At 42.0% G+C, this 57,671-nt stretch carries 53 protein-coding genes and 1 pseudogene (1 of these 54 running past the window's edge); 46 read left to right on the top strand and 8 right to left on the bottom strand.

The annotated features are described in order from the left end of the window. Nucleotides 1–360: 360 nt before the first annotated feature. Both BMW43_RS16100 and BMW43_RS16105 read left to right on the top strand, forming a co-directional pair. Complete coding sequence (locus BMW43_RS16100) at nucleotides 361–708, top strand: cupin domain-containing protein (RefSeq protein WP_091749951.1); 348 nt, start codon at nucleotides 361–363, stop codon at nucleotides 706–708. A gap of 474 nt (nucleotides 709–1,182) precedes the next feature. After that, the gene (locus tag BMW43_RS16105; RefSeq protein ID WP_091749953.1) at nucleotides 1,183–2,103 is read left to right on the top strand and encodes a bifunctional helix-turn-helix transcriptional regulator/GNAT family N-acetyltransferase; all 921 of its coding nucleotides are present in this window, start codon (nucleotides 1,183–1,185) and stop codon (nucleotides 2,101–2,103) included. Between the two features lie 133 nt (nucleotides 2,104–2,236). On the opposite strand, the gene BMW43_RS21895 is transcribed toward BMW43_RS16105, so the two are convergent. Next, entirely contained in the window at nucleotides 2,237–2,458 is a 222-nt protein-coding gene (locus tag BMW43_RS21895; RefSeq protein ID WP_091749956.1) for a BBE domain-containing protein, read from the bottom strand. A gap of 398 nt (nucleotides 2,459–2,856) precedes the next feature. Here BMW43_RS21895 and BMW43_RS16115 point away from each other — a divergent pair, with 398 nt between their 5' ends. The 4 genes from BMW43_RS16115 to BMW43_RS16130 all read left to right on the top strand — a co-directional run bounded on the left by BMW43_RS16115 (nucleotide 2,857) and on the right by BMW43_RS16130 (nucleotide 7,069). Next, the gene (locus BMW43_RS16115; protein WP_143050643.1) at nucleotides 2,857–4,896 is read left to right on the top strand and encodes a BglG family transcription antiterminator; all 2,040 of its coding nucleotides are present in this window, start codon (nucleotides 2,857–2,859) and stop codon (nucleotides 4,894–4,896) included. Between the two features lie 11 nt (nucleotides 4,897–4,907). Further along, a complete protein-coding gene (locus BMW43_RS16120) occupies nucleotides 4,908–5,345 on the top strand; it encodes a PTS sugar transporter subunit IIA (protein WP_091749962.1) in 438 nt (145 codons plus the stop codon). Nucleotides 5,346–5,417: 72 nt separating this feature from the next. Next, complete coding sequence (locus BMW43_RS16125) at nucleotides 5,418–6,521, top strand: PTS fructose transporter subunit EIIC (RefSeq protein WP_091749965.1); 1,104 nt, start codon at nucleotides 5,418–5,420, stop codon at nucleotides 6,519–6,521. Nucleotides 6,522–6,745: 224 nt separating this feature from the next. Next, a complete protein-coding gene (locus BMW43_RS16130) occupies nucleotides 6,746–7,069 on the top strand; it encodes a PTS fructose-like transporter subunit IIB (RefSeq protein ID WP_091749968.1) in 324 nt (107 codons plus the stop codon). A gap of 182 nt (nucleotides 7,070–7,251) precedes the next feature. On the opposite strand, the gene BMW43_RS16135 is transcribed toward BMW43_RS16130, so the two are convergent. Continuing rightward, a complete protein-coding gene (locus BMW43_RS16135; RefSeq protein ID WP_091749971.1) occupies nucleotides 7,252–8,013 on the bottom strand; it encodes a DeoR/GlpR family DNA-binding transcription regulator in 762 nt (253 codons plus the stop codon). A gap of 531 nt (nucleotides 8,014–8,544) precedes the next feature. Here BMW43_RS16135 and BMW43_RS16140 point away from each other — a divergent pair. Next, nucleotides 8,545–10,899, top strand: coding sequence for a glycyl radical protein (locus tag BMW43_RS16140; protein WP_091749974.1), 2,355 nt, complete (start codon nucleotides 8,545–8,547; stop codon nucleotides 10,897–10,899). Continuing rightward, on the top strand, nucleotides 10,862–11,821 hold the full coding sequence (locus BMW43_RS16145) for a glycyl-radical enzyme activating protein (protein ID WP_091749977.1): 960 nt from the start codon (nucleotides 10,862–10,864) through the stop codon (nucleotides 11,819–11,821). Before BMW43_RS16140 ends, BMW43_RS16145 begins: the two co-directional genes overlap by 38 nt. A 147-nt stretch (nucleotides 11,822–11,968) precedes the next feature. Here BMW43_RS16145 and BMW43_RS16150 read toward each other — a convergent pair whose 3' ends face one another. Further along, nucleotides 11,969–12,352, bottom strand: a complete 384-nt coding sequence (locus tag BMW43_RS16150) for a hypothetical protein (RefSeq protein WP_091749980.1) — start codon at nucleotides 12,350–12,352, stop codon at nucleotides 11,969–11,971. Nucleotides 12,353–12,484: 132 nt separating this feature from the next. Continuing rightward, nucleotides 12,485–13,015 carry a flavin reductase family protein gene (locus BMW43_RS16155; protein WP_218140708.1) on the bottom strand — a complete coding sequence of 177 codons (531 nt, stop codon included), beginning with the start codon at nucleotides 13,013–13,015 and terminating at the stop codon, nucleotides 12,485–12,487. Between the two features lie 543 nt (nucleotides 13,016–13,558). Here BMW43_RS16155 and BMW43_RS16160 point away from each other — a divergent pair. The 10 genes from BMW43_RS16160 to BMW43_RS16205 all read left to right on the top strand — a co-directional run bounded on the left by BMW43_RS16160 (nucleotide 13,559) and on the right by BMW43_RS16205 (nucleotide 24,875). After that, nucleotides 13,559–14,836 carry a Y-family DNA polymerase gene (locus tag BMW43_RS16160; protein WP_091749985.1) on the top strand — a complete coding sequence of 426 codons (1,278 nt, stop codon included), beginning with the start codon at nucleotides 13,559–13,561 and terminating at the stop codon, nucleotides 14,834–14,836. Between the two features lie 351 nt (nucleotides 14,837–15,187). Further along, nucleotides 15,188–16,705 carry a dihydrolipoyl dehydrogenase family protein gene (locus BMW43_RS16165; protein WP_091749987.1) on the top strand — a complete coding sequence of 506 codons (1,518 nt, stop codon included), beginning with the start codon at nucleotides 15,188–15,190 and terminating at the stop codon, nucleotides 16,703–16,705. A gap of 234 nt (nucleotides 16,706–16,939) precedes the next feature. Beyond that, nucleotides 16,940–17,635 carry a FadR/GntR family transcriptional regulator gene (locus tag BMW43_RS16170; RefSeq protein ID WP_091749989.1) on the top strand — a complete coding sequence of 232 codons (696 nt, stop codon included), beginning with the start codon at nucleotides 16,940–16,942 and terminating at the stop codon, nucleotides 17,633–17,635. Between the two features lie 52 nt (nucleotides 17,636–17,687). Further along, on the top strand, nucleotides 17,688–18,869 hold the full coding sequence (locus tag BMW43_RS16175) for an MFS transporter (protein WP_091749992.1): 1,182 nt from the start codon (nucleotides 17,688–17,690) through the stop codon (nucleotides 18,867–18,869). A 371-nt stretch (nucleotides 18,870–19,240) separates the two neighbouring features. After that, complete coding sequence (locus tag BMW43_RS16180) at nucleotides 19,241–20,068, top strand: arginase family protein (RefSeq protein WP_091749995.1); 828 nt, start codon at nucleotides 19,241–19,243, stop codon at nucleotides 20,066–20,068. A gap of 341 nt (nucleotides 20,069–20,409) precedes the next feature. After that, on the top strand, nucleotides 20,410–21,177 hold the full coding sequence (locus BMW43_RS16185) for a carboxymuconolactone decarboxylase family protein (RefSeq protein ID WP_091749999.1): 768 nt from the start codon (nucleotides 20,410–20,412) through the stop codon (nucleotides 21,175–21,177). A gap of 51 nt (nucleotides 21,178–21,228) precedes the next feature. Then, the gene (locus BMW43_RS16190; protein WP_091750002.1) at nucleotides 21,229–21,645 is read left to right on the top strand and encodes a cupin domain-containing protein; all 417 of its coding nucleotides are present in this window, start codon (nucleotides 21,229–21,231) and stop codon (nucleotides 21,643–21,645) included. A 15-nt stretch (nucleotides 21,646–21,660) separates the two neighbouring features. Continuing rightward, the gene (locus tag BMW43_RS16195) at nucleotides 21,661–22,380 is read left to right on the top strand and encodes a dihydrofolate reductase family protein (RefSeq protein ID WP_091750005.1); all 720 of its coding nucleotides are present in this window, start codon (nucleotides 21,661–21,663) and stop codon (nucleotides 22,378–22,380) included. A gap of 13 nt (nucleotides 22,381–22,393) precedes the next feature. Next, the gene (locus tag BMW43_RS16200; protein ID WP_091750008.1) at nucleotides 22,394–23,563 is read left to right on the top strand and encodes an iron-containing alcohol dehydrogenase; all 1,170 of its coding nucleotides are present in this window, start codon (nucleotides 22,394–22,396) and stop codon (nucleotides 23,561–23,563) included. A 514-nt stretch (nucleotides 23,564–24,077) separates the two neighbouring features. After that, nucleotides 24,078–24,875 carry a hypothetical protein gene (locus BMW43_RS16205; RefSeq protein ID WP_143050644.1) on the top strand — a complete coding sequence of 266 codons (798 nt, stop codon included), beginning with the start codon at nucleotides 24,078–24,080 and terminating at the stop codon, nucleotides 24,873–24,875. Between the two features lie 299 nt (nucleotides 24,876–25,174). Here BMW43_RS16205 and BMW43_RS21900 read toward each other — a convergent pair whose 3' ends face one another. From BMW43_RS21900 to BMW43_RS16220, 3 genes are all read right to left on the bottom strand, one after another. Next, nucleotides 25,175–25,498 (bottom strand): ferredoxin family protein, encoded by a 324-nt coding sequence (locus BMW43_RS21900; RefSeq protein WP_091750014.1) that lies wholly within the window; start codon nucleotides 25,496–25,498, stop codon nucleotides 25,175–25,177. A gap of 66 nt (nucleotides 25,499–25,564) precedes the next feature. After that, nucleotides 25,565–26,161 (bottom strand): TetR/AcrR family transcriptional regulator, encoded by a 597-nt coding sequence (locus tag BMW43_RS16215; protein WP_177173635.1) that lies wholly within the window; start codon nucleotides 26,159–26,161, stop codon nucleotides 25,565–25,567. 263 nt (nucleotides 26,162–26,424) lie between these two features. Then, nucleotides 26,425–27,006, bottom strand: a complete 582-nt coding sequence (locus tag BMW43_RS16220; protein ID WP_091750020.1) for a cyclase family protein — start codon at nucleotides 27,004–27,006, stop codon at nucleotides 26,425–26,427. A 429-nt stretch (nucleotides 27,007–27,435) separates the two neighbouring features. On the opposite strand from BMW43_RS16220, the gene BMW43_RS16225 reads away from it, so the two are divergent. From BMW43_RS16225 to BMW43_RS16290, 14 genes are all read left to right on the top strand, one after another. After that, nucleotides 27,436–29,610 carry an ATP-dependent helicase gene (locus BMW43_RS16225; protein ID WP_091750022.1) on the top strand — a complete coding sequence of 725 codons (2,175 nt, stop codon included), beginning with the start codon at nucleotides 27,436–27,438 and terminating at the stop codon, nucleotides 29,608–29,610. Between the two features lie 370 nt (nucleotides 29,611–29,980). Next, complete coding sequence (locus BMW43_RS16230) at nucleotides 29,981–31,219, top strand: HAD-IIA family hydrolase (RefSeq protein WP_245732551.1); 1,239 nt, start codon at nucleotides 29,981–29,983, stop codon at nucleotides 31,217–31,219. A 574-nt stretch (nucleotides 31,220–31,793) separates the two neighbouring features. Next, nucleotides 31,794–33,329 (top strand): methyl-accepting chemotaxis protein, encoded by a 1,536-nt coding sequence (locus tag BMW43_RS16235; protein WP_245732541.1) that lies wholly within the window; start codon nucleotides 31,794–31,796, stop codon nucleotides 33,327–33,329. Between the two features lie 579 nt (nucleotides 33,330–33,908). Then, on the top strand, nucleotides 33,909–34,829 hold the full coding sequence (locus BMW43_RS16240; protein WP_091750032.1) for a permease: 921 nt from the start codon (nucleotides 33,909–33,911) through the stop codon (nucleotides 34,827–34,829). Then, nucleotides 34,830–35,594 carry a TIGR03943 family putative permease subunit gene (locus BMW43_RS16245; protein ID WP_091750035.1) on the top strand — a complete coding sequence of 255 codons (765 nt, stop codon included), beginning with the start codon at nucleotides 34,830–34,832 and terminating at the stop codon, nucleotides 35,592–35,594. Between the two features lie 116 nt (nucleotides 35,595–35,710). Continuing rightward, on the top strand, nucleotides 35,711–36,310 hold the full coding sequence (locus tag BMW43_RS16250; protein ID WP_177173636.1) for a DedA family protein: 600 nt from the start codon (nucleotides 35,711–35,713) through the stop codon (nucleotides 36,308–36,310). Nucleotides 36,311–36,663: 353 nt separating this feature from the next. Beyond that, nucleotides 36,664–37,122, top strand: coding sequence for a Fur family transcriptional regulator (locus BMW43_RS21905; protein WP_177173637.1), 459 nt, complete (start codon nucleotides 36,664–36,666; stop codon nucleotides 37,120–37,122). Next, nucleotides 37,109–37,870, top strand: a complete 762-nt coding sequence (locus BMW43_RS16260) for a metal ABC transporter ATP-binding protein (protein WP_177173638.1) — start codon at nucleotides 37,109–37,111, stop codon at nucleotides 37,868–37,870. The genes BMW43_RS21905 and BMW43_RS16260 overlap by 14 nt, the downstream gene beginning before the upstream one ends. Beyond that, complete coding sequence (locus BMW43_RS16265; protein ID WP_091750047.1) at nucleotides 37,863–38,687, top strand: metal ABC transporter permease; 825 nt, start codon at nucleotides 37,863–37,865, stop codon at nucleotides 38,685–38,687. The genes BMW43_RS16260 and BMW43_RS16265 overlap by 8 nt, the downstream gene beginning before the upstream one ends. A 98-nt stretch (nucleotides 38,688–38,785) precedes the next feature. Beyond that, nucleotides 38,786–39,694: a metal ABC transporter substrate-binding protein gene (locus tag BMW43_RS16270; protein WP_091750050.1), complete on the top strand. Its 909-nt coding sequence runs from the start codon at nucleotides 38,786–38,788 to the stop codon at nucleotides 39,692–39,694. A gap of 205 nt (nucleotides 39,695–39,899) precedes the next feature. Then, nucleotides 39,900–40,487, top strand: a complete 588-nt coding sequence (locus BMW43_RS16275; RefSeq protein WP_245732543.1) for a MotA/TolQ/ExbB proton channel family protein — start codon at nucleotides 39,900–39,902, stop codon at nucleotides 40,485–40,487. Then, nucleotides 40,474–40,881: an ExbD/TolR family protein gene (locus tag BMW43_RS16280; protein ID WP_091750052.1), complete on the top strand. Its 408-nt coding sequence runs from the start codon at nucleotides 40,474–40,476 to the stop codon at nucleotides 40,879–40,881. The genes BMW43_RS16275 and BMW43_RS16280 overlap by 14 nt, the downstream gene beginning before the upstream one ends. Before the next feature lie 58 nt (nucleotides 40,882–40,939). Continuing rightward, nucleotides 40,940–41,695 (top strand): tetratricopeptide repeat protein, encoded by a 756-nt coding sequence (locus BMW43_RS16285; protein ID WP_091750055.1) that lies wholly within the window; start codon nucleotides 40,940–40,942, stop codon nucleotides 41,693–41,695. Nucleotides 41,696–42,108: 413 nt separating this feature from the next. Continuing rightward, nucleotides 42,109–42,537: a Fur family transcriptional regulator gene (locus BMW43_RS16290; RefSeq protein WP_177173639.1), complete on the top strand. Its 429-nt coding sequence runs from the start codon at nucleotides 42,109–42,111 to the stop codon at nucleotides 42,535–42,537. 252 nt (nucleotides 42,538–42,789) lie between these two features. Here BMW43_RS16290 and BMW43_RS16295 read toward each other — a convergent pair whose 3' ends face one another. Next, nucleotides 42,790–43,134: a winged helix-turn-helix transcriptional regulator gene (locus tag BMW43_RS16295; RefSeq protein ID WP_091750059.1), complete on the bottom strand. Its 345-nt coding sequence runs from the start codon at nucleotides 43,132–43,134 to the stop codon at nucleotides 42,790–42,792. 265 nt (nucleotides 43,135–43,399) lie between these two features. Between BMW43_RS16295 and BMW43_RS16300 the strand changes: the two genes are divergently transcribed. The 14 genes and pseudogenes from BMW43_RS16300 to BMW43_RS16360 all read left to right on the top strand — a co-directional run. Next, complete coding sequence (locus BMW43_RS16300; RefSeq protein ID WP_091750062.1) at nucleotides 43,400–44,317, top strand: aldo/keto reductase; 918 nt, start codon at nucleotides 43,400–43,402, stop codon at nucleotides 44,315–44,317. 126 nt (nucleotides 44,318–44,443) lie between these two features. Further along, the gene (locus BMW43_RS16305) at nucleotides 44,444–45,655 is read left to right on the top strand and encodes an iron-containing alcohol dehydrogenase (protein WP_439331456.1); all 1,212 of its coding nucleotides are present in this window, start codon (nucleotides 44,444–44,446) and stop codon (nucleotides 45,653–45,655) included. Between the two features lie 253 nt (nucleotides 45,656–45,908). Next, the gene (locus BMW43_RS16310) at nucleotides 45,909–46,499 is read left to right on the top strand and encodes a TetR/AcrR family transcriptional regulator (RefSeq protein WP_091750068.1); all 591 of its coding nucleotides are present in this window, start codon (nucleotides 45,909–45,911) and stop codon (nucleotides 46,497–46,499) included. 54 nt (nucleotides 46,500–46,553) lie between these two features. Further along, nucleotides 46,554–49,178 carry a phosphoenolpyruvate synthase gene (ppsA, locus tag BMW43_RS16315; protein WP_091750072.1) on the top strand — a complete coding sequence of 875 codons (2,625 nt, stop codon included), beginning with the start codon at nucleotides 46,554–46,556 and terminating at the stop codon, nucleotides 49,176–49,178. 538 nt (nucleotides 49,179–49,716) lie between these two features. Next, on the top strand, nucleotides 49,717–51,024 hold the full coding sequence (locus BMW43_RS16320) for a DUF512 domain-containing protein (RefSeq protein ID WP_218140710.1): 1,308 nt from the start codon (nucleotides 49,717–49,719) through the stop codon (nucleotides 51,022–51,024). A 281-nt stretch (nucleotides 51,025–51,305) separates the two neighbouring features. Then, a pseudogene (locus tag BMW43_RS21910) lies at nucleotides 51,306–51,482 on the top strand (hypothetical protein); the annotation flags it as partial. A 535-nt stretch (nucleotides 51,483–52,017) separates the two neighbouring features. Continuing rightward, complete coding sequence (locus tag BMW43_RS16325; protein WP_091750078.1) at nucleotides 52,018–52,602, top strand: cob(I)yrinic acid a,c-diamide adenosyltransferase; 585 nt, start codon at nucleotides 52,018–52,020, stop codon at nucleotides 52,600–52,602. 254 nt (nucleotides 52,603–52,856) lie between these two features. After that, a complete protein-coding gene (locus tag BMW43_RS16330; RefSeq protein ID WP_091750081.1) occupies nucleotides 52,857–53,144 on the top strand; it encodes a hypothetical protein in 288 nt (95 codons plus the stop codon). 353 nt (nucleotides 53,145–53,497) lie between these two features. After that, nucleotides 53,498–54,553, top strand: a complete 1,056-nt coding sequence (locus BMW43_RS16335; protein ID WP_091750084.1) for an Ldh family oxidoreductase — start codon at nucleotides 53,498–53,500, stop codon at nucleotides 54,551–54,553. Between the two features lie 194 nt (nucleotides 54,554–54,747). Then, complete coding sequence (locus BMW43_RS16340; RefSeq protein WP_091750087.1) at nucleotides 54,748–55,704, top strand: phosphoglycerate dehydrogenase; 957 nt, start codon at nucleotides 54,748–54,750, stop codon at nucleotides 55,702–55,704. Between the two features lie 14 nt (nucleotides 55,705–55,718). Next, complete coding sequence (gene eda / locus BMW43_RS16345) at nucleotides 55,719–56,369, top strand: bifunctional 4-hydroxy-2-oxoglutarate aldolase/2-dehydro-3-deoxy-phosphogluconate aldolase (protein WP_091750090.1); 651 nt, start codon at nucleotides 55,719–55,721, stop codon at nucleotides 56,367–56,369. 18 nt (nucleotides 56,370–56,387) lie between these two features. Beyond that, on the top strand, nucleotides 56,388–56,810 hold the full coding sequence (locus tag BMW43_RS16350) for a PTS sugar transporter subunit IIA (RefSeq protein ID WP_245732544.1): 423 nt from the start codon (nucleotides 56,388–56,390) through the stop codon (nucleotides 56,808–56,810). Between the two features lie 19 nt (nucleotides 56,811–56,829). Next, entirely contained in the window at nucleotides 56,830–57,318 is a 489-nt protein-coding gene (locus BMW43_RS16355; protein WP_091750097.1) for a PTS sugar transporter subunit IIB, read from the top strand. A gap of 30 nt (nucleotides 57,319–57,348) precedes the next feature. Then, nucleotides 57,349–57,671, top strand: the 5' end (the start) of a protein-coding gene (locus BMW43_RS16360; RefSeq protein ID WP_091750099.1) for a PTS mannose/fructose/sorbose/N-acetylgalactosamine transporter subunit IIC. It continues 481 nt past the right edge of the window; only the first 323 of its 804 coding nucleotides appear in the window; the start codon lies at nucleotides 57,349–57,351; its stop codon lies beyond the right edge, outside the window.

The raw sequence follows: 57,671 nt of genomic DNA on the forward strand, positions 1-57,671 counted from the left end.
AAAACGAAGTGTTTTACCGATACTCTGGCCTATGGAATCAATAACACAAGCTTCATGATGTCGTTTGCCGACATCGATACCAACAAAAAACATATCACATACCTCCAAGTGGTCGGTTCCCGCATACCTTTGCGATATACAACCTAGTTTGACATACGAAGATCGGGCGATGCCCTTCAACATCCAGCTCATTCGTAAACTCTCGCAAAGTCGGGGCTACACTCTTTATACCGAGAACAAAGTCTCAAGGAGGATTTCGTAGCACTCCGACTCACACGAGAATATTATCTCAAAACTTGGAGGATACGTGAACAGTTTATATTGGATTGTCTAATATCAATATACTAGGAGGATTTATCTGTGAACAAGTTTATTTTCAATGATTATTTCCGTGATCCTCAGAAAAAAATCGCCAAGCGGATGCTTTTCAAAAGCGATAATGTAATTGCTTTTATTCTGAACATTGCAAAAGGGGCAATACTGCCAGGACACACACATCTAGAATCAACCCTTTTCCTGCAGGTCATAGAGGGTAATGCCAAGGTTGTCACGGATGGCAATGAAACCTTGTTGCAGGTGGGCGAGTTAATGCAGGTTGATGGGCAGGAAAGCATGCAGGTTATAAACATCGGCGAAGATGTTTTGCGCCTTTTGGTCACAATTTCACCAATGGGCTCGGAAGCCTTTGCAACAGATGCAGATATTTAACAAGGACAGAGGGACAGGTATGCTGTCCCTCTGTAATCTGGTTTTATGTGATAAATTGCCGTCAAGAGTATTCATGGTTGATCTAAATTAATACTGAAATTCTGAAGCGTTCGTTTATGCGGGCGTTTTTTGTTTTATCATATTTATTTAGTGATGCGAGAAAATGATGAGATTATATTCTAAGCCATAAAAGGTATAATCAAGAATATAAGTGATGCGGTCACTCATGAAAATGTTGCCTATATTCGCTTGGAATTAGTTCCGGCGAATTTTTTGTTAAGCGGGTTGGCAACACTGTATTATCAATGCTTAGCCTGAGTTTGCTATCTAGTTTAAAAGAGTAATGTCAGGTATCATCTATGACTTTATGTTAGAAATAAAACAAATTAATTGACTTAATCAATCAATTTGTTGACTTAGTCAATTAATCTGTTTATACTAACATATATAGTAAAGAAAAAAGGATGATGGTTTATGATAAAGGAGCTTGAAAAGCGTGCATTAGAAGTTCGAGACTTTAACCGGTTTTATACTAATATAATTGGTCTTATGGACAAGACGATACTTGATAGCCCATACTCACTTGCTGAAGCCAGAGTGTTGCTTGAAATTGATACCGCCGGTCAGTGTACGGCCAGTGATTTGACAAAATTGTTGCAGATTGACCCAGGGTATTTAAGCCGCATACTGTCCAAATTTACACAAGATAAGTTTGTTATTAAAGACCGGTCATCCGTTGACAGACGTGCCCAGGTGCTAACACTATCTGATAAAGGACGACAAACTATTTATAACCTTTACAATGAGTCAACAATACAAGCCAGTAAGATTCTTGAGAAACTGACGAACGAAGAACAGAAAGAGCTTATTGGTCACATGGTTGCAATGAGAAACATTTTGGATAAGAAGCAGGATAAGACCTATATTATACGTACGCTTAACCCCGGTGAAGCTGGATATATTGCGTATAGACATTGTGTTCTTTACGAAAAGGAATATGGACTTGGTGGAACTTTTGAGCAGTATGTAATGGATGCTCTAACAAAATATCTTAACGAACAGCCTGAAGGCGAAGTTTGGGTAGCAGAAAATATTGGACGAATTGTTGGGTCAATTGCGGCTGTCAGTACTGAGGAAGGGATAGTTCAACTTAGGTGGTTTTTAATAGAACCGGAATATCGTGGTTCAGGATTAGGCCGGCAGTTAATGACAACAGCTATGGAATACTGTAAGCGCAAGAAGTTTAGACAGGTGTATTTGTGGACGTTTCAAGATTTAAAGGCGGCGCGGCATTTATATAAAAGTTTCGGGTTTTCACTAACTGAACAAGCTGAAAGCGATACCTGGAAAAGTGGTGTAGTAGAAGAACGGTGGGACATGGTACTTAATAATTAGTCCTACGTATGTATGAGGATATAATGTAACTGTAAAAGGGCCTACCGGGTATAAGGATTTATATAAATCCTTATACCCGGTAGGCCTTAAACTTGCCATCCTTAATCAGATATCTGGTCTGGGGAGCTACAGTTCATCGCCAGCTTTTAGCTTTGGCGGGCGGAATACCTTGTGGGAAGCTGAAAATATTTTCTGGATCGTAACAGGACTTAACATGGGTGAGCCGTTCGAAGTTACTACCGTAGTAACCCCGGGGCCAGTTTTTGATAGCAAGGTTAGGTGAATTGACGTAAACCCCCCAGGTATAGGAGAGCATCGCCCTGCGGAAATCCTCCCCCCAGCGGATACCTGGCATGGCCCCGTCTGGGGTGTTCCTGTTCCTCCCAACCCATGAAACAGGACGGTGCCCGAGGAGGTGGGCGGCGCGTCGATGAAACGCCGGACTGTACTGATAGCAGCCTCGGGCAACTGACCGTAGATAAACGAATCAGTGCCGCGTTGTAGTGCCTGTCATCCGGCCAAACTATCCGCCCCGTCAGTTGGGGTTCTCTGTAGAGGCGTAGTTCATTGTTTTTGGGCGTATCATTCAACCATCCGGGAAATAATATACATCGCTAATTAGGCGGATTATTCGAAAATTTCCGTATTATTGCGGAAATATATCTGAATAATGGATTATTTCTATTTTTTTTAGATAATGCTATGCTTAAGACAACCCAAATATAAAAAGACGCTATAGCACAAATATTGGGGGTGATAAAAATTAGTAATAAAGAAATGAGTAAAAGAAAGTTACTTGCCGAGTTGTTGAATCGAACGGTTCCCGTTACAATAACAGACTTAGCCAGTCTTATAAATAAGACTGGTAGAACGACAAGAAGTTATTTAGATGAAATTCAAGATGAGTTTAAGAAGTCTGATATTGAAATTGTTAGGAAGACAAATGTTGGGGTTTATATTGATATTGATGATAAAGATAGAGAGAATTTAATAAATACACTTGAGAAGAATAAGGCGAATTCTTTTACTATTGATAATTTTTCATCTAAATATCGGCAAGTATATATTCTAAAAACACTCCTTGAAGCTAAATTTTCTTATACAATTCAGATGTTTGCTGAGGAGCTATATTGCAGTAAAAGTACCATTGTGAATGAACTGGTTTATGTCCAAGAATGGCTGAAAAGATATAATCTTGCATTACAAAGAAGGCAAAATCAAGGATTATGGATAGAAGGAGATGAAAGGGATTATCGAAAGGCGCTAAAAGAGCTGATTGATGATATAAAAGATAAAGAACAACAATTTGAAGATTTAACTGAAACCGAAACAAAGTTGGACTATAGAATCGACATAGTTGATTATGTAAAAATCAAGAATATGTTTTCTAAAATAAATTTGTATACTATTCAACGAATTATTCAACAGGCAGAAAAAAAATTAGGAGTTTATTTTACCGATCAGGCATTCCTTAATTTAATTACCCATATGGCTATTACTATTGAAAGATTAAAAAATCATAAAGCCGTGTCCGGAAATGAAAACTATCTTGAGAGTTTAAAAAAAGAACGGGAATATGCCATTGCAGAATGGGTTGTAAATGAGCTTAGCAAAGAATTTAAAGTGAACTTTCCGGAAGAAGAAATTGGTTATATATCAATCCATATGATAGGAGCAAAAATTCAAGATCACGGTGAAAAGTGTAGCGAAATTATTGAAAAGTATGATGTTAATTTAACAGATGCAGCCAAAAGCATAATTTCATTGTCTTCTGAAATTTTGAATATAGATTTAACCAAAGATGAAGGGCTATTAACCAGATTAGTGTTGCATTTAAGGCCAACAATTATGAGATTAAAATATGGTCTTAGATTGACAAACCCAATACTTTATAAAATAAAAGAAGAATATACAAATATATTTGGAGTTGCTTGGGCTTGTAACAGTATTTTCGAAAGAAATTTTGGTGTATCAATAAATGAAGATGAAGTTGGATATTTAGTACTTCATTTGGCATTAGCAGTTGAAAATATACGAAGCAAGATAAAGACTGTAATTGTCTGCTCAAGCGGAATAGGTACTTCTCAGTTGGTAGCCTCAAAACTGGTTAGAAAATTTGATAATCTTGAAATAACACATATACTGCCCTATAATCGGTTAAATCAAAAAATAATAGATGAAGCAGATTTAATCGTTACAACAATAAAAAATATTTGTAATAGTAAAAAAATAGTATATGTATCAACGCTTGTTAATGAAAATGATTATATTAACATCGCAGATGCGATTGAAAAGAGAAAGAAAAGGCAAATGGATGATATTCCTCTTTCAGATTTCGAAGTAAATAAAGAATCAGATGTTGATGAATGTAAAGAAAAGATTTTTGAAAAAGAGTTATGTTTTTTAGATAATGATATTTCTGATTTTTTTCAAGCTATAAACTATTATGGTAAATTAATGGAGAAAATGGGTTACGCCAAAATTGGTTTTCATGAGGATATTTTAAATAGGGAAAAAATAGGATCAACATACATTGGAAAAGGCATAGCGATACCCCATTCTAAAGATGTATTTGTAAATAAATCAAGGGTATGTGTAGTGAAGTTTAAAAATCCCGTAGTCTGGAAAGAAAATGAGTTGGATATTATTTTTATCCTATGCTTAAAATTTAATGATGTTAATAATACGAAAAAATTTTTTAAAAAATTCTATTCTATATTTGAAGATAATGAAATGATAAACAAAATTAAAAATGCTCAGAGTATAAATGATGTAAATTTTTTATTCGACTAGGAGGGGAGAAAATGGAACAAATAATAACAAAGGATTTACTTATATTGGACTTAGCTTCTTCTACTAAAGAAGATGTAATTAAAGACATGGCAAAAGTTATCGAATCCGAGGACCGGTTGGATAATTTAGAAGGTTACTTGGAACAAGTGTTTAAAAGGGAAGAAACTTTTCCTACCTCAGTTGGTTTCGAGGTTGCTATTCCACATGGCAAGACTGATGCCGTTAAATGGCCTACCGTTGCTTTTTCCCGATTGAAAAATGAGGTTAAGTGGAGTAACGAAGAGAGTGTTAAATATGTATTTCTAATTGCAGTGCCGGAAAAGGAAGCCGGAAATATGCATTTGCAAATTATCGCACAACTTTCTAGAAAAATAATGAGGGAAGAATTCAGAGAACAACTGAAGAATGCGTCAGAGGCAGATGAACTTCTGAAGATATTGACAATGTAAATTTAATGTATATAGTTCAATTAATTATGGGTTTTATCTATGCTATATAAAATATATTAAGGGGGAAAAAGAATGGATGATTTAAAAGGTTTATTCAAAAACACAAGGCAACATTTGATGTCGGGGGTATCGTACATGATTCCCTTCGTTGTTGCAGGCGGTGTACTGCTAGCGCTTTCAGTTCTATTATTTGGTTCAGCATCTGTACCTCCAGAAGGAACAAGACTTAATGACTTATTTAATATCGGCGCAGCTGGTTTGGGACTTATGGTACCAATCCTTGCAGGTTTTATAGCATTTTCAATGGCAGATAGGCCTGGTATTGCACCGGGAGCTATTGGTGGTTTCCTTGCCAATAAAATTGGTGCAGGTTTTTTAGGCGGGATAGTGGCAGGTATACTGGCAGGAGTCATTGTATTTTATTTAAAGAAGATTAAAGTTCCGACAATCATGCGTTCCGTTATGCCGATATTTGTTATTCCATTAGTGGGTACGTTCATAGTTGGCGGACTTATGATGTGGGCTTTAGGTACTCCAATAGCGGGTTTGATGAGCGGAATGAAGGCTTGGTTAGAGGGATTAGGGACTGGTAACTTAGGTATATTAGGAATAATTGTAGGTTTGATGATTGCTTTTGATATGGGTGGTCCAATAAATAAAGTGGCTTATGGCTTTGGTGTAGCCATGGTTGGTACGATTGATACGGCAACAGGAATGGCATCTCCCATTGCATTAACAATTATGGCGGGGATTGGTGTGGCTATATGTGTACCGCCAATTGGAATGGGGGTTGCTACTTTACTAGCACCAAAGAAGTACACTGCTGAAGAAAGAGAAGCCGGGAAAGCGGCCATATTAATGGGTCTTATCGGAATCACAGAAGGGGCCATACCATTTGCTGCAGCAGATCCCTTAAAGGTCATACCTTCTATCATGGCAGGTTCTGCGGTAGGATCAGTTGCAGCCATGTTATTAGGAGCGGGAAATCCGGCACCCTGGGGCGGATGGATTGTTTTGCCGGTTACTAAAGGCGCAGGTGCTTATATTATTGCTACTCTGGTAGGTGTAGCCGTAACGGCTCTATTGGTAAATATTTTAAAGCGAAAAGTAAATCAAGCTACTAGTAACACTGATACCGGAGATGGTAGTCAGGAAGTTGAGTTAACTTTTGAATAACTGTTAATTGATGATTGCATTTTTTCAATTTAATAACTGACTAAACCGATAAGTTAACTGGGATAAAATGAAAAAAACAAATAAGTAGCTGTGGCAAAGAAAATAAGCTCTCCTTTGCTTATAAATAACAAGGATAGATATTGTTTTCAAAAAAGTAAAGGAGAGCGGCGAAATCAACAAGTTAAGAACTATACATTGATATTACTATATGGAGGTAGATTAAAATGAAAATTTTAGCAGTAACAGCATGTCCTTCAGGAGTTGCCCACACTTATATGGCAGCTGAAGCATTGGAGAAAGCGGCAAAAGTTAAAGGTATTGAAATTAAAGTTGAGACACAAGGTTCTATTGGAATAGAAAATAAAATTACTGCCGCAGATATCAAAGATACAGATGCAGTAATTTTAACGAAAGATATGGGAATTAAGGAAGCTGAAAGGTTTAATGGACTTCCAATTGTCAAAGTTGCAATTAGCGATGTGGTAAAGAAGGCTGAACAAATATTAGACAAAGTTGAAGCGTATATTAATGGAAAGAAACAGGTTTAGATCTGCCGCGATAAATAAAGATAGTTAATTGATTGGAAATTAGAGCGGGGAAAACTAAATTACGTAATCAATTATAGATTTTGCGGTAGTGTTTTAGAGCGTTAGGGGCGGGGCTTTGTACCGTCTGCGCTTTTTTCTTTTTGTAATGAAGTGTTTAATCATCAGTATTACGTATTTATTATTTATAGCAACTTTATATTTGAATCCTCAAGTATTTTGATTATTTCGCTGTCAGGAAGTTCATCTATTATTATACAATCTATGTCGTCCAGAGTTGCAAATTTGTAATTACCATCAAAATGGAACTTGTTGTTTTCCATGACCAAATAACTTTTTTTGCTTGCTTCAATTATTGCTTTTTTTGTAATGCCGTCGTCAATATCAAAAGTTGTTATATTTTTATCAAAGGCATCTACTCCGCAACTGCCAATAAATGATTTATCGAACTTATAGCGGGAAATAAGTTCAATCGTTGCAGCCCCAGTAAAACCTAACAAATTTTTGTTCAGTATACCTCCCGTAGCTACTACAGTAATATTATTTTGAGAACATAATATATTTAATATTTCCAATGTATTTGTAACAACTGTAACTTTTTTGGCACTCCCTGCTAGTAGCTTTGCAAGTAAAATATTTGTTGTAGATAAATCTAAAAATATCGTTTCCCGATCTAAAATAATACCGAAAGCTTTTTCAGCAATAATTGTTTTGGAAGGTACGTTAATTTCTTTTCTGGATCGTATGTCGTAATTATTGGCGGATTCTCTAATCTGAACTGCACCACCATAGGTTCTTTTTAAATGTCCTTGATTTTCCAGGATTTTAAGATCTTTTCTAATACAATCTTCCGTGACACTAAATCTGCTGCTGAGCTCTTTAACTTTAAGTTTCCCTGCAGAGTTAAGGAGGCTAATTATTTCCGATAGACGTTCTTCAGCAAACAAGGTTGTACCCCTTTCTGTTAAAACAAATAATTGAGTTAAAGGCATTTCTAAATGTATTACAAGTAAATCAATATGAGGTTTCAAAGACTATAGTTTTAGTCTTTTCCCGATATATCATTAGCTTGTTGAATAAACTAATTATATTATAGAACAGAACTGTGGACAATAATACAAAATAATAAAAAGTGTGATAAAATTAGTGCTGATACTAGATTTTCGCTTCTACTGGGAAGAGCACCCAGCTCATTAAACAATGCAGTTGCTGAAGAGGCCCGGTTTTTCTAAAGCCTACAAAAGAGTCACGATAAGCAGTCGAGAACCTACTTTAAAAATAGTTCTGGACTGTTTTACTTTACAGGATGTTACCTATTAGCAATTATTCATAACCATTGTCTCCTCAGTCTGTGTTCATAATCATAATGGCTAATACAAGTAAGGAATTTTCATTGCGAAATTCCCCGGACTATTATATAATCAAGATAAAACAATAATAAACAATATAAAATAATTACAAATTAAGGGAGGATATCTATGGAAAAATTAATCCAAACCAAGCGGGTTAGCATTCTAAAGGAAAAAATGATGGCTCAACCAAGGTTTGTATCCATTGAACAAGCCTTAATTATTAAAAAGACATATGAAGAAAATGAAGAGAAACCAGTAATCATCAAAAGGGCACTTGCATTAAAAAATGCATTGCTGCACTTAGATATTGCAGTAGAACCGGAGGAGAAGATTGTAGGGAATCGTACAATCGGGGTGAGGTATGGCGTCGTATTTCCGGAAAGTGGAAGTTCCTGGATTGACCGTGAATTTGAAATCCTTCCAACCAGGCCACAAGATAAATTCAATGTACACAAAGGAGATATTGACAGTTTTAGAAAAACAATTAGACCATATTTCAAGGGTAAATCGTTAGAAGATGTGATTAGGACCCGATACGGGCAGGAAATTGACGAGATTGCCAAGGTAGTAAAAATCAATCAAAAGGATCATGCACAAGGGCATATTTGTCCCAGTTGCCAAAAGTGGTTACAGTATGGGCCGGAGGAATTAAAGCAACAGGCTATTGCAAAATTAGAAAACGCGACCGGCAAACAATATGACTTTTATCAAAGTGTCATTTTAGTAATGGAAGGTGCTCAAGCCTTTATTATGCGATATCATGACCTTCTGGTGGAAAAGGCAAAGCAGGAGATTGATGCCGCTGATAAAGCGAATATGCTTGAGATTGCGGCTATTTGTAAAAATGTAAGTACGAAACCGCCCGGTTCTTTTCATGAGGCAGTACAATCAATCTGGTTCCTCTTTGTAATCCTTCATATGGAATCAAATGCATCTTCTTTTTCACCGGGAAGAATGGATAGCTTCTTATATCCGTATTATAAAAAGGATATAGAAGGCGGTAAAATTGATAAACAGAAGGCATTAGAAATCATAGAATGCATTTGGTTAAAGTTCAATCAGATTGTTTATTTGAGAAACTCCCATAGCGCTAAATATTTTGCAGGGTTTCCCATTGGTTTTAATATTGCAATTGGCGGCCAAGATGAAAACGGTAATGACTTTTTTAATGAATTATCTTTTCTATTTCTAAAAGCTCAGGAGCATTTGGGCTTGCCACAACCCAACTTGTCAGTAAGGCTTCATAAGGGAACCAATGAGCTTTTGTTAAAAGAAGCAATAAAAGTAGTTGCTAAAGGCAGTGGAATGCCACAGTTTTTTAATGACGAAGCTATTATTTCTTCCATGATGAATCTAGGTGTGACCGGAAAAGATGCCAGAGATTATGCTATTGTAGGTTGCGTTGAGCTTACTACCCAGGGAAATAACCTTGGTTGGAGTGATGCCGCAATGTTTAATTTAAATAAGGTTTTGGAATTAACTTTAAACAATGGGAAGTGTTTGGTAACTGGGAATAATATTGGACCTGATGGGGGAAATCTAACGGACTATAATACTTTTGCAGACTTGGAAGATGCTTTTGCCAAAAACATAAACTATTTTATAGAAAAAATGATTTTGGCTTGTGAGCAAGTGGAAAAAGCGCATATAGATATTCTCCCTTCCCCGTTTTTGTCGGCAGTTATTGATAACTGCCTAGAGAAGGGTATGGATGTGACTGCCGGGGGAGCGGTATATAATTTCTCTGGTATTCAAATGATTCAAATCGCTAATTTAGCCGATAGTTTGGCAGCCATTAAGCTTTTAGTATATGAGGAAAAACGAATTTTAAAAGAAGAGTTATTAAAAGCCTTACAATGCAACTTTGAAGGTTATGAAGTTATTCGTACCATGCTGCTTAAACGTGCACCTAAGTATGGAAATGATATTGCTTACGTTGACGAGCTTGGCGCAAAATGGGCAAGATTCTTTAGTGAAAAATTAAGTCATTATACCAATTATCGGGGGGGAAGATATCATACGGGAATGTATACCGTTTCCGCCCATGTACCGATGGGTGAAAATGTGGGAGCCTCAGCAGACGGAAGATATGCGGCAACTCCTTTGGCCGATGGCGGTATGTCTCCTGTATATGGAAGAGATATTGCTGGGCCAACAGCTGTATTAAAATCAGTTTCTCTATTGGATAATTATTTAACTACCAATGGAGGACTGTTGAATATGAAATTTTTACCGGAATTCTTTAAAACGGAAAATAATATTGATAAGTTTGCAAAGTTTTTGAGAGCCTTTGTAGATCTGGAGATACCACATATCCAGTTCAATGTACTAAGGAAAGAAGATTTGCTTGCAGCACAAAAAGATCCTGAAAAATATAGAAATTTAACTGTGAGAGTGGCAGGTTATACTGCTTACTTTACGGAACTGGCAGGTGAACTACAGAATGAAATTATTGCCAGAACAAGTTATGGAGACTTATGATACAAAAAAAATAAAGGGCAGTGTATTTGATATTCGAAGGTTTTCTACCCATGACGGTGCCGGAATTCGAACAACTATTTTTTTAAAAGGATGTCCGTTGCGGTGTGTTTGGTGTCATAATCCGGAAGGTCTTTCGCTAAAGCCACGGCTTATGTATTTGGAAAATCAGTGTATCCATTGCGGAACCTGTACCAAAGTATGTAAAGGCAATTCCATTATTTTAAAAGAAGGCAGGCTTCATATTGACAGAACGGTTACAGATGAGTGGGAAGATCCGATTGATGCCTGTCCGGCGGCCTGTTTAACCATGGATTGCAAATCATATACGGTAGAACAATTAGTAGAAGTGGGTTTAAAAGATGCAGCTTTTTTCCGGCATGGCGGAGGGATAACCTTATCGGGAGGAGAGCCGCTTTTACAAGAAAACTTTGCAATTGCATTGTTAAAAGCGTTTCACGAAGCCGGGGTTGACACTGCAATGGAGACTTCGCTTTATGTAGACCGGGAGACAGTTGCAAAGGCGCTCCGCTATTTAGATACGATCTATGCGGATTTTAAAGTATTTGATAGCCAAAAACATAAAGAATTAACTAAAGTGACAAATGACAAGATTAAGGACAATATAAAATTCATTTTGGAGTCGAACAAAAGGGATCAAGTAATTATTAGAACACCACTTATTCCAACCATGACAGCTGAGCAAGAAAACATTTTTTCTATAGCAAAATTTATTACAAATATTTATCCTGAGGTAAAATATGAATTGTTGAACTATAACCCTTTAGCGCAGGCAAAATATAGCTTAGTGGAAATGGAATATTGCTTTGAAGAAAACCCAAGAATGTACACTGAAGATGAAATGAATGAATTTAGAGAAGTGGCAAAAAAGGCAGGAATTAAGAATCTCATCATTGAGGTTTAAGTTAAAGTATTTTGCGGCTATTAAAGTGGAAATGGCAGTCTGGTAAAATGGATTTAATTACCCTGTAGTATGCAAACAGTGTGGCAACGCTGGTAACCTCATAAGTATTAACAAAAAAATCCGCCCGAATCGGCGGAAGAAGATGGTTTATAGAAATTTAATGGTCATATCACGAAAATATTTCATTTTTGTCTTGATTGGGTCTTTGATGAAGTTTGGTTCGTCCTGTATGATTTTTTCCATAGTGCTTTTTTCTAAGATCACATAGGGCCGGATAATCCCAAAAGGCGTGTGGAGTTCTGCGGAGAGGCCAGTTTCAATGTGAGAAATGCTTGCTCCATCCAGATGAAAGGTATATTCACCCAATAGCTTTTCGTTTTCTGTGATGCGCACGCCCACATGGTTCTGTTTCCCGGCCAAAAACGAGTTTACTACCGAGTAAAGCGCCTGATGATTCTGTTTAAACGCTTCAAAGGTGCGCTTGTAGAACGGCGTCAGTTCTTCATGGATAAATTTATCGGTCTCACTCATAGTTCATCCTCCTAATTCTTTTAAGGGGGCATTCGATTGGCTTTCCCCAAAATGACGGGGTAGCGGATATATTGGTATTCCAGTACACGCAAGAAGAATATGATTTGCCATTTCTCGCGGAAGAGCAAGTTATCAAATGCCCAGTGATTTTTTGTACGCAGTGCCATCCTTGAATACCGTGCCGACAACCTTGCCTAATTCAAAATATGAGGGATACATCATGATCATTGGATTTATTTTTACAGGATCGATCTGCCCGTCCGTCAAGCCTTTTTCATCTGCATAAACAGCTACTATTTCGCCCAGAAACATCAAGAACCCCGATAGTGTAATCGTTTGGGTTACTTTGCAAAGTATATTGATTGGGCACTCTTGGATCATTGGCGCTCTGCCGGCCTCATCGTAAAACGGGATGAACAATTCGGATTTATCCGTTGTTTTCCCTGATACCACACCGCAGAAATCAGTTTTCTCAGCCAAGTCCGGCGAGGGCAGATTTACGCTGAAAAATCCGTTCGCCTTAATACCGGTGGTTGTATAATGCGTTTCTTTTAAAGAAACATACAGCATCGGCTCCAAATTCACTACCCCGCAAGCGCCAACTGTACAATAATTGGGTCTGCCGCTAACATCTGCGCCTACGAGGATAGTTGGAAAAGGCATAGCGGGCCTGTTTGACATTTTTATTTTTTTCAGTTTAAATACCTCCCTTACAGGTTTAGTATCTACGGTTTTGATCGGTAATATTGGGCTTTCGCAGACATTATGCTCGAGGCGGAACTAACCGACTGCCCGGTTTCTTTATTATTTCACTGAGAAATTGAAATATCCTTTGACCAGCCTTTTAAGTAATAATTCATAGCTAATTTACCGGAAGCAAGAGGTCTCACCTGTAAAAATTGCCGGGAGATTGAGTGCGAAAGGAAACGCCGACTAGGTTGATTTGGATAATCATCTTAGTCGGCTTTATTTCCACTGAATTTAGAAGAAATTACCAAGTCCGTCGAGATTTACACAGAACGTATGTTCTGGTATTATGTATATTGAGGTGGATAGTGATGAGCGAACACACGATAGATTTACTGAGTATTCCTATTTATCGGCAGATGGCTCGGATAGTTTATGTCGACCGGTGTATGGTAAAGTGGGCGGGAATGCTTCTGTCTGAGCACAACGAGCAGATGAAAGAGAAAGAAGACAAAAGCGATGGGGCTCGTTGATTTTTCCCGCTTTCCCCGCAGAAGCGTATTGTGCATCGACGTAAAATCATTCTTTGCGTCCGTAGAAGCGGTTCGGCGGGGGCTTGATCCGCTGGAAGCCTATATTGTTGTAGTATCGGATGTAAGAAGAACCGGTGCGATCGTACTGGCCAGCAGCCCGAAGGTTAAACTGGAATATAATATCAAGACCGGAAATCGACTCTTTGAAATTCCCAGGCATTCGCCGATTATGGTAGTAGAGCCCAATATGGCGCTGTATATCAAGATGAACCAGGCAATACAGAATATATTCCGCCGATTCGTAGCAGATGAAGATCTACACGTTTATAGCATTGATGAATCCATATTGGATGTTACCGCATCGCTAAATTTGTTTGGACCCGCAGAGGCAATTGCAAAAGCTATCTTAAAGACGGTGAAGAATGAGCTGGGTCTTATTGTGACTGTAGGCATTGGCGATAATCCGCTTTTGGCAAAGCTGGCGCTGGATAACGAAGCTAAAAAGCGTCCGCCGTGGCTTGCAAAATGGACGTATGAGACGGTGCCGGAAACGGTATGGAAAATACAGCCGCTGACTAAGTTTTGGGGCATATCCAGAGGATATGATGAGAAACTCAAGCGAATGGGCATTTACACGATTGAGGGACTGGCTCACACCAATCCAGTGTGGCTGCAGAAAACTCTAGGCGTAATGGGATTGCAGCTATATTACCATGCATGGGGCTTGGATGCTAGCATCATTAGCCAGAAGGAACGACCGAAAAGTAAATCCTATAGTAAGAACCAGATATTGATGCGGGATTACTATGAAAAAGCAGAAATTCTAATGATCATCAAGGAAATGGTAGGAGATGTATGCACTAGGCTGCGTAAGCACCAGGAAAAATGCCAAGAGGTATATTTGGGAATAGGATACTCGGATAGGAATTTTAACTTGGGTTTTACTGCACGAATTAAGCTAATTCGCCCAGAACACTCAACAGATATCATTAGTGAAGCGGCACGCCAGGAGTTTAGTAAGCGGTGGCAGGGTGAAGCGGTACGATCGGTAAATATTACTGCTGGGAAAATCGTGTCGCAAGGCTATGAGCAGTTGGAACTGTTTTTTGAAGGCGAAGAAAAGAACCATGCCATAGATAGAGTAGTAGATGATCTTCGGAAGCGATTTGGTAAAAAAACGATCTTTTATGCTGGATCGATGGCTGGTGGAACCTTTCTTGAACGGGCGGATTATGTGGGTGGACATAAAGGGAAAAGTGAATGATGTAAAATGTTGTTGGAGCGTTTCACAAGCACTTTTTTTGAAAAAACGTGTTGTGAAACGCTATTTTTTCGTGAAGTCTTGAAATCAAAGGTTAGGCCACGCTATAATTCTCACATCAGGATCGGCCCTCCAGAGCGGTTTAAGACCGACTAATACGTCGTTTTTAAACATCTCGCTGGTTAAGCCTGAGCGTGGTACATGCGGTCAAAACCGTACTTATTTCAATAATTTCAAAAAAAATTTTGAGGCTTAAACAAGCTATGGATGTCGCTGCTTCCTAAAAATGACACCCTATAGTGTCGTGTAGCGTATTTATAACTAAGAAATCTGAATGGAAGAGGAGTAAATGGAATGAATCAGTACGATGTTGTAGTAATCGGATCAGGTTCTGCCAATATTGTCTTAGATGCAGCCCTTGAGCAAGGATTAAAATGCGCTATGATAGAAAAAGGACGATTTGGGGGGACGTGCTTAACTCGCGGCTGTATTCCTACTAAGGTAATGGTTACGGCTGCAGACTATATCAGGGAAATCGATGGATTGTCGAAGATCGGTGTCGATGTAGCTCCGGCAAGCATGAACTGGGAGACAGTTTCCCGGCGCGTATGGCAGAAAATAGAGGAAAGCAATGATGTTTTAACCTATTTTAAGGCAATGAAAAATCTGGATGTCTATCAGGGAATTGGTTATTTTACCAGAGAAAAGGTATTACAGGTAGCGTTAAATGATGGTACCCTATCAGAAGAGTTTACAGCCGACAAAATCTTCATTGCCGTTGGGTCGCGAACGAATGTACCTTCATTTGATGGTTTGGAAGAGGCTGGTTATGTAACCTCTGAAACGCTATTTGGTGATAAGTATCCTAAAAAACCATATAAAAGTTTAGTCATTCTTGGCGGTGGTCCTATTGGGACCGAATTTGCTCATGTATTCGCCGCTGCAGGTACGCAAGTTACTTTGGTACAGCGCAATATTCGCCTCTTGATTAAGGAAGATGAAGAAATCTCTGCCAAAATTTTAAAGGACCTTCGCAGGCTTGGTATTAATGTATTGTTAAATCAACTACCAACTGCTGTAAGGGTAGAAAATGGTGAAAAAGTTCTAACCTTTTCTGACAAAATAACTAGTGAAACTTGCGAAGTCCGAGCAGAAGAAATTTTGCTCGCATCGGGAATACGCCCAAACACGGACCTTTTACACTTGGAAAACACAAGCATCATAACCGATAGCCGGGGGTGGATTCATACGAATGAGTTCCTGGAGACAAATGTTGATGGTATCTGGGCATTTGGTGATGTAAATGGTGAAGCTCCATTCCGACATAAAGCAAATTATGAAGCTGAGATAGTCACTTACAACTTGTTTGGCGAGCACAAACAACAAGACTGGCGTTGGGCTCGTTATGATTTGGTACCCGTTGTAACCTTCACGCATCCTGAAGTTGCTCATGTGGGCTTGACAGAGCAGCAGGCCATTCAGTTAGGCTATGAAATAGTAACGGCCAAACATCACTATTCATCGACCGCCAAAGGATTTGCCCTTGGATTTGATCCAGGAGACGAGCATGATGGATTTGTTAAAATTGTGGTGGATAAAAAAACAAACGCTATTCTAGGAATCCATTTAATCGGGCCACAAGCGTCTATTTTACTCCAACCATTTATTAATCTTATGAATGCCGGTGAAACTAAACTTACACCGATCAATGAACATATTGCATCTAAGGCGGTAAAAGAACTGCGAGCCTCCAGAATGACTCGCTATTTAGATCCGCATTCCGTGAAAAGTATAGGCGAAACAATGACTCCACACCCTTCGTTATCTGAAGTAATTATGTGGGTAGAATATTACCTAAAGGGAAACCAATAAAACATACCAAAAGCTAACACGATCCTCTTTCAATGAAGGGGTCGGAACATTTCGCGTATTAGTATTATGTTTTTGTCCCGGCTCACGTGGAGTGTTGCCTTTGGCTGAAAAGAAAACACAACCCGTAAGGCCAGGCATTGCCTGGCCTTACGGGTTGTGGGGAAATATGAAAAGTATATTCATTGACAACACTGTTATAAGCTGATAGTCTAACATTAAACAGGAGATGATCTGATGAATATTAAATTTAAAAGTGTGCAATCCCAAAAATTGGGCGATCAAATCATTCAGCAACTCCAGGAAAAAATTTCGTTAGGAGAACTGCAACCTGGTGATAAAATGCCTACTGAGCCCGAACTCATGAGCATGTTTGGCGTAGGCCGTTCTACAATCCGAGAAGCAGTAAGAGTTTTAGTAAAAGCCGGTCTTCTTGAAGTTCGTCAAGGAGATGGGACGTATGTACTTGATAAAACGATTAATTCGGAGCCATTGGAACATCGCTTGCGGCGGGCAGCAATATTGGAAGTGTATGAAGTTCGCCGTATTCTTGAACTGGAAATAGCCAAGCTGGCTGCTCTGCGCCGAACGGAAGATGATCTTATTCATATGCGCGAAAGTCTGAATAAGAGACGCGAAGCAAGACGTATAGACGATAATCGCGCCTATGTTGATAGCGATCTTGCCTTTCATCTTGCCGTCGCTGCCGCGAGTAAGAATAGTGTGCTTGCCGATTTATACTTCAGTTTTTCTAACGCATTGCGGGATGCCTTGGACAAGTTGATTTCAGACCGGGAGCTATATCAAAACCAGATTTCCATCCATGAACAGTTATTAGATGCCATTGAACGTAAAGATGGACAGGCGGCTGAATATTGGACTGCGGAGAATCTGGACCGAACAACGAGAAGTTTAGAAGCACTATTACGATAGTGATTTTATGATATTAAACATCAGATGATAAGATGAAAAACGAGGTGCAAAAATGAAAAATCGTTTTCTTTGGTTGCTGTCTGCAGGACATTTATTCACTGATTTAAATCAAGGTGCTTTGCCAGCCATATTACCTTTTTTGATAGCGGAGTACAATTTGAGCTACGCTGCCGCTGCGGGACTTGTCTTTGCGGCAAGTTTTGTTTCTTCTATTATACAGCCTTTCTTTGGATATCTTGCCGATAAAAGTTCAAAACTTTGGCTTATACCGGGTGGTATTCTGTTAGCTGGCTGTGGATTAGCAACTGTAGGTTTTCTCTCAAATTACTGGTTGATTTTTGCGGCCGTAACGGTTAGCGGGATCGGAATCGCAGCATTTCATCCGGAGGCGGCGCGAATGGCCAATAAAGTTTCCGGTGAAAAAAAGGGAACTGGTATCAGTATTTTTTCCGTCGGAGGCAATGCAGGATTTGCTTTAGGCCCGGTTATCGCCACAGCTTCGCTGCTGTTATGGGGTTTGAAAGGGACTCTGATTCTGATTGTGCCTGCAGCTATCATGGCGGTAATCACAGCCTCCCAGGCAGGCAAATTGCATGAGTTTCAAAAGCTTGCCCAAAAAGCAGGGGGTATTAGGAATGAGGCAGAGGAGAAGGAGGAATGGGCCCCTTTTTCCAGACTCACAGTAGTCTTATTTTGCCGTTCGATCATGTTTTATAGCCTGAATACTTTTTTGCCGCTATACTGGATCAACATACTTCAGCAATCCAAAGCAACCGGCGGCTCTGCGTTAACTATTTTATTTACGGTCGGGGCAATAAGTACTCTATTTGGCGGGCAACTGTCAGACCGTTTTGGTTATACGACGATCATCCGGATTGGATTTGTTGTGCTGCTTCCCTTCTTAATGGTCTTTAACATGGTTAGCAATGTTTCTTTAGCAACATTACTGCTCATTCCTATAGGCGTGGCTCTGTTTGCACCTAACAGCCCAATGACGGTTCTGGGACAAAAGTATCTTCCCAACCGGCTTGGTTTAGCTTCAGGAGTTACGCTGGGGCTGGCAGTAAGTGTGGGAGGGATAGCCGCGCCGGCGTTAGGGTGGTTTGCAGACAATTATGGATTGCCACACGCCATGCAATTAGTTACTTATTTGTCGATAGTATCGGCAGTTATGGCTTTTACTCTACCCGTTCCTCAGTCGGACACAAATACAGCCGGAAAATCTTCCGTTTAAGGATGATATCTAAGGGATAATGCGTTATGCAATGCTCCGACTGAATTTGTAGAAGCATTTATTATTGCTTTAAAAATTTTAAAGGATGTCAACTTGCAATGAAAATGGTATTTGACGTATTTTCAGCGCTTTAGTTTTGCTACACAGGATAGATAGTGTAAGAATTTCTTTCACGTCGTAGGTAAAAATATCTGCGGCGTTTCTTTTTTGCCGGGCAATAATTGGCAAAAAGCAGGGCGTATCAGTAATAGCAAAAAAGAAACTTTCTGCGAATCATAAAATATTGTGGGCAGGGGTTATAGTGTTTTGCGTTGAATTTTTTTTAATACATTTTGCATAATCGCTAATATCATGAAAGGGTAATATACATCATGAAAAAGCATTTAAATTTATTTTTTCCTCAATGGCAAGGTGGAGGCCCAGACCGGTCAACCTATGATGGAGCGTTGGAATTAAAAAAGCTTTATTTTAAAGAAATAAAGTTTTCAGAAGTAGAAGTCAGTACGGAAGACATCGACAAATCTAATAATATCATTATCGGGTATACAGAAATTCTCAAACAGCTAAAGAGAGCAAAGAAGTCAATAGCCCGAAAATTACCAGAGACGATATTTACCGTTGGCGGAGGCTGTGACGCTGATGTTGCATCTATTGCCTACTTAAATGATAAGATGCGAGGCGATCTGACGGTATTATGGCTTGATGCTCATGGGGATATGAATACGCATGAAACATCTGCTAGCAAATATTTTTATGGAATGCCCTTAAGAACTTTGCTTGGAGAGGGTGAGGAAACAATCGTAAAACTGGTTTCCCCAAGCCTGCTGCCTTCACAAGTGATAATGTTAGGAATTCGCGATTTGGATGAGGCCGAAAAAGAATATATTACCGCTCAGAACATAAGCGTATTTACCGTACAGGATATGGAGCAAAGGGTGGATTCGGTTATTGAAACGGTTAAAACAAAGGGGCATCGGAGTATTTATATCCATATAGATTTGGACGTGCTTGATTTTGAAGAGTTTCCACATGTCCCGGTTCCAGTACCTGCTGGGTTGAAAGTTAATACTTTTAAGGAGTTATTAAAGAAACTTGATAAGGAATTTAAGCTTGTTGGTCTGGGGCTTTTTGAATATCAGCCTTCTGGACAGACGATAGAATTGATCGAAGACATTATAAAAATTGGAGTTAAGTTATAGAAAAAACTTGGTACAAGCGGTGCTGTGCTGCCGTCAAGGGTGAGAACACAGAATTTTTATAAATAAATATGATTTGTACATTATTTATGTTTGCCATTTTTATGAGTAAAAAGCCAAACTCCTGAGTTTCAGGGGTTTGGCTTTTTAGCCACTAGTCCCTGAACTGGCTTTCTCTATAAGAAGGCCAGTTTAGTTTTTTTGTATGAGACATTAATTATCTAATAGTTTTGTCTACTTAATTTTATTGCAAAGCGCAAAAGTTTTCTTGACTTGGAGTTTGCTCCAAGTGATAAGCTGAAGGAGACAAATAATAATACAGCAGTTATGAAAGGAGCAAATGTATGGCAATTACGGAGTTTTCCAAGAAGTATCACGAAAGAATGTTTCCAGGATATGTATCTGAATTTTTAGAAACAGATCCGGAATTTATTGAGCGATTTGACAACTTTGCTTTTGATGAAGTGGTAAATAGTGATGACTTGGATGATCGCACGCGTATGATAGCGATTCTGGCAACACTTGTTGGTGCGCAGTGCGTGAATGAATACAAGGCGATGATGAAGGCAGCTCTAAATTTCGGTGTCACTCCGGTTGAAATAAAAGAGGTGGTATATCAGGCGGTCGCCTATCTTGGCATTGGAAGGGTATTTGATTTCTTACATGCTACTAATGATGTATTGACAGAAAAAGACATCCGGTTGCCACTGGAAGGGCAGGCAACCACAACGACAGAAAACCGTCTGGAAATAGGTATTCAGGCGCAGGTAGACGTTTTCGGTCCTCAAATGGCAGATTTTTATAAATCAGGACCGGAGGAATCACGTCATATCAATCACTGGCTGGCGGGTAACTGCTTTGGCGATTATTACACCCGTACAGGTCTTGATTATAAAATGCGTGAGGTGATTACTTTTTGTTTTTTATCTGCCCAGGGTGGCTGTGAACCGCAGCTTACCAGCCACGCAGCCGCCAATATGCGTATCGGCAATGACAAGCAATTTTTAATTAAAATCATATCCCAGTGTCTGCCGTATATCGGATATCCAAGAAGCCTGAATGCGCTTCGCTGTGTCAATGAAGCGGCAGCCCGGATGGGGGAAAATAGGTAAAAAATTATATAGATAAAAGATGATCAAGTGGAAAGAACAGGAGGCACGTATATGAGTAAAACAACGGATTTAAGTAAGGGAGCAATTTTTTCTATCGGAGATAAACTGCCGGAAAAGTTCAGCCAATATTTTATTGGTCAGGCATATTTGAACATGTTAACTACGACGGGGGTTCCCATTGGAAACGTAACTTTTGAACCGGGCTGCCGGAACAACTGGCATATTCATCATAAGGGCGGGCAAATTCTGTTAGTAACAGGCGGCCGGGGCTATTACCAGGAATGGGGAAAAGAAGCCATTGAACTGCATCCGGGAGATGTGGTAAATATTCCACCGGAAGCAAAACACTGGCATGGAGCAGCCTGCGACAGCTGGTTTTCCCATCTGGCGGTGGAAGTGCCGGCAGATGGTAGTTCCAACGAATGGCTGGAACCGGTGGATGACAAAGCGTACGGCAAGCTGAAATAAGCGGGAGGTGCACCCATGGACAGACCGTATATCATATGCCACATGGTGACATCACTGGACGGAAAGGTCACCGGCGACTTTTTAGGAAAAAGCGCATACAGTGGACTCATTGAGGACTATTACAGAATACACAGGGAATACGGCGCGGACGGTTTTCTCTGCGGCAGAGTGACGATGGAGAGCAGCTTTCCCCAACCGCCCGCCCCGACGGCGGTGTACGACGGCCCACCTATTGTGCGGGAGGATTATATTGCGGAGAGTGCGGCGTTTTACGCGGTTGCCATCGATCCGCAGGGAAAGCTTTGGTGGAGTGACCGCGCCATTGCCGACACGGATGACGGCTACAATGACGCGCATATCATCGAAGTGTTGACCCAGAGTGTCTCCGACGTCTTTTTGGCACATTTGCGGGGTAAAGGCGTTTCATATCTCTTCGGCGGTAAAACCGAACTGGACCTTTCCCTTGTCGTCCAAAAGCTCAAACGGGTATTTGGCGTGGAAACTCTGCTGCTTGAGGGCGGCGGGATTGTCAACGGCTCCTTTCTTCAGGAGGGACTGATCGACGAAATCAGTCTTGTGGTGATTCCTGCAGCCGAGCCGTCGGAAAAGGCGGTTCCGCTCTTCCAAACGGGCCACTATCAAACCGGTGACATAGCGGCGGCTTCTTTCAGGCTGAAAGAAGCAAAAAATCTAGACAACGGCGGTCTATGGCTGACCTATCAAAAGCAATCATAAAGGAGTAATGAATATGTACAATTTTATTTTTCAAAATACAACCAAGATTTACTTCGGTGAAAACCGGCTAGGTCATTTGGGTGAAGAATTAAAGCAGTATGGAACCCGTGTATTGCTGACCTATGGCGGAGGCTCTATCAAAAAAATCGGCCTTTATGACAAGGTGACGGAGGAACTGAAAAGGGCCGGGCTGACTGTCTTTGAACTGTCCGGCATTGAGCCTAATCCTCGTCATACCACTGTCAATAAGGGGGCGGAACTCTGCAAAAAGGAAAAGATCGATGTACTGCTTGCGGTCGGCGGCGGCTCGACTATCGACTGTACAAAGGCAATTGCCGCTGCAACATTTTACGACGGAGACAGTTGGGACCTGGTAACACATAAAGCACCGGTTAGCAAAGCGCTGCCGGTACTCACAGTATTGACACTGGCGGCCACCGGTTCGGAGATGGATGCGGGCGGCGTCATCAGTAATATGGATACTAATGAAAAGTATGGTTTGATTCATCCGCTGCTTCAGCCCAAGGTATCTTTCCTCGATCCTACCAATACCTATTCTGTTAGCGCGTTTCAGACTGCCTGCGGCAGTGCGGATATCTTGTCACATATTTTTGATGTCACCTATTTTACTGCTACTGAGAAGATGGATATGGTGGACCGTATTATGGAGGATATTATCAAAACCGTTATCAAATATGCTCCGATTGCCGTAAAGGAACCGGAAAACTATCAAGCACGAGCCAACCTGATGTGGGCTGCTTCATGGGCGCTGAATGGATTTTTGCAAACCGGGGCTTTTCAGGCTGCCAGTTGTCATGCCATGGAGCATGAACTTTCTGCATTTTATGACATTACCCACGGTCTTGGCCTTGCTATCCTCACTCCCCGCTGGATGGAGTATATTCTGGATGAATCCACTGCACCGCAGTTTAAGAAATTCGGTGTTAATGTGTTCGGTGTGGATGCGTCGCTTTCCGATATAGATGGTGCAAAGCAAGCCATTGTGTGTCTGAACGATTTCCTGTTCAAAACGCTGGGCCTGCAAAGTACTCTCACTGAAATCGGTATTGATGATAAGAACTTTAAAGTCATGGCGAAAAAAGCCTGCAAAGGCGATGTACTAAAAGGGTTTAAGCACTTAACGCCAGAGGACGTGGAGAACATCTTTAAGATGTGCCTGTAAGAAGGAAGTAAACTATGACACGATATACCTGGTGAAATAGACCTCAAAGTTATTCTCTTGCTTTTCCTTATTACAAAAAATGCACCTTACGCTTTGCGTAAAGTGCATTTTATTTTTAGTCTGAACAAGCCCAAGTGGTATGTGGAAAATGTGGTTGCATTTCCGTGGACATAAGTAAAACCATCACATTTTAAGCTAGTTTGAAAGAGCAAATACAGTCTGTTTCTGCCCATGCCTGAGGATTGACCATCGTATTCTGGTATGTTAGGATGAAACTGGTAATTAATATCAAGGATAAGTGCCATGGGCTTAATAGGGAAGCTTGGTGTTTTGACCGGGGATGTTTTTTTAGAGTAATTTTTACATAATAAGCCTTCCTGCCTACAGAGCTGGCTCATGTGTTTTTCTTTTGGAATTAGGCAGAAAGCCTAATCAATCAATGCATTAATTGGCCGCCGGAGTAAGACCGGCAACTATTATACGGCGTATATTCTATTTAAGGGAGATGGAGGTTATGAGGCGTTTTTTATCTTTTAGGCGCATGATGAGCGCTATGCTTGGTTTGATATTGTCATTTTGGTTGATTGTTCCCTGCGTGCAGGCGGAAACCAAAACTTTGCCCAGAGACACAAAGCTGCATCCGCAGGGGTGGGCGGTTGGCGATCTACTTGAATTTAAAAAAGGTACGATCCTTACGACCAATGATTTAGGAGAAGTAATTTCCGGTACTTTGAAGGATGATACATTTCTCCAGCCTTGCGGCTGGGAAAGAGTAATTAATGATTACCACTACATTTCCGCCTATGCCAATATTGACCCCTTTTTCTCCCGGTTTCATCGCTCCTTAGTAGAAAGAACCTATAACATAGCTATTCCCGGCTACGGGCATTTACGCTATAAAGGTGGAGCCCCGGTTACCTTTAGCGAACAAGGAGAAGTGATTTCCGGTACAATCGCTGAGCCGGCAACCGTTCGACTGGTGGCGGGGAAATACGGTTTTCTGACCTTTAAAGAAAACACCGTTCTTTCGTTTTATGATTCCGGTGTGATCCGGTCCGGTGTCTTGGACGAGGATACCAATTTGCGGCCTGTAGGCTGGAAAGCAAATCTTTTCGCAAGTGACTCGGCCGGTTTTGTGAAGTTTAAGGCAAAACAAGCCATAGAATTCAATGAGAATGGGGAAGTTACCACCGGGACCCTAAAGGAAATGGCTAATTGGCGTTCAACGGAAGGGGAAGCCGTCGAATTTCCTGCTAATACTGTTGTACACTTTAATGACCAGGGTGCAGTAATGGAAAAAGCTGCTTCCTAATGTATGGCTGGTTAGAAAAAGCTGGTTTCTAAGGCTGTCGTTTATAAGTCAAACATTATCGAATCCGATTCAAGCAGGGAATAGAAAAGCCTATGGAACGTTTTTTTGTGTCAATGGCTGGGCTTCGGGTTTTAATTGATGTTCCCCTTGTGTGTTCCATGAAATTACGGTAATCGGAGTGATAAAGAACTGTCGGTTTGAAGGGGTATCACCTGGGCATGCACTAGAACATAACTACAATAAGTATGGAAACGAACAGCACGCTCTTAGGGCGTGCTTTCATTTTCTTTATGAGGAGTTTATATTTTGATTACCAGAAAGCATGCTAGGCCTGCTAGCAGCCATAGTAAAAACAAAGCCCAACGTTTTTTTCGTGTTTCATGACGTAGTGCACGATTAAGATCATGTTGCTTTGCTTTTCTTTTTTGTACTATTCCGGCAGGTAAATTGCCATCAGATAATGTAATTGCAGCAAAAGGACACTCTACGGCGCAGTGGCCACAGCCAATGCATTTCGTTTGATTGATTATATACTGCTTCAAACCTTTTGTAACTGCTCCTACTTTACATGCTTTTTTACATATCCCACACTTTTCGCAGGCAGCGTTAATTTGGAATGGCATACTGTTCACCGACTTTCAAGGTTGATATAAAAAGTTTAGCCTGCGATTTCGAATTTGCCTGTTTCATTAAATTAATTCAGAATCAATGTCTTTGCCGGAAATGGGGAATGATGATCTAGGCTGAGCGATGCCAAACAGAAAAATATCTACCAGTTTCTCCAATTCAGAAAGCACGGTATTGCTGCACCAGATAGTTTCCAGACAGAAGGGATCCTGAAGAATTCCGTCAACCATATTCTGCAGTAAGCTGATGTCAATGGAATGTAGACGGCCGCCAGCGATATTGACTTCAAGGGTGGCGGCAATTTTTTGCCACTGATTTTCCCGTATTGTAATGATTTGATCCCATTCAGCCGGATAATGCAGTTTCAAATCAAGAAGAGCTATCCGGCTGAATGGGGCAAGTGTCTGTTGGTATGCAAAGAGTAAGGCGGAAAGCTCAGTAGACAGTGAGTGATAAGGCAACTCATCGGTCATCTGACGGATGTTATTTAGTCTGAAGCCGACAAGTTGGCTGATCAGTTCCGTTTTACTATTAAAGTAGGAATAGAACTGGTCGGGCGAAAGGGACAGACGAGCTGTTAGTTGTTTCAGGGTAAAAGCGGCGCCCTGCTGATTGAATGCAGTCTGGGCGGCTAATAAGATTTCCCGCTGTGATAACACAGGACTATGCCTCCTTTTGGCAACTGATGAGTTTGGAATGCAGATTTATATATGATGATAATTATTCTCAATTAATTTTAAAAAATAAAGAGCCTGCTACAGCCAAATGTATTTTTCGGTATCAGTATTGAACAATGCATCAGAAATATAGCAAAGTCTAGAACAGACAGAGCGATTTGAAAAGAGGGTTGTCTGTTCTAGTAAATTCAGTGTTTAGATAGCATAGGTTTTAGTTAGATATGGTTTTTACCTGCCTTGAGATGTTAAACTTCAGCAACAACCCGGCAGGGTAGCCCTGTCAGTCCTTCATAATTGACCGGATAAGTATGCACTAAAAACGGCTGGCCTTTAGCCACTGCAAGCAATGTATCCAGATTAGCCAGATTCTCAATCACAAAGACTCCATGATCAGCACAATACTGGTCGGCCCGGAAATGTTCGGCAGGCTTGCGGATACCAGGGAAGTCAATGCCAATCATGCTTACTCTTTTATTTACAAGATCGGTAATCAGCGCATCGGATAGTTCGAGAAGGGTTTGGAGATAGGCAGGAGTTCCAAACTTATTTTCCTTTAAGCACCCGCTGTAAAACATAATAAAATCATGTTCAGCAATTTCGTCCATATTGATATCGCCTGCTTCAATTTCTCGCTCCTTCACGTGGCTGACATCAAACAATATTCCTCTTCTTTCAGTATTCTCCAGCGGGAATTTTTTGTTCATTACGTCGAAGTGGGTGCCGATGTGCCCGAATTGAACAACAGGAGGTATTTGACCAGAAGCAGTCATACTCGACATTATTTTTAGAATTTCTTCGGTAACGGTAACTGACAGATCAATTTTCATTATACATCACTCCTTATAATATCGTTAGTTTCCTGGGAAACAATTTTATTATATGGCGATATTGTTTCCGTGTCAACTATGAATTTGTCGACATGGAATAATATATGTCTGACTTTGGGGGACAAGGGGGCAGGTACATTGTTCCAAAGATAAAAGAATGTTAAACTAACCTAGAAGTGATAAAAGCCAAGAGCAGTTAGCGGAAAAGAAATCTGTCCTTTTTGCAACATCTGATCGAGAGGTGTAATAGATAAAATGTAGTGGGACGAGAAACCTGTCCTCATGGCCTCGGATCATTATTTTTTTATGCTGCGCGCGTTTCAATATCCCCAGTGTCATTTAGTCTTGCTATAATGTTATTGGGAAGAAAGACATGACAGGCCAGATAAATACAAGTATTTTAAATCCTATTTAGGTGGTGACATGAGAATGAGCGATATATTAGCAGGGCTTAACGAGCAACAGCGACAGGCTGTAACGACTACTGAAGGCTTTATCCGTGTGATCGCCGGCGCGGGCTCCGGCAAAACGCGGGCGCTGTCCCACCGGTTCGCCTATCTGGTAAACGATATTGGCATCATGCCGGCCAACATTCTCTGCGTTACCTTTACCAATAAATCGGCGAATGAAATGAAGCAACGTATCCGCCGCCTCACCGGCGACAGCGATACAGGCTATATCAGCACGTTCCACAGCTTTTGCGTAGCCGTTTTACAAGAGGATATTAATACTGTACAGTATCCGAAGAACTTTCTCGTGCTGGACAACGCAGATATCGACGCCATGCTGAAGATCATCTATGAGGAGCGCGGTCTCACACTGCGCCATATGACCTTTTCCAAAGCACGGGACATGATCGAAATACGCAAGATCTTCAAAGATCCCGAGTACTATGAGCATATGATAGCGCTTCCTTTGGATAAATTGCAGCAAAGGTACCTGGATGCCGTGGAACCAGATGACATTATTTTCTGGGGTTATCTTTATCAACAAAAGAAGTGCTTCAGCCTGGACTACAACGACCTGATCAAATATGTGCTCTATATCTTCAGCGTCAACGAGGTAATTCGGTTAAAGTGGCAAAAACGGCTGGAATACATCATGATCGATGAGTATCAGGATATCGATGAGCTGCAGTATCGCCTGATGAAGGTATTGTGTGCCTACCATCAAAACCTGTTTATTGTAGGCGATCCGGACCAGACCATTTACACCTGGCGGGGAGCCAGCGTATGGTATATATTGAACTTTGATAAAGAGTTTTCTAATGTCCGCACCATCATGATGATGACTAATTATCGATCTACACCGCAGATTGTGGCCGTAGCCAACTCTCTGATCGGGAACAATAAACACCGCATAAAAAAGGATTTGCTCCCGGTGCTGCCGGATGACACCAAGGTTGTCTACCATCACGCCAAAACAGCGGAGGCGGAGGCCAAATGGATAGTGGCTGAAATCAAGCAACTCGTCGCTAATGGCATAAAGCTCGGCGACATTGCCATTCTATATCGTGCCCATTATATTTCCCGCATGCTGGAAGAGGTATTGTTGAAGGAAGAGGTACCGTACAAAATTTATAGCGGCGTACAGTTTTTCAACCGTATGGAGATCAAGGATGCGTTGTCATATTTGCGTCTGATAGCCTATAAGGACGACTTGTCTTTCCTGCGGATAGCCAACGTGCCCAAACGCAATATCGGTGAACGGCGCATGAAGTTTTTGCAGGACTACGCCATGCAGAATCAATGCTCGCTTTACAGTGCATTGGAACGGACAATCGATAGCGAAATTTTCAAGAGTACCAAGGCACAGCAGTTCGTAGCCCTGATCGAACGATTTTCGGCAGGCTATCAGGGGTTGCCTGTCTCCGAACTGTTGAATGCGGTCCTTGACCAGAGCGGCTATGAAGTGATGCTCCGGACAGAAGGCAGCCAGGAACGGCTGGATAATCTGGCGGAACTGAAACAGTCGGTTTATGAATATGAAATATCCTGCGGTGAGGAATGCACACTGGAAGACTATCTTGCCCATGTGGCGCTGCTGACAAACACTGATGCTCTTTCCGGTCAGAACTCGGTCAAGCTGATGACTGTGCACACGGCCAAAGGGCTGGAGTTTCTCCATGTGTTTCTTTGCGGACTGGCGGAAGGCGTGTTCCCGTCGAGGAAGACTGCCACGCTCGAGGGAATGGAGGAGGAGCGCCGCCTGGCCTTCGTCGCTTTTACCCGGGCCCCAAAAGCACTGTTTATCACCGATGCGGAAGGACGTAATTTTGACGGTTCGCATCGTTATCCGTCCCGCTTTATCTTTAATGTGGACAAGGCGCTGCTTGTCTACACAAATGAATTGGACGACAGTCTGGTATATGAAACAAACTGGAATATCACCAGTAGTGAAAAGATGTTGGCAGCGCAAGCTTCCGGGCCTGTCTTCAAGCCGGGTGACCGGATTGTTCACAGCATACTGGGGAGCGGAGCCGTGATCGATATTGAATACGACAAAGCCGCTTACGTGATCAAGTTCGATGACCTCGGGACAATGCGAAAAATCAATTTTAAAGCAAAGCTTGAGGCAGAGAGTGCTTTCAACGGAAACAAGTGAATTATAACGTGGTAGTAGCCTATGGCTTTTTATCAGCCGTTATTTTACCGTATCATTTCCTATCGAGGGCGTAGCATTTCTAGGTCTCAAGGAATAATTATTTAACCTTGCACTATAATGGTATAGCGAATAAAAATAAGGACAAAAAAATGTGGTCATGATACAATAATAAAATATTAATAAAAAATATTTTTTCAAGCTTGGAAAGGTAGCTAGGGTTCCGCCTTTTATGAGGGCTGCGACCGAGCGCTACAGCCGCTTTGCGGGGGCACCTATTGGCACAAAAAGCCCGAGGGGGATAGCTTGGCGTATTTACGTGCGTCAAGATATCTCTCCGGGCTTATTTTTTTTAAGAAGGGATTGAGTGTTTATGATTGCCGATCAATATGACGTTTTTCTGTTTGACCTTGACGGTGTAATTTATCGTGAGGATGCTGTTTTGGCAGGAAGCAGAAGGTGTATTAGAAAACTTCGGGCACTGGGGAAAAAAGTTTATTTCTTGACGAATGATCCGCGACCAACTAGACAAGAGTTATGCGATCGCCTAAATTCAATGAAGATAGCAGTGTCACAAGAAGAAATAATTACTTCTGGTTGGGCGACTGCTCAGTATCTAGCTGAAAATAATATCTCAGATGTTTTTGCAATTGCCACCGAAGGATTTATTAGCGAATTGGAGGCCCTTGGTATTAGAACAAAAAATGACGGTAGTTGCCAAGCCGTTGTAGCTGGTTATAATGAAAATACGAATTTTGCGCAAATTCAGCAGGCAATAAGACATCTAGAGAAAGGCGCACGGTTTATTGCTACCAATGCTGATCAATCATTTCCAGGGCAAAATGGCCGGTGCATTGCGACAGGGGCAATTGCTGGAATGATCCGTATGGTTAGTGGAAAACAACCGCTTATTATCGGTAAGCCCTACTCTTATATTTTCTCGATTGCTTTCAGGAGAATTGTCCCTGATTCACGGGTGGTCATGATTGGCGATAGCCTGGAAACAGATATCTTAGGAGCACATCAACAAGGAATTGATGCTATCCTTTTATCCAAAGATGAGTTGCGTTTTCCGTCAAAGTACGATTATCGGATACCAGATAAGATTATTCCTACTCTTTTGGATTTGTTTAAGCCTGATATTGAAGTGGAGAAGTGGAGAAATCCGGGTTTTTTATGGCCGGATGCTGTAAAACCCGGAGTAGCGGCAGTAATATTCAATGCACAGCGTCAGGTACTATTGGTTAGACGTAATGACAATGGCTTGTGGAGTCTTCCTTCAGGACATCTGGAAATTGGTGAAACGGTTGTAGAGGCAATTAAACGGGAAATACAAGAAGAGACAGGGTTGATTGTGGACGTGGAGAAACTAATAGGTGTCTATTCAGATCCCGTTTCGCAAGTTTTTTCTTATCCGTCTGGTGGTACTACTCACTTCATTACCTTGAGTTTTTTATGTTATATAACAGGTGGATGTATGCAAGCGGACTATGGTGAGATTGCGGAAGTTGCTTTCTTCGATACAAGTCATTTACCAACCAATATGCTAAAAATGCATCCACAATGGCTAACAGATGCATTGGCTGACCAAAGTTTTTCTTTTTTTCGATAAAACGAGGCCGTTACGTACCAACCGGTCCAGTCAGGTGGAGGACGTCTTCGGGGTACTCTTTTTTTCTTCCTTTTTTCCCAAAAAAGAGCGTGTTGCATTGTGTTTTTAAAAAACGTTTTGCGATATGCTCTTTTCAGTTTTTATCATGAATGCGTTTTTCGATTTAAAATCAATACCGTAATGTGCCAGCATCTAGGCCATCCGATTCAACCTTTTGCATCTCAACATTTTCTAATTTGGAGATTTGGGGATGGACTAACGTTATCTTTATGATGGTTATCCTAGCAACCTTAACTGAAGTTTAACTGTTTGATAACTCGATAAAAAAGTAACTATGCCATAATATAACAAGGGATAAATCTTTTTATAAGCATATAAATCTTTAGATTGAAGGAGATGCTGAAAAATGATAACACGACGGTATCCGATAATTGTACAACTTACAACTATTTTTGTGACGACTATTTTATTTTTTCTCGTAATATTGGGATATGTGCTATATAGCTACTCAAACACTATAAGCGCAACAGTAGAATACAGTGATAAAGTAAACACTGCTTCGGCAAGATTAATAATGGTCAAAGATGCCCATACTGATTTTACCCGGGCGTTGTTGAATATGCGTGGTTTTCTGTTTTATGTTGACGGGGCAGCTCAATACGAACAAGGGTATCGCAAAGATTTTGCCAATAGCTATGAGATGGTAAAAAAATATAATGAGTCTGTTCAGACTATTGATGAAGATGCCGACCGATTAGAAAAGCTGCTGGCCGAATATCTTATTCTTGGGGATAACGTGATAGCAGGCAAAAAAAATAATAATCCTGATCTGAACAACCTGATAAGTAGGGGGCGACAATTAGTTGAGCAAATCGATGCTCAATTTGTAGTTGTAGCTCAAAAACAAAGCAATGCCATTAATGCCGACAGCCAATTTCTAATCAATCAGTCAAGAATTCAGAGGCAAATAGGGATGATGGCCGGCATAATTGTAACGATTTTAGTAATACTTATCGCGTTTATCTATAGCAGGAGAGTAACTATCCGTCTGAATAACCTAAAAACTGAGGTGTCAGCGGTTGAAGCGCTGGACTTAACCAGACCGGATTTTCACGCCACTTGTAATGATGAAATTGGCGATATGGCCGAAGCCATCATAAATATGAAGCGCGCGCTACGTGGTGTTGTTGGACAGCTTAAGAGCAGTGCCGCTACATTGGCGGCATCATCCGAAGAACTCACCGCGAACTCGGAACAGTCAGCTCAGGTTGCCAAGCAAATTGCGGCTTCGATTACCGGTGTAGCCACCGGGGCCAACGAGCAATTAGTGGCGGCCAATGAGGCTTCCTCGGTAGTTGAACAGATGTCGGCAGGTATACAGCAAGTATCCGCCAGCACAAATCAAGTTGCCGAGCAATCTGTCCGGGCGACTGGAAAGGCACAGGAAGGCGGAAGGGCAGTTGAAGAAGCAGTTAAGCAAATCATTCAGGTTGAAGATACTGTCAATACTTCAGCGCAGGTTGTGGCTAAACTGGGTGAGCGCTCAAAGGAAATTGGTCAGATTGTCGATACGATTTCCAGTATCGCCAGCCAAACTAACTTGCTGGCCCTTAACGCAGCCATCGAGGCAGCAAGAGCAGGCGAACAAGGAAAAGGCTTTGCTGTAGTGGCCGAGGAAGTCCGCAAGTTGGCTGAGCAATCCCAGGAAGCAGCTAAGAAGATTGCAGAACTGATTGGAGAAATCCAGGAAGACACGGATCAGGCTGTTGGAGCCATGAACGACGGCACGAGGGAAGTAAAAGCCGGAGCTGAGGTAGTTCATTCTGCGGGAATAGCTTTCCGTGAAATCATAGATATGGTGTCACATGTATCAAGCCAAATGAGCGAGAGTTCCACGGCCATTCAGCAAATAGCTAACGAAAGTCAGCAGATTGTGGGAACGGTCAAAACGATTGATAACCTCAGCAAGATGTCATCTGGAGAGGCTCAAAATGTCTCGGCGGCCACCGAGCAGCAACTGGCCTCAATAGAAGAAATTGCGGTTTCCAGTGAAGCGCTGTCCAAGCTGGCGCAAGAACTCCAGGCCGAGGTGGCTAAGTTTCGCGTATGAAATGATAGCGAGGATGTTTTTCCCGACTCATGATTTTCTTTGACTTCGAGTCTTTCATTATTCACACCCTTATTAAATCCCGTAGAACCTTTGCCTATTTATGGGAGAATATGAATCGATTACAACTAGCGCAGCTATGACAGTACATACTGAATTTGGGTGGGACTTATTTGTTATTTCCTGGAAATAAGTCATACGTTGTTTAATATTTAGCGCATACAATTGAGTTGTACGCGCTACTTTTATGGGTACTACTCCTCACTATTCTTCTGTTGTTCGCGGGCTCATCAGTTTTTTATAACGCTGATTCCTTTTTGATCCACTGTAGCTGGGAAGTTGCCGTTGTTTTAATGTTTTTTTGCTCACAAGACAATTGTCAAGATTGTCGGCTGTGGTCATGGCTGATCAAGCAAGGTCTGAATTACATTGATGAAGATGGGGTACAATGACTGTGAATGCCTATCGATACCAGATATTAAAACAACTAGGGGTAGTTTAGTATACACTAGATAAACTATTTGTTACGAATCAGGAGGGGGAACCCTGTATTCTAAATTACTTCCGCCTATTTCCAATCTAATGGATAAAGTCACATGGGCTGATCTCGTAAACTTTAAAATGATATTTTTTAGCGTTATCATCGAAGCATTACCCTTTATTTTGGTTGGAGTCTTTGTTTCGTCCGTGCTCAATTTGTTTTTGTCAGAAGAACTCATCCAGAAATTATTGCCGCAAAATCGGGTTTTGGGCATTATTATCGCCAGTATATTAGGCATATTACTGCCGCTATGTGAATGCGGAATAGTTCCGGTTACCAGGAGGCTGGTTCAAAAGGGAGTACCGGTTTCTGTTGCTGCGACGTTCATGCTTGCTACTCCCATTATTAACCCGGTCGTTCTTTTAGCCACTTCCGTGGCATTCAGTTTAAATCCCAAGATGGTTTGGCTGAGGCTTGGCGTAGCCTTCTTGGTTTCGATTGTTACCGGGATAGTATTAAGTTTTGTATTAAAGGATAACCAATTAAAAGAGAACTCTGACCTGCATTGTGATTGCTGTTCAGGGCACATGGCAAAGTCTGACTCTATCGTTGGCAACCTTTTTTATCTTCTAAAAGGAGCTTGCAGTGAGTTTTTTGAAATGGGAAAGTTTCTTATTGCCGGAGCTTTTTTAAGTGCCATAGCCCAGACGACAATCCCCTATTCGTCCCTGTCCACAGTCGGACAAGCCCCATTTCTATCTATTATCGTGATGATGGTGTTTGCATTTTTTGTTTCCGTATGTTCTTCGGCTGATGCTTTTATTGCAGCTTCCTTTGGGTCAAGTTTTACGACAGGAGCTCTTATCGCATTTATGGTGTTTGGACCGATGATTGACTTGAAAAACACGTTGATGCTTTATCATTCGTTTCGCCTTCGTTTTGTATTAACCTTGATCATTGTGGCTGTTTTTCTGTGTGTTAGTCTTTCCTATTTAAGCAACTTGCTGGTAGGAGGGGTGTAAGTGTTATTCCGAATTCGGCTTAGTTTTGATGCAATTATAAAAACCTTTATCCTTTTTGGTTACCTAATGTTTTTAACATGGCTGATAGGAACCAATGATATTCGGCTATATATCAATCCCCGCTACCTGGAGCTTACACAAATGACAGTATTAGTATTGTTTGTACTGGTTATTGTTCAGGCGCTGCAAATTATATACATAAAGAAAGATAACCACTGTCATCATTCTAGCCGGATAGTAAGGAATTGGCTGGGATATATACCGTTTTTAGTATCACTCATGTTGGCTTTTTATTTACCCAGCAGTACATTAGATGCCAAATTAGTCGGAACGAAGGGGTTTAATACCGGTGTTATTGCTGTTAGTGAGCAAGCTTTGGCCGATTTTGCCGCTACTATGCAGCAAATGCCAGTGATCGAGGTTACCGACGAAAATTATATTAATGTGATATCGGCGTTAAGACTTCAGCCAGAAAAATATGTAGGTAAGCAAATAACAATTACCGGATTTGTTTATAAAGATTTGTCATTTCCCTCGTCGGAGCTGGCATTAGTCAGGTATGTAACTTTTTGCTGCTCGGCGGATGCAGTACCTTCCGGCATTTTATGCCAGATTAATGATGAACAAAATTATTCTATCGGAACCTGGTTGAGGGTCCAAGGTACTCTGGCGTTAAGCGAGCAGCAGAATAAGACAATACCCCTGGTTTCTGTCGAGAAAGTCACTCCCATTGAAGAGCCGCTGCAACCGTATATTTACCCGTAAATGACGAATTAATTTATTGAGCAACTGGATAAGGTTATTTACATAGTCGCAGAAATCCTGCCACATTGGTAATGATTTATACTATTGTCAATCCTATAGCTGAAGGAGGGGATGCTTTGTTCGATAAGATTCTTGGAATTTTAAGCAACCTGGGATTGCCCGGGGTGTTTGCCGGAGTTTTTTTAGAAGCAATAGGACTGCCCTTTCCTGGCAGTGTATTAGTAGCTTTGGCCGGTTTTTTGTCAAAGCAAGGAGAGTTTAATATTATCGTAGCCTGGCTGGTGTCTCTGCTAGGTTACCTGCTGGGCTCGCTTTCTGCCTTTATGATAGGACGTCGAATGGGAGGACCCTTTATAAAGAGATGGTCGAGATATATCAGGTTGACTCCGGAACGGATTGATAAGGCCCAGGAACTTTTGCAAAAGTCTGCCCCTGTTTATATTATTGGCGGTCGCTTTGTACCAACGGTAGGCAACGTTACTCCCTATGTTGCCGGCATCAGCGGTATTTCTATTGTTAAATTTCTTGTCTATGACATGGTACACGCGCTTCTCTGGTTAACCATCTTTTTAGGTGCCGGGGCTATGCTCGGCAGCAAATGGCAAAGGCTGGCAGACAATCCGTGGCTTGAGTGGGTTGCTATCGGCGGCAGTTTGTTAATATCGGTTTATGTGTTTAGAGACTTACTTTCTGTACATAACAAAAATAAGGGGTAAAATTTGTCGTTAGAAAATAGAGATTTATAAATGCTTTGGCAGTTTATCTCCCAGCGGATTTGTAGTGCTGAGGGACGCTCTACCCATTAGGTATGATTATTACAATTAAATAAAGTTGTTATCTAAAATATTAATAAAAATAAGACTCGCACGATAGCGAGTCTTATTTTTATTATCATATTCAATTATGAACATGCTCATGCTTGACGCAAAGTTTACGATAGGAAAAGGGGAGACATCCCATCTATCCACTTTTTATAAATTTTATTTCCAGGTATTGCTTATATTACTCTAAGTAGTTAAAATATTAAATAGTAATATTACTATTTAATATTGATTTAGGAAGGGTGGCTGTGAACGAAATCATAGCGTTTCTGAGAAAAAAAGATTACCGAATTACTGTACAGAGAAAAGCGATTCTTGAGTCGCTCGTAACATGTGGCCAGTTCTTTTCGGCTCAACAAGTATTTGACAACGTAAAACGGACGTATCAGGATATAAGTTTTGATACAATTTATCGTAACTTAAACTTGTTTAGTGCGTTTGGCTTACTCCAACAGATACATCTGCCTAAAGGAGATGGAAGTGTCTTTGAAATTACGGAGGAGCCACATCCCCATTTGATATGTCTCAGGTGCGGTAAGATCCAGTGCGTGGATAATACTCTTGTTGATTTAACCGTTATAAATGAAGCCTTATGGCCAGGTTTTACAATCTGTAGATATTCCCTCGAATTTTACGGCTATTGTTCGGAATGCAGAGATGCTCAGCGATTATCGGAAGAAAGGAAAGAAACTAATGTATGCATTTGAGCTAGAAGATGTGATGTTTGCGTATCCCAACAATATCGTCCTGGAAAAGCTTAATTTTAAAGTGGAATTAGGCGATTTTGTTGCGATGATTGGTCCCAACGGAGCGGGAAAATCTACGGTGCTGAAGCTATGTGTCGGCATATTAAAGCCCATATCCGGACAAGTAAAGATACTGGGAGAGCTGGCTGCCCAGTTTCAGAATTGGAAACAGATTGCTTATATTTCGCAAAATCCTCTGCGGGAACGCAGCTTTCCGGCGACTGTCGCTGAGGTTGTCGCAATGGGAAGGGCCGCCGCATTAGGGCTAGGGAATGATATCAAAAAGGAAGACCGGGAAATCATTCAGCAGTCGTTGGAATGGGTCGGGATGTATGAGCATAGGCGGGATATAATTGGCCGGCTTTCGGGTGGACAGCAGCAACGGGTTATGATTGCCCGTGCGTTGGCTGCACAAGCCGCTATTTTAGTTTTAGATGAACCCACGGCCGGAATCGACAGTATGGCAACAAACGCTATCTATGGGTTGCTGAAAAAACTAAATACCAGTTTAGAGACTACGATTGTAGTCGTATCTCATGACGTGGATGGTATCGCTCAGTATGCTGATAAAGTGATAAAAATAAATAAAGGTGTTGAGTATTATGGCAGTTCCGAAACGTTTCGGAAACCTGACGGTCTATGTCTGGGGTTACAGACCACTAGCGGTCGCGAACCAAGTGATACTATAGGAGATGGAAGCCATGCTTGAAATTTTCCAGTTCGATTTTATGCAGCGGGCATTTATTGCCGGGATATCAATAGGACTTATTTGTCCTATGATCGGGATGTTTATCATTATGCGCCGGCAATCTTTGATTGGGGATGGACTTGGTCATATTGCCTTTGCCGGTGTTGCCACAGGATGGCTGTTAGGAATATATCCGGTCATGAGCGCCACTATTTTTACCGTAGCCGCAGCTTTGGGCATTGAAGAACTGCGTGCCAGAAGACCGGCCTTTGGTGATATGATTCTTGCCATTTTTTTCTATACCGGTATGGCTCTGGCGGTCTTATTTAGCAGCATGTCAAAAGCAAACAATGTGAATTTAATGAGTTATTTATTTGGAAGTATCGTTACAGTTAGCCCTTTAGACGTCAAAGTTATTGTAGGGCTAGCGGTAATTGTTTTGCTTATTATGCGCTATATTTTCAAGGAGTTGCTTTTTATAACGTTTGATGAAGAAGCCGCCATTGTAAGTGGATTACCTGTAAAAAAAATCAATCTCATTGTTGCACTTCTTATCGCTTTGACTGTTTCAATCTCCATGCGGATAGTCGGAGTTTTACTGGTGGCCGCGCTCATGATTGTGCCGGTTGCCGCCAGCCTGCAAATTTCAGCAAGCTTTCGCAGGACGATCATGAATGCAATACTCATTTCTGAACTATCGGTTGTAAGCGGTTTACTAGGCTCTTTTTATCTCAATCTTGCATCGGGCGGAACGATTGTCCTCAGTGCTGTTTTTCTATTTATTTTGTTATTTGGGTTGAGACAGACTATTTTCGACCGGTATCATGCAGCAAGATAAATATAAGCAGGGCAGTACTCTTGACATGGGAAAAAATGGGATGTACAATTAATTAGTAAAATTACTATTTAGTAATAATATTATTTGGAGGGAGAAAAATGAAAAAAAGGTTTCTCAGTGTTTTTTGTTTGACTTTGTTAATGATCCTATTTACATCCAATCTTAGTTTTGCGGCAAAACCCACGATTGTTACAACCATTTATCCGCTCTATGATTTTACTAAGCAGGTAGTTGGCGACAAGGCAAATGTAGAGTTATTGGTCCCGGCAGGGGCGGAGCCGCATGACTGGGAACCGGCACCGGCCGATATGATCAAAATTAAAAATGCCCAAATGTTTGTTTATAACGGGGCGGGCATGGAGACATGGATTGATAAACTCCAGGCTTCCGTCTTGAAAGGTAAAAAAGTGGTTAAGGCTTCTGATTATGTGACTGTTCTTTCCGCTCAGTTTACCGAAGAAGGAGAACCAGCCCCGGCCGGTGCTATTGATCCTCATATTTGGTTAGACCCGGTCAATGTTCAGAGTATAGTGCAAGGAATTGCCAATGCAATTTCTGAAATGGACCCAGCTAATAGTAATTATTACAAAAGCAACGCTAATAATTACATAGCTGAGCTGCAGGCGCTGGATCAAGAGTATCAAACTCTTAGCAATGCGCCCCGGAAGCAAATTGTTACTTCCCATGCCGCATTTGGTTATATGGCCAAACGATATGGGCTGCAGCAGGTAGCGATCATGGGGTTAGCACCCGATGCCGAACCGACGCCGCAGCGAATGGCGGAAATTATTCGTTATGTCAAAGCTAATGGAATTCAATATATTTTCTTTGAAACTCTGGTCAGCCCGAAGTTATCCGAGGTTATTGCCAATGAAGCAGGGGCGCAGACACTGGTGCTGAATCCCATTGAAGGTTTAACCGATGAGGAAATCGCCCAGGGAGCCAACTACATTACCGAAATGAAAATGAACTTGGCTAACCTGAAAATAGCCTTGGGAGTAAATTAAAGTATATAGTTTGGAATGCATTTATCTGATGTGGGTGGAGCGAATTTACCTGTAACTTTGAACAGCTAAATGAAGAATAGCTTGATTTAGGTATGAACATCACTCAAAGAGTGGTGTTTCATACTTTTACTTCGTATATCGGAGGATGGGAAAAGTGGAATTGTTTAGTCATATTATTACGATATTCTCTAAAGGCGGATTTGTTATGTGGCCGTTATTGCTATGTTCAATCATTGTAATCGCCATTGCTTTAGAACGCGGAGTATATTTTCGTCGCCATGCGCATAGTGACGTAAAATACCTGCAGGCGCTGTTAGTTGAGCAGTTAAAGGTGGGAAACTGGGAAAAGGCCAGAGAAATCTGTGAGAGATCACGAGGGATTCCGGCAGATATGCTGGCGCAGGCATTAAGGCGGCCGTTTGAAGATTCCCGGCAACTGGAACAAGTGATTGATGGGATAGCAACAACAGCTGTTACTGATTTAAGCTACCGCCTGGAGTATTTGGATACCATCGTGACTCTCGCACCGCTGCTTGGGTTATTAGGAACCGTGACGGGTATGATTCAATCCTTTAGTGTGCTAACCATCAAAGGGGGGCAGCCGTTGGTGATTACCGGTGGAGTAGGCGAAGCCTTAATTGCGACAGCAACGGGATTATGCGTGGCTATTTTGGCGCTGGTCATACACAGTTATTTTTCTCATCACGTTAACACGGTAATTTCCGATATGGAACGAATGTCAAATTACGTGTTAAGTGCCATTCCACGGAGGTTACCGCATGAAGCTCAGTAATCTGCGCAGCCCAAAATCGCCGAAAATCATGATTATTCCCATGATCGATATTATCTTTTTCTTATTAGTATTTTTTATGATGAGCACCCTCTACATGGTCGAACAAAATACGCTTTCCGTAGCTTTGCCGCAGACATTGTCAGCCCAATCGAGCCAGGTTTCGTTCGTGCCGATTACAATTACATCACAGGCAACTATTATCTTCAACCAGGATGAAATATCTTCAGAAGTATTAGCGTCTCGTATTCAGGCAGAACTTCTGCGCGATCCGGAAACCGCGTTTATCTTGAGAGGCGACCGCCAGGTTGAATATGGCCAGGTTATTGGAATATTGGATAAGCTTAAAAAGGCTGGTGTACGGAAAATTACTGTGGCCACCGAATTAAAACGCTAAAGAATGCCGGTACAATACGTAATTGTTTAGTGAACTTAGCGGTTTTGGAGATGATGGTATGCCCAAGAATACGTGTTGGTACAGAGCGGTATTGATATCTTTCTTGCTCCACTGTTTGTTGCTGGCCGGGGCTGGTTGGATGACAATGAGCTATACGGCTGCGCCCGCAGAAGAACAGTATACAGAAATGGAACTTGAGCCTGATACTGCTGCGATAGATGCACCGACGGATGAGCCAACAGAACAGAACCCTCCTTCTACTGAGGTGGCGCAAAAAGAGAAAGCAACAAAAGAGCCGCAGCAATCGGTGGGGAAAAAACAGAGTGATATTTCTCCGGGGCCATTGCCGGCTAAAGCGTCGCAAAAGGATATACCGGAACAAATGTTATCTCATTATACAAAAGAACAGCTAAATCTGGCTTTGGCTCAATATAACCAAGCCTTGACCTTCAATTCTCATTCTGCCTTTGCTTATAGCAACCGAGGTCAGGTTTATTACGATAAAGGAGAACTTGACAAAGCTCTTGCAGATTTCACGCAGGCTTTGAAGATAAATCCTCAGCTTGTACCAGCACATATAGGACGCGGGTTCATTTTTATAAAACAAGATCAATGGGATTTGGCACTGGAAGACTTTAACCAAGCGCTTCAGATTGCTCCTCAAGAGGCACTTGCCTACTATGGACGGGCGTTGTGTCTTTTAAAAAACGGCGATAAACAAAAGGCGACTAATGATTTTCGCTCTTTTATCCAATATGCGAAACCCGAGTATAATCACTTTATACAAATAGCCTACCAATACTCTCAGAACTAGTACCTCATCTTCATTAAAAACTCTGCTATTTTTGCGGTCTTTTTCCGCACTGCTTCGTTGTCGTCTCCTTACAGATTCTCGATCTGCGCGGTTCCTCCGCCTCGCATTGCAAAAAAATCCTCGCAAAAATAACTATCGTTTTAACGCAGATGAGGTACTAGGAGCAGTTCTCAGGCGAATCTAATTTGCAGAGTTATGGATGTAAAAACACGTATAGCGTCAACGGAGGTATGCTTGAATGACCGGGAAGTATTGAAAAGTAGTTTCTAATCATTAATCTACATATTTATTTAATGGGGAAAAAGGAAAGCGCACTTCAGACTTGGTTTTGGTCATAGCGTGTTGTTGCTAATTTTATTTCAAAATAGTAAACTATATAAATAGTAATATTATGAAATAGGAGTGTGCTTTCATTGCTAAAAGATATTATTGAGAAACTCCGGAGTAAAGGCTGCAAAATAACGCCTCAGCGTAGGATTATAATCCAATCATTAATCAAGTTTACAAAGTTCCCTACGGCTTCGGAGCTTTGCAATGATATCAGACAAACTAATCCCGAAATCAGCTTGGACACGGTATACCGAAATCTTAATTTACTTATTGATATGGGCGTTGTGAACCAAATCAACTTGCCCGGTAAGGACGCTAATGTTTTTGAGCTGTCTCTGGAGGGGCATCACCATCATCTGGTTTGTCTCGGCTGTGGAGCGGCTGATTGTCTGGATTATTGTCCGGTAGATGAGAAGGAATTACAGAAAGCAACAGGTTTGAAATTTGAGATTATTGGTCATTCATTGGAACTATACGGTTACTGCGAAAAATGCAAGGCACTTTCTAAATAAGAGCGGCAAAAGTAAATATTTTACATACATTTGAGTTCCTTGAAATTTTATTCATTGGAATATGTTGTTTGGCTAATCCTATTGCATAGTAAGGTAACAGTACGGGGTTTGACTTAAAAAGTAGTACAGGGACTTTTTCCAGGATAAAAGGACAAGGAATCTATCCTTTAAAAGATTGGACGGTTATCCACTCGTGATAACCGTCCAATCTTTTAGTATCTGGACCTGCAAACGGATATGCTATGTATCGTTTTATCCCCACTTGGCCCCCCAGAGCTTCATTGCCTTAATGATAGGTCGCAGGCTGTTTCCTTTTTCCGTCAAAGAGTATTCCACGGTGGGTGGTATTGTGGGGTAGGCGGTCCTGCTGATGATACCCCGATCCTCCAAATCCTTTAGACGGACGGAAAGCGTTTTAGGACTTACGCCGGCGAGGGACTTACGCAGTTCGCCAAAGCGTTTGACCCCATCGAACAGATCCCGGATGATTAAAAACGTCCATTTTCCTCCTAAAACCTCCAGCGCCTTTTCAATGGAACATTCTAATTCGGGCGGACAATCACAGAGGTTTTGTTCAAGAGCTTCTTCTACTTCCATGCTTTCACTTCCTCAAAAGTAACTTTTTTGAAACTATATGATATAAATGTAACTACTTTTCATAGTAAACTGCTGATGTTATACTGTCAATGTAAATTAGGCACGGAAAGAGAAGCCACTCCACGGCTATTCAACAAAGAAGAACCTGACCCAAACAGGAGTGAAATCGTAACCAAAGTACTGCATCAAACCGCAGGGCGTATAACCATTTCTTAGCGATTTATTACAATAGATAATTAAAATCAACGAGAAAAGAGGAGTCACTATGAGAAAAATCGACATCGGTAAAGGGGAAATACTTGCTTCTGCAATTTCGCTCGGCTGCATGCGGATGGCCAAGCTTACGGAAAAGGAAGCAAACATCATGATTAACACAGCCTTGGAAGAGGGGATCGATTTCTTCGATCACGCCGACATATATGGCGCCGGCAAATCGGAAGAGATTTTCGCAAATGCAATCGGCATGACACCTGGTATCCGTGAAAAGATGCTTCTCCAGTCGAAGTGCGGCATCAGGTCTGCCAGTTTTGACTTCTCGAAAGAACACATTCTGGAGGCAGTGGACGGCAGCTTGAAGCGTTTGAAAACCGATTACCTTGATGTATTGTTGCTTCACCGTCCGGATGCGTTGGTAGAGCCGGAAGAGGTAGCTGAGGCGTTTACCATTTTGCACAGCAGTGGAAAGGTGCGTTATTTCGGTGTGAGCAACGAGACTCCGCTGCAGATCGAGCTTCTCACTAAATACCTGAATCAGAAGCTGCTGATTAATCAGCTTCAGTTCAGTGTCATGCATACCGGTATGATCGATTCCGGTATTACGATGAATATGAAATGGCCTTCCACTGTCGATCGTGATGGCGGCATTCTCGACTATTGCCGTCTAAAGGATATTACAATCCAGGCGTGGTCCCCGTTCCAGTATGGCATGTTTGAGGGTGTATTCCTTGACAACGACAAATTTCCGGAGTTAAACAAAACTATCAACGAAATCGCTGTCAAATATGGTGTGAAAAATACTGCCGTAGCGGTTGCATGGATTCTCCGCCACCCAGCCAAAATGCAGGTTGTTGTGGGCACCATGAATCCACAGCGCCTGCGTGACACTTGCAAGGCGACCAATTTTGAATTGACCAGGCAGGAGTGGTATGATATTTACCTTGCCGCAGGAAACAAACTACCATAAGCTACATTGCCTTATCGGGATGACAGAGTAAGTTTCTGCCATCCCTGTTTCTTTCCTAGGCGACGACAATTATTCTTGCTATAGGTCTATATTAATCCCATAATATATAAAGAAGGAACTCTTTATATGGTAAAAAAACAAGAAGGAGTGAAACACATGCAAAGTTTCAGTTTTTATTCACCGACTAAAGTGATTTTTGGCAAAGGAACAGAACTGGGAACGGCCGATGAGATCAAAAAGTTCGGCGGATCCCGGGTTTTGATTGTTTATGGCGGCGGCAGCGTTGTTAAAAGTGGGCTGCTGGCCAGAATAGAGCAGTCACTCACCAGTGCAGGTCTTGCCTTTACTTCGCTGGGGGGAGTGAAGCCGAATCCCCGCCTGTTTTTGGCACGAGAAGGTGTGCAGAAAGGAATTGACTTCGGAGTCGATTTTGTCCTTGCCGTAGGTGGTGGCAGCGTGATCGACACTGCCAAAGGTATTGCACACGGCATTGCCAACCCGGGTACCGACATTTGGAAATTTTGGCTCAAAGAAGTGGAAGTTACGAAAAGTCTGCCTGTCGGTGTAGTGCTCACTATTTCGGCTGCGGGGAGTGAAACCAGCGACTCTGCAGTACTCACTGACGATGAAACTTGGACAAAACGCGGGCTGAGCACTGAGTTTAACCGTCCTAAATTTGTGGTGATGAATCCGGAGCTTACCTACACGTTGCCGAAATATCAGATTGCCTGCGGTGTAGTAGATATCATGATGCATACTCTTGACCGCTATTTTACGCCCGATGAGGGAAATGCCATTACCGATGAAATTGCTGAAGCGCTGCTGCGCGTGGTGATAAAAAACGGACAGGTTGTGGTGGAAAACCCAACAGATTACGATGCGGCGAGCGAATTGATGTGGTGTGGCAGCCTTTCGCACAATGGACTTACCGGCCTCGGCGCAAAAAAAGATTTTGCCACTCATCAGCTCAGTCATGAACTCAGCGGCCGGTTTGACGCCGCCCATGGAGCAAGCCTTGCAGCTTTGTGGGGTTCTTGGGCACGATATACCTATCAGGAAAAACCGGAGCGTTTTGCCCGCTTTGCTAAAAACGTGTGGAGTATCGAAACAAACGATTGCAAATTGGCAGCACAGGAGGCTATTGATAAAACCGTTGCTTATTTTTCTTCTCTTGGTATGCCTACAAGCTTTAGTGAGCTTGGTATTGGTGTTCAGAGCGAAGAAGTGCTGCAAGATCTTACCGACCGTTGCGTGTTTCATGGTGCGCGTACCATCGGACAGTTTAAAGTGCTCAACCGGTCGGATGTTTATGAAATCTACAAACTAGCCAACCATTAAGATGGCGAATAGGGAAGAGTGGAGCTGAAAAATCAGCTCCTTTTTCTATTATGGACCTAAGGTGTGTCTTCTTCGCCTTGTCTTTAGAAAGAAATCCCCGCAAATTAATTTACACTTTCAAAGTTGGTGGAGTACTAGTCTGGTGACTAAACGAAACAGACTAGGTCTATAATAGAAAAGTGACAATTATGTCATGTGACACCGTTGTCATATGATGTGCGCTATGTTAATATGTTGTAAAGGAGATGATAGCGTGCCCAAAGATACTTTCTATAACCTGAGTGATGAGAAGCAACAGAAAATTTTTGACGCTGCTGTCCGGGAATTTTCCAGTCGCCGCTTCAGCGAGGCATCTATCAACCAGATTGTGAAAACTGCCGGAATACCCAGGGGCAGTTTTTATCAGTATTTCAGCGGTAAAGAGGATATTTTTGGCTATATGTTTGAAAAAATCGTAGGGGAAAAACGAGAAGTCATTTATCAGGCAGAAGATTTGAATCTGGATGCCGACGTGTTTGAAATCTGCCTGCAAACAACCAAAGCCTCCTATACGTGGGGCAGGATAAAACCGGAATATAGCCATATCGCTATGCTGATGGAGATTGATACAAGTGAATTCATTACCAGACTCCGGGCTGCCTCATTTGAAAGCTTGATAAAAATAATCGAACGGGATAAAAAACGCGGTCTTATAAAACCGGAAGTTGATTCCGAATTGGTTGCCGACATGATCTATGCTCTGATTTGGAAACAATTTTCCTTAGTTGGGTTTGACGAGAAACTGTATTTAAAGAAACTTAACGATGGCCTTAGCATTATCAAGACAGGAATTACAGCCGGCTAGCGGCATAATGATCCGAGTAGCTCCAACATCAAAAAATAATAGGAGGTATTTGTTATGAATTCCTATATACTCGGTTTTCAGGCGATTGATAAAGCACAGCTTATGCTGGTTGGAGGCAAAGGCGCCAATCTGGGGGAGTTATCCAGGATTGAGGGAATACGAGTACCGGAAGGCTTTTGTGTTACTACGGAAGCATATAAAAAAATCATCGGGCAGGCACCGGAGTTTGAGGTGCTGCTTGATCAACTGTCACAGCTAAAGGCAGACGAGAGACAGAGAATCGCTGAAGTCAGCGGCAAAATCCGCAGCATGATCGAAGAAATAGCCATTACCAGGGAGATAGAGGAAGAAATTATGTACTATCTCTCGAAGCTTGGTGAAGAAAAAGCTTATGCCGTCCGTTCCAGTGCTACGGCAGAGGATCTTCCCAATGCCTCTTTTGCCGGCCAGCAAGATACGTATTTAAACATTATAGGAAAAGCTGCTATTCTTAAACATATCAGCAAATGTTGGGCGTCACTGTTTACTGACCGTGCTGTAACCTATCGTATTCAGAACGGCTTCGACCATCGTAAAGTTTATCTGTCTGTAGTTATTCAAAAGATGGTTTTCCCGCAGGCTGCAGGGATTATGTTTACGGCAGATCCTGTTACCGCCAACCGGAAAGTGCTGTCCATCGACGCCAGTTTCGGCCTTGGCGAAGCGCTGGTCTCCGGCCTGGTAAATGCTGATATCTATAAAGTACGGGAAGGTAGGATCATCGGCAAAAAGATATCCTCTAAAAAAATCGCTATTTATGCTTTAAAGGAAGGCGGTACGGAAGAAAGGGAGATAGAGTCAGAAAGACAAAATACGCCGACCTTGACAGATGAGCAGATTTTACAGCTTGAGGCCATGGGTAGAAAGCTTGAGACGTATTTTGGCCGCCCGCAGGACATTGAATGGTGTCTTTATGAAAATAAAGTCTATATCGTCCAAAGCCGTCCCATTACCACTCTATACCCTGCACCGGAGACGAAGGATGGCAAAACCCATGTGTTTTTTTCTTTTGGTCATCGGCAAATGATGACTGAAGCCATGAGACCATTAGGTTACAGTTTTTTTCAGGATTTTTTCAAATTGATTTCCGGGGCGCCAATGATTGAACTTGGCGGCAGGTTGTATATGGACATGTCCCGTGAACTCAGTTTGCCGATAATAAACAAATCTTTGGTCAAGAGCATGGACGTGATTGATGTTTTGATGCAGAAGGCTGCGTATAATATTCTAAAACGGAAAGACTTTATCAAGGAATTATCCCGGGAAAAAGGGTTGATGTTAGGAATTTCAGTGTGGCTGAAATGGGGGATCGACACCTTAAAAACCTATTTTAAGAATGACCATGCTATTGTGAGAAATCTTATGGCTCATAATGAGATGGTGATGCATGACCTGGAACAAAGGATTGCCCAAGTGTCGGGTGATGAATTGTTTGATTCCATTTTTAAGAGTTATACGGACATAAAGGACGCGGTCTTTGCCGGTTACGGAGCGGTTTTTACCGGCGCCTATGCCAGTTCCTGGATCAATAAGAACATGCAGAAATGGCTGGACGAAAAGAATGCGGCTGATGCCCTGGCTCAATCGGTACCTGATAATGTTACCTCTGAAATGGGGCTGGAGCTTTTGGACGTAGCCGATGTTGTCAGAAGGTATCCGGCGGTAATTGCGTATTTTGAGCATGCCAGTGATGAGACGTTTTTTACGGAACTGGCTAAATTGGAAGGAGGGAAAGCCGTAAGTGATTCCATTCAGGCGTATCTAAAAAAATACGGTATGCGTTGTTCGGCAGAAATTGATATTACCAGGCCGCGCTGGAATGAGAAACCGACGATACTCATTCCCATGATTCTCAGCAATATTAAGGCTTTCGGACCTGGTGCCCACCATGTGAAATTTGAACAAGGACTTGAGGACGCAAGACAGAAGGAAGCGAATATTCTGGAGCGGTTGGATCAACTACCCGGTGGGAAAAGCAAAGCTAAAAAAACAAAGAAGATGATTAGTGTTCTGCGCAATTTCGCTGGGTACAGAGAATATAGCAAGTATTTGCTTGTCTGGTATCTCTGGATTATCAAGCAAGCTCTGCTGAAGGAAGCCGATAAACTCGTGCAAAAAGGAGTGATAAGAGATAGGGAAGACATATATTATCTAACCCTTGCAGAATTAAGGGAAACCGTTAGCACGAACCGAACGGATTACAGCATTATAACAAAGAGAAAAGAAGACTATGAAGTTTTTAAGAAGCTAACACCTCCCCGTGTCATTACCTCTGAGGGGGAGATCATATCCAGTGCATATGATGCCGATAACATTCCTCAAGGTGTGTTAGCTGGTGTGGCAGTTTCATCAGGCATTATTGAGGGGCGGGCACGGGTCATCTTTAAAATGGAGGATGCCAATATCGAAGAAGGGGATATTTTGGTGACTACCTTCACAGACCCCAGTTGGACACCGGTGTTTGTAGCTATTAAAGGGTTGGTGACGGAGGTCGGCGGAATGATGACCCATGGCGCCGTTGTTGCCAGGGAATACGGCCTTCCGGCAGTAGTAAGCGTAGAAAATGCAACTCAATTGATTAAAGATGGACAGCGCATTCGAGTAAATGGAACGGAAGGGTATGTAGAAATTCTAAACTGAGGGTCTCTTCAGTAGGGCAATAAACTAAAATACTGGCGTCTTGTGAAGCTAGTCGTACTTTTTTTGCTTTTTTGCTAAGGCATTTGCCGAAATTTTTAATTTCCAATATTGACAAGCAACCTTATGGCAGGTATATTATTAACAATTGAATATGCTGGGCAGGTGTGTTTTCAGGCTTAATGGGAGAAGAACGACAAAGCACCAGTGCGACCCTGCCGATGTGTGAGCAGTAATATTGAACTTATGTCCCTGCAATAAAAGCCGCAGGACTGTCTGGAAAACGACAAGTCAGAGTCCGGACAAATTCCTAGTGATTAATTGCCGACAAAGCTGCGAACGGTAAGCAAGAGCGTTGTGAGATAAATTTGTCCTTCCCGGCCTATTTTGGCCGGGATTTTTTGTTGGAATGTTTTCGCAGCCAAGTGAGTGCGTCTGTGATATTATATAATGGTTATGTATGAAGTTACGGTTGCCATGGCAAACTTAAAACGTATTTAAAATGGGACACAGCGATTTAGTTTTAATTAAGAAGGATTGAATGATGAATAATAAAATAGCAAAGATTATAAATGAAAGTATTGCCGAGGAATTAGAGCTAGAAGTTGGCGATAAATTAATTAGTATAAATGGAACTGAGATTAAGGATATAATCGACTATAAGTTTTTAATGGCCGACGATTATATAGAAGTTGAAATAGAAAAGACAAATGGGGAAATTTGGACTCTTGAAGTTGAAAAAGATTATCAAGAGGATTTGGGCATTGAGTTTGAAAGTGGAATTATGGACGAGGCTCGAAGCTGTCATAATAAGTGCCTTTTTTGTTTTATTGATCAGTTGCCCAAGGGAATGCGGAAAACACTATACTTTAAAGACGATGATTCAAGATTATCCTTTCTTCAAGGGAATTTTGTCACGTTAACTAATATGTCAGATAAAGATTTAGAAAGAATTATTCAATACAGAATTAGCCCTATCAATGTTTCCGTACATACAACTAATGCGGAACTTAGAAAAAAAATGCTGAATAACAGGTTTGCAGGAAACATTTATGATAGACTTGGGAAACTGGCAGATGCAGGAATTACCATGAATTGTCAGATCGTATTATGTCCTGGCTATAATAATGGGGAAGAATTAATTAAAACAGTAAATGATTTGTTTAAATTATACCCTTCCGTGGAAAACGTAGCTGCCGTACCGGTTGGGGTTACTAAGTTTAGGAAAAATATGAGAGAAATAACCTTGTATAATGCTGAAAGTGCTAAAGCAGAACTTGATAATGTTAGTACGTTTCAGCAAAAGGCTCTGCTGGAAGCTGAAACTCCTTTTATTCGATTGGCGGATGAGTTTTATGTACTTTCGGGAACTGAAATTCCGGCGACCGAATTTTATGGAGATTTTGACCAAATTGAAGATGGTATTGGAATGATCCGTTTTTTTAGAGATAGTATCACTAAAAATCTAAAAAAGCTTAACCAGAAAGGTAAAGGTTCATTCAGTTTCATTACAGGTGTTTCGGCCTATAATGAAATAGTATGGGCTGCAAAAGCGATTGAGCAAAGAAATGACAGAGTCAAAATTAATGTTCATAAAGTTGCAAATGATTTTTTTGGACAAACCATTACCGTGGCTGGACTATTGACTGGGCAGGATATTATGAAACAGATACAGCAGGATCAGGTTTTAGACTATATAATAATGCCGAAGAATATGTTTAAGAGTGACGAAAATATGATGTTAGATGATGTTACTGCTGTTGATTTGGAAAAATACTTTAATAAAAAGATTTTAATCTGTGATTTTACGGGGGAAGACCTGATTCAACTCATTAATGAGCACATGTAGCAAGCTTTTCTCGCTGGTACCCATATGACCGGAGCGGAAGATAATAAAGGTGCTGAAGGCTGCAGAAAATACTATCTGGAAACACCGCATAGGAATAGAAGGAAGAGAGGGCAGGACCTTTGAGGCTTCGTACTGCAAGCTTGTAATTGTGGATGCAATCCAAAACAGCGCATTATAGCTGCTGTCGGTCCGGGCGTATACAACATTCACTTGCCGAGAATTTCGGCGAACGATGAAATTCTTGCTGCTATCCAGTCAATGTTACCCAACTTGAACCGGAAAAGCTGAGGATCGGCTCGGATTGCGGACTGAAAACACGTGGAGAGGGAGAGGCTGTTTCAAACCTTAAAAATTTTGTCGAAGTTACGAGACAAGTTGGAACAGCTGAGATACAAATACTAAGTGATTGGCTGCCCGCTCATCAAGCGAGGGAGCAATGTTCAATTAGGATATTTTAACCTGTTTATAAGAATTAAGCTGTATGGTTAGGGGCATCATATAATCAATTCTTATTTATAGATTGGTGATGATTATGGGAGAGCGAAAAGTAGGAAAATTGGGTATGAAATTTGTCTTGATCTTAGGGGTTATAATTTGGGCTATTGCCGAAATCTGTTATTACCTACTGATTGACTGACTTGCTTACTTGTTCCCGGCTTTTAAATAAACTTCTAGCCGGGTATTGGCAGAAAATAGCAAGTGCTTTGTGTTTTAGAAATCATCCTGTGTAGGCGAGGCTACATAGGATGATTTTTTATATAGGAGTGAGAGTATGTAGTGAGAAACAAGGTGATAAGCGGGAGGGGAACTGTTGCAGTATTTTCAGTATATGATTTTTATCTGGTAGTTGTGTTCACAAAAAGTTGCCGGCTACATGACTGATATTTAAAAGAAAGGAATCGCATTGAAATGGAGGAATATAGCATCTTAGTGAAACTTAGGATAAGAATGAGAAGTAATATCCAATTTTAAACCAATCATGGAGGAAGCGTTATGACGGGATATGTTCAGGTCTATACTGGAAACGGCAAGGGAAAAACTACTGCAGCAATTGGGCTCTCTATCAGAGCGCTGGGCGCTGGACTTAAGGTCATGTTTTTGCAATTCATGAAATCCCTGGCCTATAGTGAACAAAAGATATTAACCGGCTTTGAGCCTAATCTCCACCTTAAAACAGTAGGAAAACCGTTTTTTATTGCCGTGGAAGGAATGCTGACAGAAGAAGAGCTGGCAAAGTGGCAGGATAAAGTTGTCGTGTTTCCGCCCGGTAAGCCTCCCGAGGAGTATCTGGCTTTGATTGCAACAGGCATGAGTGAAGCAAAGCAGGCAGTTCAAAGTGGTGAATATGACTTGGTAGTGTTGGATGAGATTAATTGTGCCCTTCATTTTGGATTAATTTCCTGGGAAGCGGTGCATGAACTTATTACTGCAAAGGCACCTAATACAGAACTTGTTTTGACCGGACGTGGTGCCAGTCAGGAGTTGATAGAATGCGCCGATCTGGTGACAGAGATGAAAGAAGTTAAGCATTATTATGCGACACAAGGATTGGAGGCACGTCTGGGTATTGAAAATTGATGCAGATTTTCACAGTTAATCATTGACAAAGAAAGGATAATGAGTTATTATAATCAACAGATAATAATTATTAATTAATAAAATAAATTTGTCCATGTGTTGACTTAAGCTCAAAGCTGAATGTTTTAAGTTTAACTACACATAATATATTCAACTGGATAGAGCATTAGCAGTGGTAACTACAGCAAGAACAGTAGAGATCGAAAGGATCTTTACAGGTTTTACATTTACATGATTTTAGGAGGATGATGATGATGAGTGATGAACAGAATGAAATGAGCCAGGGCGAGTGCAGCACAGCAGGCAAGGGCTTTGCTCGCACCCAAGATACGGCTATTGCCCCGGAAAGCTGCGGGTTGCCGGAAAGAGGTTTCGGTCTTACTAATGCCGGTAAGAAGGCATCAGATGCTAGCTGCGGTTGCGGGCCGACCGATTGCAGTACGGCAGGTATGGGATTTGCCCGTACCGATAAGACGAAAATTGCCCCGGAAGATTGTGCCAACCCGTCACGCGGTTTCGCAACGGTTGATACCGGTAAATAATCGGTAAGTTACCAATACATAAACTCATTCCTGTAAGCGGGATGGGTTTTTTGTTTTCTATTAAGAGGAAACAGGCTTTTCGGGATAGTTCATACAGTGACTATCTTTGAAAGCCTGTTTTTTGCCATCTAAAGATGGCTATTGCGTTGAGAGGGAAGTCTCAGCTCTTTTATCGGGCTCGTAAATAAATAATAAAATGGGCTGACCATGTGTAGTGGCATAGATATTGCACTTATATAAAAGTGTAGTTGAATCTGGCGCAAGAGTAAATGTTGTTTTTATTTCTCAGACGAAACAAGAAAAGGGAAACGTCTGGCTATATTGCGCTAATCCATAAAAAGGGAAGTGAGTTCATGGGTGAAAAAAAGAGTTTTTTCGCAGAAGAGTTGCACCGGTTTATGGTACAAGTTCTTGATAAGGCAGGAATAGCAGGGCAGGACAGTGAGATTGTGGCCGACAATCTTTTGAGGGCCGATTTATGGGGGATTGGGACTCATGGTATCAGCCGTTTTCCCCGGTATCTGATGCGACTTCAAAACGGTACGATTAATTCGCACCCCGCTATTACCATCAAGAATATTTTTCCGGCAGTGTTGGCCGTAGACGGGGATAATGGTCTTGGCTCCATAGTAGGTTTTCAAGCACTGGAGGCGGCCATGGCGGGAGCGGATAAGCAGGGTTTGTGCCTGGCCGGTGTTAAGGGCAGCAATCATTTTGGTGCTGCCGGATTTTATTGTGAGCTTGCGGCCAAACGGAATTATATCACTATTGTTTTGACCAACGCGCTAGCGGCTATTCCCCCTTGGGGAGGCAAGGAAGCTTACTTAGGGACAAATCCGATAGCCATCGGCTTACCTCGCCAGGATAAAGCACCGGTGGTAATTGATTTGGCGACTAGTGTTGTCGCCCGGGGGAAAATCATTTCGGCTGCAAAGCAGGGCGGGCTATTGCCGGAAGGCTGGGCATTGGACAAAGAGGGGCGACCGACCACCAATGCACAGGAGGCGTTGGCGGGAATGATTTTACCAATGGCCGGTCCGAAGGGATACGCGCTGGCTATGGCAATTGATCATTTATGTGGTGTATTTACCGGAGCCGGCTTTGGCCGGGAGGTTGCTTCCTATCAAAACGGGCAGAATCAGGCGAATGTAGGGCATCTGTTTATTGTTATAAAGGCCGATGCGTTTACTACTGGCTTGCCGGAGTATTATGAACGCACCGAAAGATTCTGCCGGGAGATTAAGGCGGTAGGAAAAGCTGCCGGGGTGAGTGAAATCTATTTGCCTGGCGAACGTGAGCAACAGACGGAACAAACTTTGCTGAAGCAGGGAATTGAAATTTCTGACGGACTGCTGGAGGAGTTAAAAACTATTTCCCGCGAATATGGTGTTCCTTTACGCGAGGCATAAACTTGGCAGTCGTTTAGTTAGTCAGCCTAGCCGATTGGTGTATCCTGCGGCGGATTTGCCGGATACGGGTACTACACAAGAAAGAGTAGTGTAGTGTGCCGGTCGTTCTATAGAAGAATTTAAGCATTTATGTGTAGTGGCACGCAATTTGCAATAGATATAGGCAGTTGCCAACCATAGGGGGTGTAAAAAAGGTGAAAGAAAAAATTGTTATTGGTTCCAGAGCACGGTCAAGGGCACCAGCTATGCTTGAACTACTGGAGCAACAGGGCTATGAGCTGATCCTCAATCCCTTTGACAGAACATTGACTGAAGAAGAGCTAATCGAACGAATAAAAGGGGCCAGCGGCATGGTCGCTGGCAGTGATAAGGTAACAAAAAAAGTTTTGGAGGCAGGTTTTCCTACTTTGAAGGTTATCGCCAAACAAGGCGTTGGCTACAATACGATTGATGTGAACACCGCCAAAGCGCTGGGAATTGCCGTGACGATTACACCGGGCGCAAACAGCGGATCAGTGGCAGATTTAACCTTAGGACTGATGCTGGCGGCGGCGAGAAACATTCCGGCAATGGACAGGGCTATTCGTAATGGTTCCTGGTATCGGCATACGGGTATTGAGCTTGCTGGCAAGGTCCTGGGACTTGTCGGCATGGGGCATATTGGTGGTGAGGTTGCCAAGCGGGCCGCTGCCTTTGGGATGAAAATTCTTGCCTATGATGTATGTCCCAGACAGGACTTTAGCGAGAGGTATCAGGTACGGTATACCGGGCTTGATGAGCTTTTCAGCCAAGCCGATTTTGTTTCGCTCCATGCACCGGCGATTGCTTCGACAATCGGTATGGTTAACCGCGAAAGATTAAGTATGATGAAACCGGCAGCTTTTCTGATTAACGCAGCCCGTGGTGAGCTGGTTGTGGAAGCTGATTTATATGAGGCTTTGAAAAACCGGCGCATTGCGGGAGCTGCCCTGGATGTCTACGCGCAGGAACCACCGCAAAAATCAGAACTGATGGAGTTAGAGAATATCACCTTTACTGCTCATGCCGGTGCATATACGCAGGAAGCTATTGTCGGAGCCGGAGTGATGGCGGCCGAAGAGGTCATTCGTGTGTTATCCGGTCAGGGCCCTCAATTTAATGTAGCAAAATAAAAAGGAGAGCAATTATGAGGACAAAATACGAAAATTTAAAGACGATCATGGAAAGCGGCATGGTGCTTATTATACGGACCGATTCGGCGGAAGAGGCTAAACAGGTCGCTCAGGCCGCAGTCGAAGGCGGGGTGAAAGCCCTTGAAATTACGATGAGTTGTGCCAACGCGGTGGGGGTAATTTCTTATTTAGCTGAGAAATATGCCGATACCGATGTTGTGGTTGGTGCCGGGACTATTTTGGATGCGGAAACGGCCAATACGGTCATGCTTGCCGGCGCCAGACTACTGGTCAGCCCCAATTTGAATCCTAAAATGCTGGAAATTGCGAATCGCTATCAGGCTGTTACCATTTCCGGAGCATTGACACCGACAGAAATTTTAAATACAGTAAACAGCGGTGCAGATCTTGTAAAATTGTTCCCTGCCGAGTTTATGGGCCCTAACTATGTAAAAACAGTAAAAGCACCGTTGCCGCAGGCGGCTATTGTTCCGACCGGCGGAGTCACACCGGATAACGTAAAAGATTGGTTTGCGGCGGGCTGCGCGGCCTTAGGGGTTGGCAGTTATATTTCCAAAGCGCATAAAAAAGACGGTGATTATGCAAAGGTTACTACCGCTGCTCAAGAATTTGTTAAAGCAATTGCCACGGCAAGAGCAGAATGAGATTGGGGGATAGGTAAAGTGAGTACACAGGAAGGAAAGATGCCGGGAATTATCGTTGTTACACATGGAACCTTTGGCATGGAACTTATAAAAAGTGCGGAAATGATTATTGGAGCACAGGAAAATGTAAAGGTGGTGTCTTTGCTTCCGGGAGTCGATCTAACAGAGTATTTGGCTGAAGTAAGGGCCGTGCTAAAAGAGATGCCGGAAGAATCACTCATTATGTGTGACTTGTTTGGCGGAACACCGTGCAATGTTGCTGCAGCGATTATGACGGAAATGAAAATTAGTGCGGTTACCGGGCTCAATTTGGGAATGATCATAGAGGCTTGTACTTTACGGGCCTCCCTGCGTGGAGCGGGACTGGCCGCGGCTGTGGTTGATGCTGGAAAGACAGGCTGTAAAAATATTGCTGAAGAAATGAACTTAATAAATAATTGAAACTAAAGAGGTGGCTGGTATGGCAAAAGTATCATTAATTCGGGTTGATTACCGGTTAATTCATGGACAGGTCGTGGCGAGATGGTTGAAAGAGACGCAGGCGACTAAAATTATCATTGTAAATGATGTACTGGCAAAAGACCGTACGATGGGGAATATATACCGGATGGCAACTCCCGCTGGAGTCCGCTGTGCTATTGTAAGCGTAGGACATTTTGTCTCCTCCTGGAAAGAGACGCAATTGGGGGAAGGCAATGCCATGGTGCTGTTTAAGGATATTGCCACTACGTATCGTGCCTGGAAGGAAGGCTTTGAATTTGGCGATTTGCAAATCGGCGGTCTGGGGGCTGGTCCGGGCCGGAAGATTGTATATCAAAATATTACCCTGGATCAAGAGGATTTTGCCATGCTGCAGGAAATGACCCCTGACCTGCATATCTTTTTTCAGGCTACACCGGAAGATAGCAAGAAGGATTATCAGGCAGTGGCACCAACTATCAGTTTTTGATAAAGAAAAGCGTTTAGGAGGGGAAGCGTTGTGTTACAAGCACTTATGGTTGCCTTATTAGGGTGGATTCAATGCTCATCGATGCCGCCGGCTTGGTGGCTGGTCAGAGAGCCAATTATGACAGGTTTGTGGGTTGGCTTGATTTATGGTAAACCGGTGGAAGGAATCATCATTGGCGCGGCCATTAATGTGGCGTTCTTGGGCTGGAATAGCACAGGCGGAGCCAATCCGTCGGACTTATACTCAGCAGGACTCTTGGGAACTGCTATTGCCATTCAGGGAAATCTGACGACCGAACAGGCTGTTGTTATCGCCATATCGTTGGGGGTAATCGGCAATTATGCGTGGATTCT

It is taken from the genome of Propionispora vibrioides, from assembly GCF_900110485.1.
In the GTDB taxonomy this organism is placed as follows: domain Bacteria; phylum Bacillota; class Negativicutes; order Propionisporales; family Propionisporaceae; genus Propionispora; species Propionispora vibrioides.

Bases quoted from the DNA above. Each gene is read 5' to 3' on its own strand.
- BMW43_RS16105 (WP_091749953.1), top strand. From the start codon at position 1,183: ATGATAAAGGAGCTTGAAAAGCGTGCATTAGAAGTTCGAGACTTTAAC.
- BMW43_RS21895 (WP_091749956.1), bottom strand. From the start codon at position 2,458: ATGCCAGGTATCCGCTGGGGGGAGGATTTCCGCAGGGCGATGCTCTCC.
- BMW43_RS16120 (WP_091749962.1), top strand. From the start codon at position 4,908: ATGGAACAAATAATAACAAAGGATTTACTTATATTGGACTTAGCTTCT.
- BMW43_RS16125 (WP_091749965.1), top strand. From the start codon at position 5,418: ATGGATGATTTAAAAGGTTTATTCAAAAACACAAGGCAACATTTGATG.
- BMW43_RS16130 (WP_091749968.1), top strand. From the start codon at position 6,746: ATGAAAATTTTAGCAGTAACAGCATGTCCTTCAGGAGTTGCCCACACT.
- BMW43_RS16140 (WP_091749974.1), top strand. From the start codon at position 8,545: ATGGAAAAATTAATCCAAACCAAGCGGGTTAGCATTCTAAAGGAAAAA.
- BMW43_RS16145 (WP_091749977.1), top strand. From the start codon at position 10,862: ATGAAATTATTGCCAGAACAAGTTATGGAGACTTATGATACAAAAAAA.
- BMW43_RS16150 (WP_091749980.1), bottom strand. From the start codon at position 12,352: ATGAGTGAGACCGATAAATTTATCCATGAAGAACTGACGCCGTTCTAC.
- BMW43_RS16155 (WP_218140708.1), bottom strand. From the start codon at position 13,015: ATGCCTTTTCCAACTATCCTCGTAGGCGCAGATGTTAGCGGCAGACCC.
- BMW43_RS16160 (WP_091749985.1), top strand. From the start codon at position 13,559: ATGGGGCTCGTTGATTTTTCCCGCTTTCCCCGCAGAAGCGTATTGTGC.
- BMW43_RS16165 (WP_091749987.1), top strand. From the start codon at position 15,188: ATGAATCAGTACGATGTTGTAGTAATCGGATCAGGTTCTGCCAATATT.
- BMW43_RS16170 (WP_091749989.1), top strand. From the start codon at position 16,940: ATGAATATTAAATTTAAAAGTGTGCAATCCCAAAAATTGGGCGATCAA.
- BMW43_RS16175 (WP_091749992.1), top strand. From the start codon at position 17,688: ATGAAAAATCGTTTTCTTTGGTTGCTGTCTGCAGGACATTTATTCACT.
- BMW43_RS16180 (WP_091749995.1), top strand. From the start codon at position 19,241: ATGAAAAAGCATTTAAATTTATTTTTTCCTCAATGGCAAGGTGGAGGC.
- BMW43_RS16185 (WP_091749999.1), top strand. From the start codon at position 20,410: ATGGCAATTACGGAGTTTTCCAAGAAGTATCACGAAAGAATGTTTCCA.
- BMW43_RS16190 (WP_091750002.1), top strand. From the start codon at position 21,229: ATGAGTAAAACAACGGATTTAAGTAAGGGAGCAATTTTTTCTATCGGA.
- BMW43_RS16195 (WP_091750005.1), top strand. From the start codon at position 21,661: ATGGACAGACCGTATATCATATGCCACATGGTGACATCACTGGACGGA.
- BMW43_RS16200 (WP_091750008.1), top strand. From the start codon at position 22,394: ATGTACAATTTTATTTTTCAAAATACAACCAAGATTTACTTCGGTGAA.
- BMW43_RS16205 (WP_143050644.1), top strand. From the start codon at position 24,078: ATGAGGCGTTTTTTATCTTTTAGGCGCATGATGAGCGCTATGCTTGGT.
- BMW43_RS21900 (WP_091750014.1), bottom strand. From the start codon at position 25,498: ATGCCATTCCAAATTAACGCTGCCTGCGAAAAGTGTGGGATATGTAAA.
- BMW43_RS16220 (WP_091750020.1), bottom strand. From the start codon at position 27,006: ATGAAAATTGATCTGTCAGTTACCGTTACCGAAGAAATTCTAAAAATA.
- BMW43_RS16225 (WP_091750022.1), top strand. From the start codon at position 27,436: ATGAGCGATATATTAGCAGGGCTTAACGAGCAACAGCGACAGGCTGTA.
- BMW43_RS16230 (WP_245732551.1), top strand. From the start codon at position 29,981: ATGATTGCCGATCAATATGACGTTTTTCTGTTTGACCTTGACGGTGTA.
- BMW43_RS16235 (WP_245732541.1), top strand. From the start codon at position 31,794: ATGGTCAAAGATGCCCATACTGATTTTACCCGGGCGTTGTTGAATATG.
- BMW43_RS16240 (WP_091750032.1), top strand. From the start codon at position 33,909: ATGGATAAAGTCACATGGGCTGATCTCGTAAACTTTAAAATGATATTT.
- BMW43_RS16260 (WP_177173638.1), top strand. From the start codon at position 37,109: ATGTATGCATTTGAGCTAGAAGATGTGATGTTTGCGTATCCCAACAAT.
- BMW43_RS16265 (WP_091750047.1), top strand. From the start codon at position 37,863: ATGCTTGAAATTTTCCAGTTCGATTTTATGCAGCGGGCATTTATTGCC.
- BMW43_RS16270 (WP_091750050.1), top strand. From the start codon at position 38,786: ATGAAAAAAAGGTTTCTCAGTGTTTTTTGTTTGACTTTGTTAATGATC.
- BMW43_RS16275 (WP_245732543.1), top strand. From the start codon at position 39,900: ATGTGGCCGTTATTGCTATGTTCAATCATTGTAATCGCCATTGCTTTA.
- BMW43_RS16280 (WP_091750052.1), top strand. From the start codon at position 40,474: ATGAAGCTCAGTAATCTGCGCAGCCCAAAATCGCCGAAAATCATGATT.
- BMW43_RS16285 (WP_091750055.1), top strand. From the start codon at position 40,940: ATGCCCAAGAATACGTGTTGGTACAGAGCGGTATTGATATCTTTCTTG.
- BMW43_RS16295 (WP_091750059.1), bottom strand. From the start codon at position 43,134: ATGGAAGTAGAAGAAGCTCTTGAACAAAACCTCTGTGATTGTCCGCCC.
- BMW43_RS16300 (WP_091750062.1), top strand. From the start codon at position 43,400: ATGAGAAAAATCGACATCGGTAAAGGGGAAATACTTGCTTCTGCAATT.
- BMW43_RS16305 (WP_439331456.1), top strand. From the start codon at position 44,444: ATGGTAAAAAAACAAGAAGGAGTGAAACACATGCAAAGTTTCAGTTTT.
- ppsA (WP_091750072.1), top strand. From the start codon at position 46,554: ATGAATTCCTATATACTCGGTTTTCAGGCGATTGATAAAGCACAGCTT.
- BMW43_RS16320 (WP_218140710.1), top strand. From the start codon at position 49,717: ATGATGAATAATAAAATAGCAAAGATTATAAATGAAAGTATTGCCGAG.
- BMW43_RS16325 (WP_091750078.1), top strand. From the start codon at position 52,018: ATGACGGGATATGTTCAGGTCTATACTGGAAACGGCAAGGGAAAAACT.
- BMW43_RS16330 (WP_091750081.1), top strand. From the start codon at position 52,857: ATGAGTGATGAACAGAATGAAATGAGCCAGGGCGAGTGCAGCACAGCA.
- BMW43_RS16335 (WP_091750084.1), top strand. From the start codon at position 53,498: ATGGGTGAAAAAAAGAGTTTTTTCGCAGAAGAGTTGCACCGGTTTATG.
- eda (WP_091750090.1), top strand. From the start codon at position 55,719: ATGAGGACAAAATACGAAAATTTAAAGACGATCATGGAAAGCGGCATG.
- BMW43_RS16355 (WP_091750097.1), top strand. From the start codon at position 56,830: ATGGCAAAAGTATCATTAATTCGGGTTGATTACCGGTTAATTCATGGA.